Annotated in this window: 57 protein-coding genes, 1 tRNA gene and 1 pseudogene (2 of these 59 cut by a window edge); 43 read left to right on the top strand and 16 right to left on the bottom strand. The window is 71.9% G+C overall.

Features of this window, described 5'->3' with window-relative positions:
• From ACH4EB_RS10220 to ACH4EB_RS10195, 6 genes are all read left to right on the top strand, one after another.
• Positions 1-1,071, top strand: partial view of a GMC oxidoreductase gene (locus ACH4EB_RS10220; protein ID WP_398346934.1) — the 3' portion only. Its footprint begins 636 nt before the window's first position; only the last 1,071 of its 1,707 coding nucleotides appear in the window; the start codon falls outside the window, past its left edge; the stop codon is at positions 1,069-1,071.
• Positions 1,068-2,078 carry a 2,3-diaminopropionate biosynthesis protein SbnA gene (gene sbnA / locus ACH4EB_RS10215; protein ID WP_398346933.1) on the top strand — a complete coding sequence of 337 codons (1,011 nt, stop codon included), beginning with the start codon at positions 1,068-1,070 and terminating at the stop codon, positions 2,076-2,078. Before ACH4EB_RS10220 ends, sbnA begins: the two co-directional genes overlap by 4 nt.
• Positions 2,079-3,194, top strand: a complete 1,116-nt coding sequence (locus ACH4EB_RS10210) for an iron-containing redox enzyme family protein (RefSeq protein ID WP_398346932.1) — start codon at positions 2,079-2,081, stop codon at positions 3,192-3,194. It begins immediately after the preceding gene.
• 23 nt (positions 3,195-3,217) lie between these two features.
• Positions 3,218-4,318 (top strand): ROK family protein, encoded by a 1,101-nt coding sequence (locus ACH4EB_RS10205; protein ID WP_398346931.1) that lies wholly within the window; start codon positions 3,218-3,220, stop codon positions 4,316-4,318.
• Positions 4,319-4,577: 259 nt separating this feature from the next.
• Complete coding sequence (locus tag ACH4EB_RS10200; RefSeq protein ID WP_398346930.1) at positions 4,578-6,047, top strand: purine-cytosine permease family protein; 1,470 nt, start codon at positions 4,578-4,580, stop codon at positions 6,045-6,047.
• A 2-nt stretch (positions 6,048-6,049) separates the two neighbouring features.
• The gene (locus ACH4EB_RS10195; protein WP_398346929.1) at positions 6,050-6,580 is read left to right on the top strand and encodes a pyridoxamine 5'-phosphate oxidase family protein; all 531 of its coding nucleotides are present in this window, start codon (positions 6,050-6,052) and stop codon (positions 6,578-6,580) included.
• Between the two features lie 91 nt (positions 6,581-6,671).
• Here the strand turns inward: ACH4EB_RS10195 and ACH4EB_RS10190 are convergent, their stop codons facing one another.
• Genes ACH4EB_RS10190 through ACH4EB_RS10180 form a run of 3 tightly spaced genes read right to left on the bottom strand, consistent with a single transcriptional unit; the run spans position 6,672 to position 9,351 of the window.
• Positions 6,672-6,899: a hypothetical protein gene (locus tag ACH4EB_RS10190; RefSeq protein WP_398346928.1), complete on the bottom strand. Its 228-nt coding sequence runs from the start codon at positions 6,897-6,899 to the stop codon at positions 6,672-6,674.
• Positions 6,900-6,937: 38 nt separating this feature from the next.
• Positions 6,938-8,410, bottom strand: a complete 1,473-nt coding sequence (locus ACH4EB_RS10185) for an amidase (RefSeq protein ID WP_398346927.1) — start codon at positions 8,408-8,410, stop codon at positions 6,938-6,940.
• Positions 8,411-8,418: 8 nt separating this feature from the next.
• Entirely contained in the window at positions 8,419-9,351 is a 933-nt protein-coding gene (locus ACH4EB_RS10180) for a phosphotransferase (protein ID WP_398346926.1), read from the bottom strand.
• Between the two features lie 315 nt (positions 9,352-9,666).
• Here ACH4EB_RS10180 and ACH4EB_RS10175 point away from each other — a divergent pair, with 315 nt between their 5' ends.
• From ACH4EB_RS10175 to ACH4EB_RS10140, 8 genes are all read left to right on the top strand, one after another.
• Positions 9,667-10,455: a hypothetical protein gene (locus tag ACH4EB_RS10175; RefSeq protein ID WP_398346925.1), complete on the top strand. Its 789-nt coding sequence runs from the start codon at positions 9,667-9,669 to the stop codon at positions 10,453-10,455.
• Positions 10,456-10,582: 127 nt separating this feature from the next.
• Positions 10,583-11,992: a hypothetical protein gene (locus ACH4EB_RS10170; protein WP_398346924.1), complete on the top strand. Its 1,410-nt coding sequence runs from the start codon at positions 10,583-10,585 to the stop codon at positions 11,990-11,992.
• Positions 11,993-12,144: 152 nt separating this feature from the next.
• Positions 12,145-12,315, top strand: coding sequence for a 50S ribosomal protein L32 (rpmF, locus tag ACH4EB_RS10165; RefSeq protein ID WP_398346923.1), 171 nt, complete (start codon positions 12,145-12,147; stop codon positions 12,313-12,315).
• A gap of 6 nt (positions 12,316-12,321) precedes the next feature.
• Positions 12,322-13,569: a GTP-binding protein gene (locus tag ACH4EB_RS10160; protein WP_398346922.1), complete on the top strand. Its 1,248-nt coding sequence runs from the start codon at positions 12,322-12,324 to the stop codon at positions 13,567-13,569.
• The gene (locus ACH4EB_RS10155; protein ID WP_398346921.1) at positions 13,554-13,949 is read left to right on the top strand and encodes a Fur family transcriptional regulator; all 396 of its coding nucleotides are present in this window, start codon (positions 13,554-13,556) and stop codon (positions 13,947-13,949) included. The genes ACH4EB_RS10160 and ACH4EB_RS10155 overlap by 16 nt, the downstream gene beginning before the upstream one ends.
• Before the next feature lie 111 nt (positions 13,950-14,060).
• Entirely contained in the window at positions 14,061-14,360 is a 300-nt protein-coding gene (locus ACH4EB_RS10150) for a hypothetical protein (RefSeq protein ID WP_398346920.1), read from the top strand.
• Positions 14,361-14,994: 634 nt separating this feature from the next.
• Positions 14,995-15,291 (top strand): type II toxin-antitoxin system VapB family antitoxin, encoded by a 297-nt coding sequence (locus ACH4EB_RS10145; RefSeq protein WP_003986294.1) that lies wholly within the window; start codon positions 14,995-14,997, stop codon positions 15,289-15,291.
• Positions 15,292-15,424: 133 nt separating this feature from the next.
• On the top strand, positions 15,425-16,078 hold the full coding sequence (locus ACH4EB_RS10140) for a LytR C-terminal domain-containing protein (protein ID WP_398346919.1): 654 nt from the start codon (positions 15,425-15,427) through the stop codon (positions 16,076-16,078).
• Between the two features lie 223 nt (positions 16,079-16,301).
• On the opposite strand, the gene upp is transcribed toward ACH4EB_RS10140, so the two are convergent.
• Positions 16,302-16,937: a uracil phosphoribosyltransferase gene (gene upp, locus ACH4EB_RS10135; RefSeq protein WP_073764985.1), complete on the bottom strand. Its 636-nt coding sequence runs from the start codon at positions 16,935-16,937 to the stop codon at positions 16,302-16,304.
• Between the two features lie 969 nt (positions 16,938-17,906).
• Here upp and ACH4EB_RS10130 point away from each other — a divergent pair.
• The 4 genes from ACH4EB_RS10130 (at position 17,907) to ACH4EB_RS10115 (ending at position 19,500) form a co-directional block, all read left to right on the top strand.
• Positions 17,907-18,449 carry a hypothetical protein gene (locus ACH4EB_RS10130; protein ID WP_398347069.1) on the top strand — a complete coding sequence of 181 codons (543 nt, stop codon included), beginning with the start codon at positions 17,907-17,909 and terminating at the stop codon, positions 18,447-18,449.
• Between the two features lie 24 nt (positions 18,450-18,473).
• The gene (locus ACH4EB_RS10125; RefSeq protein WP_398346918.1) at positions 18,474-19,019 is read left to right on the top strand and encodes a nucleoside deaminase; all 546 of its coding nucleotides are present in this window, start codon (positions 18,474-18,476) and stop codon (positions 19,017-19,019) included.
• 57 nt (positions 19,020-19,076) lie between these two features.
• Positions 19,077-19,163, top strand: a tRNA-Ser gene (locus ACH4EB_RS10120).
• A 103-nt stretch (positions 19,164-19,266) separates the two neighbouring features.
• Complete coding sequence (locus ACH4EB_RS10115) at positions 19,267-19,500, top strand: hypothetical protein (RefSeq protein ID WP_398346917.1); 234 nt, start codon at positions 19,267-19,269, stop codon at positions 19,498-19,500.
• Positions 19,501-19,609: 109 nt separating this feature from the next.
• On the opposite strand, the gene ACH4EB_RS10110 is transcribed toward ACH4EB_RS10115, so the two are convergent.
• The gene (locus ACH4EB_RS10110; RefSeq protein ID WP_398346916.1) at positions 19,610-20,377 is read right to left on the bottom strand and encodes a hypothetical protein; all 768 of its coding nucleotides are present in this window, start codon (positions 20,375-20,377) and stop codon (positions 19,610-19,612) included.
• Positions 20,378-20,699: 322 nt separating this feature from the next.
• Here ACH4EB_RS10110 and ACH4EB_RS10105 point away from each other — a divergent pair, with 322 nt between their 5' ends.
• Positions 20,700-20,906 carry a hypothetical protein gene (locus ACH4EB_RS10105; protein ID WP_398346915.1) on the top strand — a complete coding sequence of 69 codons (207 nt, stop codon included), beginning with the start codon at positions 20,700-20,702 and terminating at the stop codon, positions 20,904-20,906.
• Here ACH4EB_RS10105 and ACH4EB_RS10100 read toward each other — a convergent pair.
• Positions 20,885-21,304, bottom strand: a complete 420-nt coding sequence (locus tag ACH4EB_RS10100) for a hypothetical protein (RefSeq protein WP_398346914.1) — start codon at positions 21,302-21,304, stop codon at positions 20,885-20,887. The two genes, ACH4EB_RS10105 and ACH4EB_RS10100, sit on opposite strands and share 22 nt — an antisense overlap.
• 578 nt (positions 21,305-21,882) lie before the next feature.
• Between ACH4EB_RS10100 and ACH4EB_RS10095 the strand changes: the two genes are divergently transcribed.
• From ACH4EB_RS10095 to ACH4EB_RS10065, 7 genes are all read left to right on the top strand, one after another.
• Positions 21,883-22,485 (top strand): hypothetical protein, encoded by a 603-nt coding sequence (locus ACH4EB_RS10095; protein WP_398346913.1) that lies wholly within the window; start codon positions 21,883-21,885, stop codon positions 22,483-22,485.
• Positions 22,486-22,774: 289 nt separating this feature from the next.
• Positions 22,775-23,236, top strand: coding sequence for a hypothetical protein (locus tag ACH4EB_RS10090; RefSeq protein ID WP_398346912.1), 462 nt, complete (start codon positions 22,775-22,777; stop codon positions 23,234-23,236).
• Between the two features lie 1,479 nt (positions 23,237-24,715).
• Complete coding sequence (locus tag ACH4EB_RS10085) at positions 24,716-25,051, top strand: MerR family transcriptional regulator (protein ID WP_398346911.1); 336 nt, start codon at positions 24,716-24,718, stop codon at positions 25,049-25,051.
• A gap of 605 nt (positions 25,052-25,656) precedes the next feature.
• Positions 25,657-25,860, top strand: coding sequence for a cold-shock protein (locus ACH4EB_RS10080; protein ID WP_398346910.1), 204 nt, complete (start codon positions 25,657-25,659; stop codon positions 25,858-25,860).
• A 343-nt stretch (positions 25,861-26,203) separates the two neighbouring features.
• Positions 26,204-27,733, top strand: coding sequence for a DEAD/DEAH box helicase (locus ACH4EB_RS10075; protein WP_398346909.1), 1,530 nt, complete (start codon positions 26,204-26,206; stop codon positions 27,731-27,733).
• A gap of 45 nt (positions 27,734-27,778) precedes the next feature.
• Complete coding sequence (locus ACH4EB_RS10070) at positions 27,779-28,225, top strand: hypothetical protein (protein ID WP_398346907.1); 447 nt, start codon at positions 27,779-27,781, stop codon at positions 28,223-28,225.
• 100 nt (positions 28,226-28,325) lie between these two features.
• On the top strand, positions 28,326-28,637 hold the full coding sequence (locus ACH4EB_RS10065) for an SCO5918 family protein (protein ID WP_398346906.1): 312 nt from the start codon (positions 28,326-28,328) through the stop codon (positions 28,635-28,637).
• A gap of 116 nt (positions 28,638-28,753) precedes the next feature.
• Here ACH4EB_RS10065 and ACH4EB_RS10060 read toward each other — a convergent pair whose 3' ends face one another.
• Positions 28,754-29,113, bottom strand: coding sequence for a hypothetical protein (locus ACH4EB_RS10060; RefSeq protein WP_398346905.1), 360 nt, complete (start codon positions 29,111-29,113; stop codon positions 28,754-28,756).
• A 624-nt stretch (positions 29,114-29,737) separates the two neighbouring features.
• Here ACH4EB_RS10060 and ACH4EB_RS10055 point away from each other — a divergent pair.
• Positions 29,738-30,415, top strand: coding sequence for an ANTAR domain-containing protein (locus ACH4EB_RS10055; protein ID WP_398346904.1), 678 nt, complete (start codon positions 29,738-29,740; stop codon positions 30,413-30,415).
• Positions 30,416-30,472: 57 nt separating this feature from the next.
• Positions 30,473-31,222: an ANTAR domain-containing protein gene (locus ACH4EB_RS10050; protein WP_398346902.1), complete on the top strand. Its 750-nt coding sequence runs from the start codon at positions 30,473-30,475 to the stop codon at positions 31,220-31,222.
• A 329-nt stretch (positions 31,223-31,551) separates the two neighbouring features.
• Here the strand turns inward: ACH4EB_RS10050 and ACH4EB_RS10045 are convergent, their stop codons facing one another.
• On the bottom strand, positions 31,552-32,139 hold the full coding sequence (locus ACH4EB_RS10045; RefSeq protein WP_398346901.1) for a DinB family protein: 588 nt from the start codon (positions 32,137-32,139) through the stop codon (positions 31,552-31,554).
• A gap of 623 nt (positions 32,140-32,762) precedes the next feature.
• Between ACH4EB_RS10045 and ACH4EB_RS10040 the strand changes: the two genes are divergently transcribed.
• Complete coding sequence (locus tag ACH4EB_RS10040) at positions 32,763-33,977, top strand: acyltransferase family protein (protein WP_398346899.1); 1,215 nt, start codon at positions 32,763-32,765, stop codon at positions 33,975-33,977.
• Positions 33,978-34,116: 139 nt separating this feature from the next.
• On the opposite strand, the gene ACH4EB_RS10035 is transcribed toward ACH4EB_RS10040, so the two are convergent.
• On the bottom strand, positions 34,117-34,548 hold the full coding sequence (locus tag ACH4EB_RS10035) for a hypothetical protein (RefSeq protein ID WP_398346898.1): 432 nt from the start codon (positions 34,546-34,548) through the stop codon (positions 34,117-34,119).
• A gap of 246 nt (positions 34,549-34,794) precedes the next feature.
• Positions 34,795-35,058, bottom strand: coding sequence for a Sec-independent protein translocase subunit TatA (gene tatA / locus ACH4EB_RS10030; protein ID WP_398347068.1), 264 nt, complete (start codon positions 35,056-35,058; stop codon positions 34,795-34,797).
• A 249-nt stretch (positions 35,059-35,307) separates the two neighbouring features.
• Here tatA and ACH4EB_RS10025 point away from each other — a divergent pair, with 249 nt between their 5' ends.
• Positions 35,308-36,978 (top strand): LCP family protein, encoded by a 1,671-nt coding sequence (locus ACH4EB_RS10025; RefSeq protein ID WP_398346897.1) that lies wholly within the window; start codon positions 35,308-35,310, stop codon positions 36,976-36,978.
• Here the strand turns inward: ACH4EB_RS10025 and ACH4EB_RS10020 are convergent.
• Positions 36,969-40,280, bottom strand: coding sequence for a cation-transporting P-type ATPase (locus ACH4EB_RS10020; protein WP_398346896.1), 3,312 nt, complete (start codon positions 40,278-40,280; stop codon positions 36,969-36,971). The genes ACH4EB_RS10025 and ACH4EB_RS10020 overlap by 10 nt on opposite strands.
• Complete coding sequence (locus ACH4EB_RS10015; RefSeq protein ID WP_398346895.1) at positions 40,264-40,632, bottom strand: ArsR/SmtB family transcription factor; 369 nt, start codon at positions 40,630-40,632, stop codon at positions 40,264-40,266. Before ACH4EB_RS10015 ends, ACH4EB_RS10020 begins: the two co-directional genes overlap by 17 nt.
• A gap of 828 nt (positions 40,633-41,460) precedes the next feature.
• Between ACH4EB_RS10015 and ACH4EB_RS10010 the strand changes: the two genes are divergently transcribed.
• The 5 genes from ACH4EB_RS10010 (at position 41,461) to ACH4EB_RS09990 (ending at position 46,105) form a co-directional block, all read left to right on the top strand.
• A complete protein-coding gene (locus ACH4EB_RS10010) occupies positions 41,461-41,625 on the top strand; it encodes a hypothetical protein (RefSeq protein WP_365837015.1) in 165 nt (54 codons plus the stop codon).
• A 161-nt stretch (positions 41,626-41,786) separates the two neighbouring features.
• Entirely contained in the window at positions 41,787-42,080 is a 294-nt protein-coding gene (locus ACH4EB_RS10005; protein WP_398346894.1) for a Dabb family protein, read from the top strand.
• 337 nt (positions 42,081-42,417) lie between these two features.
• On the top strand, positions 42,418-43,227 hold the full coding sequence (locus ACH4EB_RS10000; RefSeq protein WP_031012303.1) for an RNA polymerase sigma factor SigF: 810 nt from the start codon (positions 42,418-42,420) through the stop codon (positions 43,225-43,227).
• A 191-nt stretch (positions 43,228-43,418) separates the two neighbouring features.
• The gene (locus ACH4EB_RS09995; protein ID WP_398346893.1) at positions 43,419-44,255 is read left to right on the top strand and encodes an RNA polymerase sigma factor SigF; all 837 of its coding nucleotides are present in this window, start codon (positions 43,419-43,421) and stop codon (positions 44,253-44,255) included.
• A 1,418-nt stretch (positions 44,256-45,673) separates the two neighbouring features.
• Positions 45,674-46,105 (top strand): ankyrin repeat domain-containing protein, encoded by a 432-nt coding sequence (locus tag ACH4EB_RS09990; RefSeq protein ID WP_398346892.1) that lies wholly within the window; start codon positions 45,674-45,676, stop codon positions 46,103-46,105.
• Positions 46,106-46,115: 10 nt separating this feature from the next.
• On the opposite strand, the pseudogene ACH4EB_RS09985 reads toward ACH4EB_RS09990, so the two are convergent.
• Positions 46,116-46,782, bottom strand: a pseudogene (locus ACH4EB_RS09985) (CatB-related O-acetyltransferase).
• Between the two features lie 198 nt (positions 46,783-46,980).
• Between ACH4EB_RS09985 and ACH4EB_RS09980 the strand changes: the two are divergent.
• Entirely contained in the window at positions 46,981-47,433 is a 453-nt protein-coding gene (locus tag ACH4EB_RS09980; RefSeq protein ID WP_398346891.1) for a MarR family winged helix-turn-helix transcriptional regulator, read from the top strand.
• Positions 47,434-47,643: 210 nt separating this feature from the next.
• Here the strand turns inward: ACH4EB_RS09980 and ACH4EB_RS09975 are convergent, their stop codons facing one another.
• Positions 47,644-48,258 (bottom strand): TetR/AcrR family transcriptional regulator, encoded by a 615-nt coding sequence (locus ACH4EB_RS09975; protein ID WP_398346890.1) that lies wholly within the window; start codon positions 48,256-48,258, stop codon positions 47,644-47,646.
• A 70-nt stretch (positions 48,259-48,328) separates the two neighbouring features.
• Between ACH4EB_RS09975 and ACH4EB_RS09970 the strand changes: the two genes are divergently transcribed.
• Positions 48,329-49,237, top strand: coding sequence for an NADP-dependent oxidoreductase (locus ACH4EB_RS09970; protein ID WP_398346889.1), 909 nt, complete (start codon positions 48,329-48,331; stop codon positions 49,235-49,237).
• 2 nt (positions 49,238-49,239) lie between these two features.
• Here the strand turns inward: ACH4EB_RS09970 and ACH4EB_RS09965 are convergent, their stop codons facing one another.
• Positions 49,240-49,440, bottom strand: coding sequence for a GntR family transcriptional regulator (locus tag ACH4EB_RS09965; RefSeq protein WP_398346888.1), 201 nt, complete (start codon positions 49,438-49,440; stop codon positions 49,240-49,242).
• A gap of 330 nt (positions 49,441-49,770) precedes the next feature.
• Between ACH4EB_RS09965 and ACH4EB_RS09960 the strand changes: the two genes are divergently transcribed.
• Positions 49,771-50,115, top strand: a complete 345-nt coding sequence (locus ACH4EB_RS09960) for a hypothetical protein (RefSeq protein WP_398346886.1) — start codon at positions 49,771-49,773, stop codon at positions 50,113-50,115.
• A gap of 36 nt (positions 50,116-50,151) precedes the next feature.
• Here the strand turns inward: ACH4EB_RS09960 and ACH4EB_RS09955 are convergent, their stop codons facing one another.
• Positions 50,152-50,370: a hypothetical protein gene (locus ACH4EB_RS09955; RefSeq protein WP_398346885.1), complete on the bottom strand. Its 219-nt coding sequence runs from the start codon at positions 50,368-50,370 to the stop codon at positions 50,152-50,154.
• A 149-nt stretch (positions 50,371-50,519) separates the two neighbouring features.
• On the opposite strand from ACH4EB_RS09955, the gene ACH4EB_RS09950 reads away from it, so the two are divergent.
• The 5 genes from ACH4EB_RS09950 to ACH4EB_RS09930 all read left to right on the top strand — a co-directional run.
• Complete coding sequence (locus ACH4EB_RS09950) at positions 50,520-51,185, top strand: class I SAM-dependent methyltransferase (protein WP_398346884.1); 666 nt, start codon at positions 50,520-50,522, stop codon at positions 51,183-51,185.
• Between the two features lie 75 nt (positions 51,186-51,260).
• A complete protein-coding gene (locus ACH4EB_RS09945; RefSeq protein WP_398346883.1) occupies positions 51,261-52,097 on the top strand; it encodes an alpha/beta fold hydrolase in 837 nt (278 codons plus the stop codon).
• A 22-nt stretch (positions 52,098-52,119) separates the two neighbouring features.
• The gene (locus ACH4EB_RS09940) at positions 52,120-52,653 is read left to right on the top strand and encodes a TetR/AcrR family transcriptional regulator (RefSeq protein WP_398347067.1); all 534 of its coding nucleotides are present in this window, start codon (positions 52,120-52,122) and stop codon (positions 52,651-52,653) included.
• 351 nt (positions 52,654-53,004) lie between these two features.
• The gene (locus tag ACH4EB_RS09935; RefSeq protein WP_398346882.1) at positions 53,005-53,475 is read left to right on the top strand and encodes a MarR family winged helix-turn-helix transcriptional regulator; all 471 of its coding nucleotides are present in this window, start codon (positions 53,005-53,007) and stop codon (positions 53,473-53,475) included.
• A gap of 11 nt (positions 53,476-53,486) precedes the next feature.
• On the top strand, positions 53,487-55,499 hold the 5' portion of the coding sequence (locus ACH4EB_RS09930; protein WP_398346881.1) for an MFS transporter. 570 nt of this gene lie beyond the right edge of the window; only the first 2,013 of its 2,583 coding nucleotides appear in the window; the start codon lies at positions 53,487-53,489; its stop codon lies beyond the right edge, outside the window.

Genomic DNA, 55,499 nt, shown 5'->3' with positions numbered 1-55,499 from the left:
GGCGGTACGTGCCTGCGCTGCGGCACCTGTGACGGCTTCCCCTGCCTGGTCGAGGCCAAGAGCGACGCCGACGTGTGCGCGCTGCGGCCAGCGCTGGCCACCGGCAACGTCTCGCTGCTCACCCGGGCCACGGTCACCCGGCTGGTCACCGGCGCGGCCGGACGGCGGGTGACCGAGGCACTGGCCCAGCACGAGGGCCGTGAACTGCGCATCCGCGCCGACCGGTTCGTCCTGGCCTGCGGCGCGGTCAACACCGCCGCGCTGCTGCTGCGTTCGGAGCCCGCTGTCTCGCGCACGGGCCCGGTTCGGACCACCGGCCTGGCGAACGGCTCCGGACAGGCCGGGCGCAACTACCTGGTGCACAACAGCACCTTCCTCATGGCGGTCGACCCGCGCCGCGCCAACGACGTGGTGTTCCAGAAGACGCTGGGCGTCAACGACTGGTATCTGGGCGACGGCACGCGCGGGCCCATGGGCAACATCCAGGCCCTGGGCAAACTGCGCCCCCCGTCGGCGGGCGGCCTGTGGCCCCGTACGCCGCGCCCGCTGCTCGCCGCCGCCACCCGCCGCAGCATCGACCTGTACCTCACCAGCGAGGACCTGCCGGTGCCGGAGAACCGGGTGACCGTCGGACCCGGCGGCCGCACCGAGGTGCACTGGCGGCCGGTGAACCTGCCGCCGCACCGCGAACTCGTCCGCCGTGCCGCGCGGATGATGCGCCGCGCGGGCTTCCCCCTGGTCCGCGCCCGGAGCATGGGCATCGCGGTCAACTCGCACCAGTGCGGCACCGCGGCCGCCGGGGACGACCCGGCGGCCAGCGTCGTCGACCCGGGGTGCAAGGCCCACGAGCTGGACAACCTGTGGGTCGCGGACAGCTCCTGGTTCCCGTCCTCGGCCGCCGTCAACCCGGCACTGACGATCGCCGCCAACGCGCTGCGCATCGCGCCGGGAGTGGCGGGGGTGGCGCCGACGGCCGCTTACGGGGCGACCGGGTCCGACGCGGCCGACGCGCTCCGGGCCCGCGACTCCGCGCGCGGCGGCCGCGGGGACGGAGGGACCGCCGGCCCATGATCGTCGACCACGCCTACGAACTGATCACCGACGATGTCTTCCTGCGCCTGGACGGCCTGCTGCCGCACGCCGAACTCTTCCTCAAGCTGGAAGGGCTCAACCCGGCCGGATCGGTCAAGCTCAAGACCGCCACCGGCCTGGTCGAGGACGCCGAACGCCGCGGCCTGCTGCGCCCCGGCGGCTCCCTGATCGAGTCCTCCTCCGGCAACCTGGGCATCGCCCTGAGCGCCGTCTGCGCGGCCAAGGGCTACACCTTCACCTGCGTCACCGACCCGCACGTACCGCGGCAGAGCGTCACCCTGATGCGCGCGTTCGGCGCCCATGTGTGCGTCGTGGACACCCCGGACGGCAACGGCGGCTACCTCGGCAGCCGGATCGCGCTGATCCGCAGCGCCCTCGACCTCGACCCGTCACTGACCTGGCTGAACCAGTACGCCAACCCCGCCAACCCGGCCGTGCACGCGGCCCGCACCGCCGCCGCCGTCCTGCGCGAGGTCCGCGCCGTGGACTACCTCTTCGTCGGCGCGGGCACCACCGGCACCGTCATGGGCTGCGCCGCGCACTTCCGCCGCCACTCGCCCCGTACGCGGGTCGTCGCCGTGGACGCCGAGGGGTCGGTGACCTTCGGCGGCCCGCCCGGCACCCGCCGCATCCCGGGCCTGGGCACCAGCCGGGTGCCGGAGATCTGCCGCCCGCGCGACGTGCACCGCGTGGTCCGCGTCCCCGAACGGGACGCCGTACGGATGTGCCGCCGCCTCGCCCGCTCCCACGGCCTGGCCGTCGGCGGCTCCACCGGCTCGGTGCTCAGCGCCGTCCTGCGGCTGCGGTCCGGCATCCCGCCGGGCGCCCGCGTGGTGGCGCTCTCCGCCGACCTCGGGGACCGCTACCTGGACACCGTGTACGACGACGCCTGGGTCACCGAACACTTCGGCGCGCCGGCGGCCGGACCGCCCGGCCGCCCCCGGCTCCCCGGCCCCGCGCCGGCCGCCCCAGAGGAGGTGCGTTGAATGAACCCGCCCGCCGTGAACGCCGCCCCGGCCCCCGGCCGCCCGCGCCCCCCGGCGAGCCCGGAGGGCACCGACGGCCTCCAGGACCTGTACTGGCCGCCCGTCCGCCCCTTCAGCTCCCTGGACCCCGCGCTCGTGCGCTTCCTGGCCGCTCCCCCGCCCGCCCAGGGCGCGCTCCTCGCCCGGCTGCGCGCCGACCCCGAGGCCCACGGCCGCTTCCTCCACGAGCACCTGGCCACCCTCTACGCCCACTCCTTCGGCTACCGCGACGGACCGGCCGCGCACGCCCCCGACGACGACCTGGAGATCGCGCTGTACGCGGCGCGCACCCGGATGGAGCACGAGTTCCTGACGTACGGCTGCACCCCCGCGCCCCTGCCGGAGCCGTGCGGCCAGGAAGCGGCCGCCGACCACCTCGAAGCGCTCGCCGCCGACAACCCCGGCGCCGCCCACCCCCTCTTCCGCTTCCTCGCCGCCGACGCCACCCGCGAGCAGATCGAGTACTTCCTGCGCTGCGAACTGATCCGCAACGAAGTCGTGGACGACGAGGTGGCGCTGCTCGTCGTCGGCCTCCAGGGCCGGCAGAAGGCGGTCGCCGCGGCCAACCTGTGGGACGAGTGCGGGCGCGGCCGGCTGGAGCACTTCCACACGTACTGGCTGCGCCGCCAGCTCGGTTCCCCCGCCGGGTGGGAGGCGCTGGCCCGCTACCGCGGCGGCCATCCCTGGTTCGCCAAGCCGACGTCCAACCTCTTCGCCGCGCTGCTGCTGCGCCCGGCGCGCGTCCAGGCCGCGTACGGCTGCTTCCTCGTCTTCGAAAGCTGGGTCGAACCGCACTTCACCCTCCTCCTGGAGGGAATGACGCGGGTGGGCATCCACGACGACGACACGCGCGTGTACTACACCGCCCACACCCGCATCGACCCGCGCCACAGCCGGGAACTGTGCGACGGACTGCGCGCCCAGCGCCCCCGGCTCACCCCCCGGGAGGTACGGGCCGCCCTGTACGGGGCCCATCTCGCGGTCGACACGGGTGTCCGGCAATACGACCGCATCCAGCGCCACTTGGAGACCATGGGCCCGCGGAGCGTACGTGCCCCGCGGCCCCAGGACCACTGAGGCCGGCCGCGATCGGAGGAACCATGACGGACCCGGACCGGAGCGCCCACCAGCAGGCGGGGGCGGCCGACGCCGTACTGACCCTGCGCGACACCCCGCCCGACGCCCCGCCCGCCGCGGAGACCGGCCGGGCCACCGGTACCGCCCCGCCCGCGCCGCTGAACGGACGCCCGCACGACGGCCCCGGCGGTCTCACCCTCGGCCTCGACATCGGCGGCACCCTCGTCAAGTCCGCGCTGGTCGCCCCCGACGGCACGGTCCGGCACGAGAGCCGCTGCCCGGCCCGCCCCGAGGACGGCCCGGACGCCGTCCTGCGCACCGTCCTCGACCACGCCGCCGAGACCCTGGCCGTGGCCCGCGCCGCGGGCGCGGACGTGCGCGCGGCGGGCATCGCCTCCTGCGGGCTGGTGGACGAGGACACGGGCACCGTCATGTTCGCCGCCACCTTCGGGTGGCGCGACCTGCCGCTGCGCCGGCTGGCGTCCGAGCGCCTCGGGCTCCCGGTGGCACTCGGCCACGACGTACGCTCCGGCGGCGTCGCCGAGGCGCGGCTGGGCGCGGGGCGCGGGCACCGGGTGGTCCTCTTCGTCCCCGTCGGCACGGGAGTGGGCGGTGCGCTGCTGCTGGACGGCAAGCCGTACCCGGGCGGGCACTGGCGTTCGGCGGAGGTCGGGCACGTCGTCACCCGGCCGGGCGGCGAGGCGTGCCCGTGCGGCCAGCGCGGCTGTCTGGACACCATCGCGGGCGGCGTCGCCGTGGTACGCCGCTACAACGAGCGGCGCGGGACCCGGCCGCAGGTGTCCGGCGCGGAGGAGGTGGCACGCCGCGCGGCGGCCGGCGACCCGGCGGCCGCACGGGTGTGGGCCGAGGCGGCCGACGCGATGGCGCAGACGCTGCTGACGGCGATCACGCTTTTCGACCCGGCCGTCCTGGTGCTGGGCGGCGGCCTCAGCCAGGCGGGGGAGCAGTTGCGCGCGCCGCTGCGGCGCGGCCTCGAAGAGCGCGCCGCCTTCCAGGCCCTGCCCGACCTCGTCTTCGCCCAACTGGGGGAGCGGGCGGGCCGGATCGGCGCCGGACTGCTGGCGTGGGATCTTCTGCCCGCACTCGAAGGAGCACGGACATGACCGCGCACGGCCGGGCGCAAACGGTCACGGCCGTGCCCGTACGCGGGCACGGCGCGCCCCAGTTCCGTACCCTCATCGGCTGCCGACCCGGCCCTGACCGGCCGCGCGGACCCCGCTGACCGGGTCTGCCCGCGCCGCGCCGCGGACGGGGGAAATGGGCATGTTCACAGCAGTGGGCGTGGCGGACCGGCTCTGGAGGCCCGCCGTCGGGTTCGCTGTCCAGGAGCCGGGTTTTCCGCCCCCGAAGGGAGCCCCGACCATGCACGACCCCGCCGCCGCACCGACACCCGACGGCCCCGCACCGACACCCGACGGCCCCGCGCACCGCCTCGTCGAAGGCCGCACCATCGACGCCGTGCCGGAGACCGAACGGCACGGCCGCCCCCGCGACCTGTTCGCCGTCTGGTTCGCCGCCAACATCAGCCCGCTGACCATCGTCTCCGGCACCATCGCCCCGCTGGTCTTCGGCCTCGGCCTGTGGCCCGGCATCGCCGCGGTGACCCTCGGCAACCTGCTCGGCGGATTCCTGATGGCCCTGCACGCCGCGCAGGGGCCCCGGCTCGGCGTGCCCCAGATGATCCAGAGCCGTGGCCAGTTCGGCAGCCACGGCTCGCTGCTCGTCACGCTCGTCGTCGTCTTCATGTACGCGGGCTGGTTCGCGTCCAATCTGGTCATCGCCGGGCAGGCGCTGCACCGGTCGGTGCCCGCCGTGGGCACCTCGGGCTGGCTGGTGCTGTGCGCGCTGGCCGGCCTGGTCGTCGCGGTCGTCGGCTACGACCTCATCCACCGGGTCGGCCGCTGGGCCACCGTCGTGACCCTCGCCCTGCTCGCCCTGTGCGCCGTCAAGGTGTTCCTGGCCCCCGGCGTCCTCGAACGCGCCACGAACGCCACCGGCTTCACCCTCTCCGGCTTCGTCGGCATGACCGCCATCGGCATCCTGCTCCAGATCACCTACGCGCCGTACGTCTCGGACTACTCCCGCTACATGCCCGCGCACGCCGCGTCCCGCCGCTCCACCCTGTGGTTCACCTACTGGGGCAGCGTCCTGGGCAGCGTGCTGCCGATGTTCCTCGGCATCGTGATGGGCCTGGCGGTGGCCGACGACGCGATCGCCGGGCTGGACAGCGTCCTCGGCGGCACCCTGTCCGCCGTCGTCCTGTGCTCCTTCGCCGTCATCGTCGTTCACGTCAACTCCATGAATCTCTACGGCACTTCACTGTGCCTGGTGACCGCCGCGCAGACCTTCCGGCACCGCTGGCTGCCGGGCCGCCGCACCCGTACGGCGCTGATCGCGGGCCCGCTCGCCCTCGGCCTGACCCTCGCCCTGGCCTTCCAGGACACCTTCCTCACCTCGTACACCGACTTCCTGGCGGTCCTCCAGTACGTCCTGATCCCGTGGACCGCCATCAACCTCGTCGACTACTACCTGATCCGGCGCGGGCATTACCACGTACCGTCCTTCTTCGCCCCCGGCGGCGGCGTGTACGGACGCGTCAACGGCCCGGCCGTCCTGGTCTACGCCGTCAGCTTCGCGCTGGAGATCCCCTTCATGCACACCACCGCCTACACCGGCCCGGTCGCCACGGCGCTCGACGGAATAGACCTCTCCTGGGCCGTGGGCCTGCTGGTCCCCACCGTCGCGTACTGGCTCATCGCCCGCCGCCGCACCGCACCCGACCTCCGCACCGCCACGGCACCCGCCCCCGCCCTCCCCCAGGAAGGCTCCTGACCATGGCCACCACGCCCGACTTACGCACCGAGGCGGCCCGCCTCCTGCACACCAACCGCTACCTCACCCTCGGGACCGCCGGCCCCGACGGCACTCCCTGGGCCGCCCCCGTCACCTACGCCTGGGACGACGCGGACCACTTCTACTGGTGGTCCGCGTCGGACGCGCAGCACTCCCGCAACATCGCCGCCAACCCCGCCGTCTCCGTCCTGGTCTTCGACTCCCAGGTCACCGATACCGAGGCACAGGCCCTCTACGGCGAGGGCACCGCCCACGCCCTCGCCCCGGCCGACCTGCCGGCGGCCCTCGCGGTCTTCTACGCCCGCCGCTACCCCGACCCCGCCACCCGCGCCCGCAAGGCCCGTCGGCCGGCCGAGTTCCAGGGCGCCTCCCCCAAGCGCTTCTACTGCGCCACCCTCCACACCTACTCGGCCCTCACCCCGGCCCCCCACCCGCTCCACGGCAACGCGGTGCCCCACCGGGTCACCTTCCCCTTCACCACGGCGTGGGCGAAGGGCTACGAGCCGGGGTGAGGGCGTACGGGCCGGGGTGAGGGCGGGCCGCTATGCGGGCGTACGGGCCAGGAGGAACCGGAGGGCTACGGCGGGCCGAACGAGGCCTGCCTCACCGGCACTTGCGCAGCCAGGCCAGGAGCGCCACCAGCGCGATCGGCGCGGCGACGGCGACCTTGACGGCCAGCTTCGTGGTCAGAAAGGCGAAACCGGGGGCCCACAGGTCCAGCCACCAGGCCACCAACAGCGCCAGGACCAGCACCAGAACGGCACACACCACGGACACCGCCATACGGACGGCCCGGCTGCCGAGCTGCTCCACACCCTCCCCCTCGCTCATGCATGCGATTCTAGGGACGGAGAGCGACCACCGCGGTCTCAGACGCCGATCCCGCCAAGGATGTCCGGATGGCGTCGGCCGTGCCCCGTGGCCGCTTCGTACGCGGCACCGACCCGCAGTACGGCCAGGTCGGCGCGCGGCGGGCCGACGATCTGGAGGCCCACCGGGAGGCCGCCCGGGGTGAAGCCCGCCGGGACGGAGAGGGCGGGCGCGCCCAGCACGGACACGAAGTAGGCCGAACGCATCCAGTCGAGGTACGTGTGCTGCGGTTGTCCCCCGACCACATCCGGGTACTCCACCGCCGCGTCGAACGGCACGACCTGCGACACCGGCGCCAGCAGCACGTCGTACCGGGTGAAGAAGTCGACGGCACGCAGATGCAGCCGCGCGCGGCAGACCGTGGCACGGGCCAGGTCGGGGCCGGTCAGGCGGCGGCCCTGTTCGATGTTCCACACGAGACTCGGCTTCAGGGCGTCGCGGGAGGCGTCGAGCGCCGCGCCGAGCGCGAGCTCGAAGTGGTGGGCCCGCAGGACACGGAAGACGTCCTCGGCCCCGCCCAGGTCCGGACAGTCCTCCTCGACCCGGCAGCCGAGCCGCCGGAACACCTCCACCTGCGGCTCCAGCACCTCCCGTACGCCGGGGTCGACCGGCACCCGGCCGCCCAGATCAGGCGTCCAGGCCACGCGCAGCCCCGCGAGATCGCTCTCCAGCGGCTCGCGGAACGGCGCTCCCGGTCCCTCCAGGCTGACCGGGCAGCGCGGGTCGGGCCCGGCCATCACCGACAGCAGCAGCGCGGCATCGGCGACCGTACGGGCCATCGGGCCCGGCACGGTCAGCGTGTCCCACGGGTTACCCGCCGGAAACGACGGCACCCGGCCGGGCGTGGGGCGCAGCCCGACGACGTTGCAGAAGGAGGCGGGGTTGCGCAGCGAGCCGCCCATGTCGGAGCCGTCGGCGAGGGGTTGCAGCCCGGCGGCCAGCGCGGCCGCCGCGCCGCCGCTGCTGCCGCCCGCCGAGCGGGTGAGGTCGTACGGGTTGCGGGTCACGCCGAACACCGGGTTGAAGGTGTGCGAACCGGCTCCGAACTCCGGCACGTTGGTCTTGCCGACGCGGATCGCACCGGCGGCCTGGATGCGCTGGACGAGCAGCTCGTCCTCGTCGGGCACCGTGTCCGCGTGCAGCGGCGAGCCGTACGTGGTGCGCATGCCGCGGGTGAGGTGGGTGTCCTTGAAGGCGATGGGCAGCCCGTGCAGGGGCCCGGCCCGGCCGCCGCGCGCCAAGTGCTCGTCGGCGGCCGCGGCAGCCGCCAGCGCGCCTTCGGGGTCGAGGCTGACGAGGGCGTTCACCTGCGGATTGACGCGGTCGATGCGGTCCAGGTGCGCGCGGACGACCTCACGGGAGGAGAGCTCACGGCGGCGGATACGGGCCGCCAGGTCGACGGCGTCGGCGTGGACGAGAGCGGAGTCACCGGCGGGACTGCCGGGGCCGGTACCCGAAGGGGTGGGGGTCATGACCGTCCTCATACCCGCGCCCCGGCCCCGGCCCCCTCCCTCAGCGCACCGATCACGCCCCGGGCCCGCGCCACGGCCGCGTCGTCCCCGTGGCGCGCCCCGCGCTCCATCGTCCCGGCGGCGTCCAGCGCCGCGAGCGTCGGCAGCGCGTACCGTTCCGCGTCCGTCAGCTCCCGCCCGTAGCCGCGCAGGAAGGCGGCCCGCAGGCCCCGGTCGCGCTGCCACGGGCCGTACGCCATCCGGACGAGGTCCTCGGCCGCGCACCCGCGGCGCGCCTGCGCGAAGCCGACGAGCGCCAGGCGCGGGCCCGCCGCGTCCCACAGGAGGTGGTGGGCGTCGAGGTCGCCGTGGAGGAATGCGGCCGGCAGCGGCGGCAGCAGGTGGAGCAGCGCGGCCCGGTCGAGGACGAACCGCCGCTCGGCGTCGCCCAGCGCACCCGCGTGCGACAGGGCGGCCACCTGCCGTTCGACGGCCGCGTACCGGCCGGCCGCCCACCGGTCCGTGCCGCCCGCGGTCGCCGCGTCGCACGCGTCGTGCAGGCGGCGCAGCAGACGGCCCGCCTGCCGGTACCGCTCCGTGGAGTCCGTACGGTCTGCGCGGTGCGCACGGTCCGTACGGGCGTCGCGCCCCGGTGCCGGGGCGGCGGCATGGGTCCCCGGCACGGCGGTGAGCAGCAGCGCGAGCCGGGCCGGGTCGCTGTCGACGAGGACCGGCGCGTGCGCGTGGCCGAGGGCGGGGACGGCGTGGCGGTACGCGTGCGTCTCGCGCGTGTAGCGGTCCGGCGTCGGCGCCACCTTGAGGAAGAACCGGGCCCCGTCCGCGCGCGTCAGCTCCCACACCCGCGACCCGGTCCGCCGCCGCGCGGCGTCGCGGACCTCGGTGATCTCGCCGCCGGCCCGGCGGCGGGCCCAGGCACCGATGGTGTTCGGGACGGTTGGCACAGTTCCTCCTCGGTTGACGCCGGTTCGGACGGGTGCTCGCAGAACGAGGCCCGCGGACCGTTCGTCACGGTCCCACGAGGGCGCCCTCTCGGTCGAAAGTTCGACCGGCCCGTCAACACGCGGCCTCGTACGGGTCACCGCGAACAGGGTTCACCCGGCCGTGGACAGCCACCCGATCCGGGGATTGCGGGCTGCCGGATGGCTGGAAGTCGGCAGCGGCGGGGCAGGTGGCGCCGCATGGAGTTGTACAGTTGCGCAATCCAGCAACTTAATGGCGCGACGCGGGACGCGCCCCGATCCGCCGGGGGGATCCACATGCCGGCCACCGACTTCCTACGGACCGAGGTGGACGCCGCCTTCGCGCACGCCCTCGGCCGGGCCCTCGACTCCCGGGAGGTCAGAGACGCGTTGCGCCGCTCCCCGGCAGCCCCCGACCGCGAGCAGCTCCGCTCCCAGGCCCACCGGGCACGCGACACGCTCTGCGCCGCGGCCGCGCCCGAGTACGCGGCGTACGCCCGGCTGCGCTCCGAGGCCGACAGCGGGACGCACCCCGGCCCCCCTGCCGTCGCGGACTCCGACGGCCTGCTGCCCGCCCTCGGCGTCCTCGTACCGAGCCTGGGCGCGGTGGCCGCGGTCCTCTTCCTGGCGATCGGCTTCGGCATGCGGCTCGTCGGCTTCCACCGGCAGTTCGCCGACGAGCTGGTGTACGCGGGCTGGCTCGCCGCGGGTGTCGCGGCGGCGGCGACCGTGGCCGGCCTGGCCTGGATGCTGGTGACGGCGGCCCGCAACCGCTCGGCGCCCCCTGCGGACGACACGACCGGCGACGGCGCGGACCAGGAAACCGAGGTGGCACGAGCCCGCGCCGCCTGGCAGCGCGCGCTGCTGGAGCGCGGCATCCAGCCGTTCCTGCTGGAACGCGTCCGCACCCGCGTCCGGGAGGAGCAGTCACGCCCCGGCTCGGCGGCACCCCCGGCGGCCCGCACCCGCCCCGGCTACTCGGCTCCCGAGTACGCCGGCCCGGAGTTCGCGAGTCCCGAATTCGCGAGTCCCGGCTACGGGCGGCCGGCGTACGGGAGCCCCGCGTACGAAAGCCGCGAACGGTAGGCCGGCCAGGGCCCGCGTGCCCGCCGCCCCGGCCCCGCCCTCTTGGCCATCCCGCGCCCCCGCCGCCCACGAACCCCTTTATCCACAGGGGTGGTTGTGAGCCATGCCTCAACGGCACTATGGGCGCATGAGGAGGGCCACCGGCTTTGCGCCGACCGAGCCGCCGCAGCCCTCGCCGCGGCGGCACAACGCGGTGCTCCGGCTGTACGACGCGCCCCTGCACCGGGACTGGGCCTGCCGGCTCACCGCCGGCCTCGCCGCCCTGGAAGCCGTCAGCGTCATGACGTCTCCCGGACCGGCAGGCGCCCCGCCCCGCTGGCTGGACACACTGCTCGCCGTGATCATCTTCACCGCGCTCTTCGGCGTGACGCCCACCTGGGTCCGGTTGCTCCTCCGCAGACGGCGCCGGCGCGGCCGCCACCACCAGCCACCACCGCCGACCAGCACCGCACCACCGCCCGACACCACACCCTTGCCCGACACCGGGCCCCCACCGCCCGACACCGCACCCGCACCGCCCAGCACCCCGCCAACACGCCTCACCCCGCCCCCTCGCCCCACCCCGCCGTCGTACGCCTCCTTCCTCCGTCAGACGACCCCGCTCCGGCCCCCCGCCGCTCCCCGCGCACCGGCCCACCCCGAGACCGGCCACCCGCCCGCACCCGACCCCTTGGCCGCCGCCCGCCGCTCCCTGCCCCACCCCGTGGCCCGGGCCGTTCACGAGATGCAGCGGGCACACACTCCCAAGGACCGCTACGAGGCGCTGCTCGAAACCGCCGAGACGCTCGCCGCCACCGTCGCCGTCACCGCGGCCGGGCTGCTCACGGCGCACGGCGCGGGCGAGCGCAACCTCGCGGAGCTGCGCGCCGCCCTCGCCTCCGGAGCGGGCACCACCTTCGGCACCTGGACGGTGTGGCTCCACCACCTGTGCCGGGCTGTGCGGGAGCGCACGGACGTGGTCCCCGGCCTCGCGGACGTCCTGCGGGACGAGCCCGACATGGCCGTCAGGCCGGACGACCCCGGGCTCGCCCAGTTCCTCGACCGCCTCAAGGGGGAACGCAACCACCCCGCGCACGGCGCCAAACCGCGGACACAGGCGGAGGCCGCCCTGCGCGTCGCCGAACACCGGCTCACTCTCGAACGCGCCCTGGTGTCGGCCCGGTTCCTCACCGGCCTGCCCTGGCTGCTCACCGTCTCGTGCGCCTACCAGCGCCGTACCGGCACGTTCGAGGTCGTGGCGGACCACCTGATGGGCGACCACCCCGACTTCGACCGGCTGACGTTCCCCTGCCCGGCCCCGGTCGCCGACGACACGGTGTACGTCCTCAGCCCGGCGGGCCCGGTCGCCCTGTCGCCGTTCGTCGCCAGTCTGTACTGCGCGCAGTGCGGACGCCGCGAGATATGCCACGCGCACCGCGCGGGACACCGCAGCCGCCCGGCGGCCTACAAGAGCTTCGGCCGCGGGCACGTCATCCCGTACCCCGAGCTCGACGACGAGATCGCCACCCTCCCCGGCCCGCGCCCGCCCCGCCGGTGATTCCGTGGGCCCGCCCTGATCCGCAACCCCTAGTTAGAAATGGGACCCATTTTCATATAGCCTCGTCCGGCACCGGCACGGACCCGCGTACGCCGCACGGCGTCCCCGCGCGCCCGTCCGCCCACCCACGCCCCAGGAGAGGTTCCCGGACCATGGCCGTCCCCAAGCGGAAGATGTCCCGCAGCAACACCCGCCACCGCCGCGCCCAGTGGAAGGCCCGCACGCCGTCCCTGGTCCCGGTGACCGTCGACGGCTCCGTGTACCAGGTCCCACGCCGCCTGGTGAAGGCGTACCAGCGCGGCCTGCTGCGCCCCGAGGACTGACCGCCGATGGCGCCGCCCACGGCCGGCCCGCTGCCTGTCACCGTGCTCTCCGGATTCCTCGGCGCGGGCAAGACCACGCTGCTCAACCACGTCCTGCACAACCGGGCGGGGCTGCGGGTCGCGGTGATCGTCAACGACATGAGCGAGGTCAACATCGACGCCGCGCTGGTCCGCGGCGGCGAGGCCGCGCTGTCGCGCACCGAGGAGCGGCTGGTCGAGATGACCAACGGGTGCATCTGCTGCACCCTGCGCGACGACCTCCTGGACGAGGTCGACCGGCTGGCCCGCGAGGACCGCTTCGACTACCTGCTCATCGAGTCCAGCGGCATCTCCGAGCCGATGCCGGTGGCCGCGACGTTCGCGTTCCCGCGCGACGACGGCGCGACGCTGGGCGACCTGGCCCGGCTGGACACCATGGTCACCGTGGTGGACGCCGTACGCTTCCACGCCGAGCTGGCGAGCGGCGACGGCCTCGCCGAACGCGGCCTCGCCCCGTACGAGGACGACGAGCGGACCATCAGCGACCTGCTCATGGACCAGGTCGAGTTCGCGGACGTCATCGTCGTCAACAAGCTCGACCTGGTGGACGAGGCGCGGGCCGCACACCTCCGGGCCGCTCTCGCCCGACTCAACCCGGCGGCCCGGATCGTCCCCGCCCGGCACGGCCGCGTGGCAACCGCCGAGATCCTGGGCACCGGCCGCTTCGACCTGGAGCGCGCCCAGCAGGCACCCGGCTGGGTCATGGAGCTCAACGGCGACCACGTACCGGAGACCGAGGAGTACGGGATCTCCAGCACGGTCTTCCGGGCGACGCGCCCCTTCCACCCCGGCCGGCTCTGGGAGTTCGTCACGGAGGGCATGGACAGCGGCGCGTACGGGCACATCCTGCGGTCCAAGGGCTTCTTCCGCCTCGCCGGCCGGCCGCGCGTGACCGGGCTCTGGTCGCAAGCGGGCTCCGTCGCCCGCTTCGAGCCGTCGGGCACCCACGCCGCGACCGGGGACGGCCGTCCCGAGGACGGTCACCCGTCAGACGACCGTCCCGCCGACGGTCATCCCGAAGACATCCAGGAACTGGTCTTCATCGGGACCGGGCTACGGGCCGAAGCCCTGCGCGCCGCCCTCGGGAGCTGCCTCGTCACGGACGCGGAGAGGCGTACGGGCACGTACGGAACCGACCCGTTCCCGGCCTGGGACACCCACGGGGCGGGTGACACCTGCGACCACGAGGGCGAACCGGCATGGGCGGGCGGCTGACCCGACAGCGCGCCTCCGTCCTGCGCGTGCTGACCGCGTGCCAGGACTTCGTCTCGGCGCAGGAGTTGCACGTACGCCTGGTCACCGACGACGTCCCCGTCGGGCTGTCCACCGTCTACCGCGCCCTGCGCGACCTGGAGCGGGCCGGGCGGGTCGACGTCGTACGGGACGAGGCGGGCGAGCGCCTCTACCGGCCGCGGCCCGCCGACGGCCACCGCCACTACCTGATCTGCCGCCGCTGCGGCCGCAGCCGCCCGCTGGACTCGGACGTGGTGGAGCGCTGGGCGGAGCGGGTGGGCGCGGAGAGCGGCTTCAGCGCCGTCGAGCACACCGTGGAACTCAGCGGCATCTGCGCCCGCTGCACCGGGCCGTACGGGTAGCCCGCCCGGCCCGGTGCCGGTGCGGTGCCGCCATGCGCCCGGCGCCGGATGGCGGGAGACTCGGAAGTGGGGACGCGCACCCCTGGCGAGGAAGGAAAGAAGGCGCCTGCCATGACAGCCACCACCCACGCGCCGCACCCGGACCACACCCACGAGCACGGCAGCGGCTGCGGCCATGTGTCCGTACCCCACGGCGATCACGTCGACTACGTGCACGACGGCCATCTCCACCGCCCGCACGGGGGCCACGCCGACGAGTGCGAGCCCGCCGCGCACACCGTCCACGAGGGCCACGACCACGACCACCGCCCCGGCTGCGGTCACGTCGCCGTACCGCACGGGACCCACGTCGACTTCATCCACGACGGCCACCGGCACGCCGCCCACGAGGACCACTGGGACGACCACTGAGGGCAGACGGCAGGGCGGGGGCGACGGCCGGGCGCGGCCCGTCCCGAAGAGACTTCCGTCCGAGCGGCGTGTCCGAACGGTGGGGAAGGGCCGGGGCGGCGGCCGCGGGCGGCGCGTGCGACCGGCACGTCCGAACCGTACGGCCCGTACGACCAGCCGTCCCCGGTCCGGCCGGCGTGTCCGGCCGCTGAGGGCCGCAACGGTCGGCACCTGTGCTTGCCTGCCTGCCGTCCGGAGCCCGCCTACCACCCGCTCCGGCTTCCGTCCGTCCGGCGCGACGAGCCGTACTCCGATCGTGTCGAATTCCCCCGCGCCACACGCTTCACGGAGTTTGCGGAATTCAGCCCTCTTTACGCCCCGCGCCAAGCGTCCGGCCCGCTCCCCGCGGCCCGCCGAACGCTCGTTTCCGGCCGTCCTCGGGAGCGCGTCGCGCCACTTTTCCGCGGCGGCGGACGCCTTTCCGCGCAAGGGACGGCCCTCCCCCGCCATGGCCGCGCGGGACGCACACCACCTGCCCCGCGCCGCCCCCTCGTGCGCCGCCTCCGCACCCCCCTCCGGAAATGCCCCTCTTTGCCGCATTCACGCTCCGACCACATGGCTGCGCCCGCAGCCGGTGGCCCGGTAGGCTTTCCGTGTGATCTTCAAGCGCATCGGAAATGGGCGGCCGTACCCGGACCACGGCCGGGAGAGCACCCGCCAGTGGGCGGATGTCGCCCCCCGTCCGGTACGCCTCGACCAGTTGGTGACGACCAAGCAGCAGCTCGATCTGGAGACGCTGCTCGCCGAGGACTCCACCTTCTACGGCGACCTCTTCGCGCACGTCGTGAAGTGGCAGGGCGACCTCTACCTGGAAGACGGGCTGCACCGCGCCGTGCGCGCCGCCCTTCAGCAGCGCCAGGTGCTCCACGCCCGCGTCCTGGAACTGGGCTGAACCGGCCCCGCCGCCTGCGTCTGACCCGGCCCGCCCCCTGTTCGGCGGACCATATTGGCCCTTTCGGGTGGGCCTTGCGACGCGCATTGATCATTTAGTAGGCACGGGCCCGGCCCCGCACTACGCTGCGAACATGAGCATGCTGACGCCCCCTGGCATGGGCGGTAAGAAGTACCGCATCACGGGCGACAGATATCCGCGGATGCGCCGCCCCCGTCACCGCCGGCGGATCGCCCTGGCGATCACCGCCGCCGTCTGTGCCCTGGCCCTGGCCGGCTGGGGCACGTTGCAGCTCATCGACGTCTTCGGCGGCCGGGGCGGTACGGCCCAGGCCGCGCAGGACAAGAAGAAGTGTCCCGACAAGGGCGGCACGAAGCAGACCGGCGCCCTGGCCGCCGGTACGGGCAAGCCGCTGCCCAAGCCCGCCGACGTCACCGTCAACGTCCTCAACGCGACGGCGCGCGGCGGCCTCGCCAAGACGACCGCGGACGAGCTGAAGAAGCGCGGCTTCAAGGTCGGCAAGGTGGGCAACGCACCGCCCGCCTACGACAAGAAGATCAAGGGCACCGGCGTGCTGCTGGGCGCCCGGACGACATCCGAGGGCGCCCAGCAGGTGCTGGGCACCCAGCTCGAAGGCGCGGAGCCGAAGACCGACACCCGTAAGACGGGCGATGTCGATCTGCTCATCGGCGACACGTTCAAGGCCCTGGCCGAGCCGGCCGCGGCCCAGAAGTCACTCACCGCGCTGACAGCACCGCCCAAGGCGAACCCGCACTGCCAGAAATGACCCGCCGCCCCGCCCGGCCCGGCACCGCCGGACCTGATCCAGCGCCATCGGGCCGGCCAGCCTGTCGACGGTCGGCCCGTGAGGCCGACGGCCTGTCCGGGCACCGGCCCGCCCGGACGCCGGCCCGCCCGGGCACCAGCCCTCAGCCCAGCGCCCATCAGCGCACATCAGGCCGACCGCGCACATCAGGCCGACGGCAGCCCTTCGATCCGGCAGCGGCCCGTCAGCCCGCCGTGCCGTACATCCGGTCGCCCGCGTCACCGAGGCCGGGGACGATGTAGCGGTCGGGGTCCAGGCACTCGTCCACGGCCGCCGTGACGACCGTCACCGGCGCGCCGGCCAGCTCGCGCTCCATCACCTCGACGCCCTCGGGGGCGGCCAGCAGGCAGATCGCGGTGACGTCGTCCGCGCCACGGTTGATCAGTTCCCGGATGGCGGCGACCAGCGTGCCGCCGGTGGCCAGCATCGGGTCGACCACGTACACCTGGCGGCCCGAGAGGTCGTCCGGCATCCGCGTGGCGTACGTGTGGGCCTCGTACGTCTCCTCGTTGCGGACCATGCCCATGAAGCCGACCTCGGCCGTGGGCAGCAGCCGCACCATGCCGTCCAGCATCCCCAGACCGGCGCGCAGGATCGGCACGACCAGCGGGCGGGGGTGGGACAGCCGCACTCCGGTGGTCGCCGTCACCGGGGTGTCGATGTCGACCTGCTCGGTCCGCACATCGCGGGTGGCCTCGTACGCGAGCAGGGTGACCAGCTCGTCGGCGAGGCGCCGGAAGGTCGGGGAATCGGTGCGCTTGTCGCGCAGGGTAGTGAGTTTGTGCGCCACCAGCGGGTGGTCGACGACGTGGATCCGCATGACATCGACAGTAGCCGAGGTCGCGGGCGCCGGTGCCCGCCCGTCGGTGCCGCGCGGGCCGGGAACGGATTTCGCCGCAGTGGCTTCGAAACACCGGTCCGGGGGAAAGTGGGCACAAACGCCCGGTCTGTCGCACCGGCGCCGGGCATGGACCTCGTCCCAAGGCGGTGTACGGCGTGCCCGACGGGAATGGGAGCGGAAACGGAACCGGGACCGGACGCGGTACCGGGAGCGGTACCGGACGCGGCGGCGGAAGCGGCAGCGGGAACGCGAGCCGGCGCCGGACCAGCAGGGGAGCCGGACACAGGCCCGTACGCCCGGCACGGGAGGCCCGGGACGAACGGAAGGCCCGCAACGAACGGGCCCGGAACGCCGAGGGCACCCAGGACACCGGGGCCACCAGGGCCGACGCCCGGAACCCCAGCACCGACACTCGGGGTCCCCGGCCCCCAGCCGACGCCACCACGAACCGAACTCAGCCCCCTTCCCCAGAACCCCTCGCCCCGTCCCCCGATCCACACCCCACCGCCCCCACCAACTCCACCAGCCCCACTTCCCCCTCCACCTCCTCCGCCTCCTCCGCCTCCTCCGCCTCCCCCTCCGACGAAGGCGCCACCGGTGCCGAGAACGACGCGGCGCGCCGACGCCGGCGCGCCCAGTTCCTGCGCGATCTCAGCGAGGCCAAGGAACTGCGCGACCGGGTCCAGCCGCGCCGCGCCCGGGCGGCACGGATGCGGCAGGCCATGAGAATGCGCACGTTCCGCTGGTAGCCGAACGTCACATCAGCCCCATAAGAACCTCTCGCCCCACAAGACGTGAGCCACATCTCTCGGAACGGCCGCACGACGCAACGCCGAAGACCCCGCGCAATCGCGTTGTTTCTGCCACGATTCCGATGGGCGGGGACCTGCGGCGCCGAGGCGCCGCCCCGTCCGACCCGGCACGCCTATGACCAGTGGGAGAGTCACGGTGTACTTCGCCGCACTGCTCGCGCGCACCGAAGACGGGTGGGAAGCGAGCGACACAGAGCTCGACAATGTGGAGACCCTGACCGATCTGGCCGACCTGGCCCGTGAGGCCGCGGTCGACGACGACACGGTGGTGGCATACATCGAGCAGGAAGGCACGTGGTTCGGCGTCGTCCGCGTGGACGGCGAGGACGATCCGCGGATCTTCATCTCGAACGCCGCCGCCGCTGCCCGCAGCTCGTACGGTGCGATGCTCACCGACGAACTGCTCGGCCGCGACGAGGAGGGCACCGACGACCTCGACAGCCTCGACCTGGACGGTACGGAGGACGGCGAACCCGACACGGCGGACGGCGGGAGCGAGGGCGAGGAGACGGCCACGGCCGCCGACACCCAGGCGCCGCCACCCGGCCCGCTCGGCGACCCGGGCCTGCTGGCCGATCTGGGCATCGGCGCCAAGGAACTGCTCGCCCTCGACACCGACGCACTGTCCGAAATCGCCGACGCCCTCGGCTGCACGGATGTCCTGGAGGCCGTGAGGTAACGCCCGTCACGGACACTGGGAGGCATGACCGCCCCCTTGCCCGACCCCCTCCACCCCCCGGCGCCCGACCCGCTGCGCGATCCCTGGACCGCGGCGATGCGAAGGGCGCTGGACGAGGCTGCTCTCGCCCCCGGGACCGGCGACGTCCCGGTGGGCGCCGTCGTGCTGTCCGCGGACGGTACGGTCATCGGCACCGGCCGCAACGAACGCGAGGCCACCGGCGACCCCACCGCCCACGCCGAGATCCTCGCCATCCGCGAGGCCGCCCGCACCCTGAACGAGGGCAGCGGGGCCACCCCGGACGGTGCCGGGCGCCGGACGGGCGAGTGGCGGCTGACCGGCTGCACGCTCGTCGTCACCCTGGAGCCGTGCACGATGTGCGCGGGCGCCATCGTGCTGTCCCGCCTGGACCGCGTCGTCTACGGCGCGGCCGACGAGAAGGCGGGCGCCGCCGGCTCCCTCTGGGACGTCGTACGCGACCGCCGTCTCAACCACCGCCCCGAGGTGATCACCGACGTCCTGGCCACCCCCTGCGCCGCCCTCCTGACCAGCTTCTTCCGCTCCCGCTGACCCCACCCCCGGTTACCGATTTCGGCGTACGGCCCCCCGTGGGCTAGAGTTCCTCTCGGTAGCGTGTCCGAGCGGCCGAAGGAGCGCGCCTCGAAAGCGCGTGAGGGGGCAACTCCTCCGTGGGTTCAAATCCCACCGCTACCGCTCGAAGAGAACCGCCCCTGACCTGCGAAAACAGGTCGGGGGCGGTTTTTCGTTGCCGTCCCGTGCAGCACATGTGCAGCACGGGCCCCTCGTACGGTGGTGGATGTGGCTTACATACGGCGCCGCCGACGTCGTGTGCACCCTCAGCGGCTGGATGCTCGTCTCCGGCATGATCCGCCTCACCCTGGATGAGAACGGGAACGCCTACGTCCGCTTCCTGGCCGGCGGCGCCACCGTCTCCTACATGCTCGCCCGTCCCACGAACGCCCGCCCCGCCCCACCCTCTACCGCCACCCCGGAGAACCGTCAGCTCTCATCCAGCCTGCGTCTGCTGTGACGCGCCGCCGAAGAGGCGGGCGTCCCGACGGATGTTCCGGCGGCGTCACTCGCTCTCGCCGCGCAGGTCACAGCCCCGTGGCCTTGGGCCACTCCACCGTCCAGGCGGCTCAGCTCGCGTGCCATATGACGGCGTCGAACATGGTGCGGGGGTCGCTGCCGATGCCGTCGGCGCCGAGCGCAGTGAGCTTGAGCCGGGCGATGTTCCCAGCACTTGTCCGTACGCATAACACCGTGTTCTTGGTGAGTTGCTGCTTGGCGGCTCCCGCGGCATTGACCGTGTGCAAGCATTCCCCGTACCCCGGCAGACTGGTCGTAGGTCCTGACCAGCGAGAGATCACGGTGCCGTTCCAGCCCTCGATCCCGTTCTCGGGCAGCATGTACACATCGCCCTCGTTGCCATAGCCGACAGCGACAGGCTGTCCGGCGTCCAGGTCCTTGGGCTCGGTGTCGAGCAGCAGCGAGCCGCGCCAGAGTTCGCTTCCCGCGGGCGACGCGCCGTGATCCGGCCTGGGTCTCTTGGTCTGCTCCGACGGCGAGGCGGAGGCGGGTACCGATTCAGGCGTCGCGGCAGAAGCCGACGAAGTCGGCACGGTGATCGGGGCACCGTCGGCATTGTCGCCACGGGAGGAAGCGAGGAGAGGCACCACAGCAGCGATCAGGGCGGCGAGGACAGTCGCCCCGGCAGTGATCCAGGCTGCCTGCTGATGTGTGCTGAACCAGCCTCCGCCCGCACTACCGGCCTGCCTGTCGTCCGGTGTTGGCTGGTGCGCCGACGCAGGAGGCGGCGATGCAGACGGCTGTGCACCGCCCGCGTGGTTGTCGCCCTGGCCGGGTCTGTTTGCATCAGATCGATCGTCGGCCACCGTGCTCAGCACCCCCACTGCTGCCGCCGGTCCGGGGATTGTGCAGAGGCTAGCAGCCCGTGCGGGCCGTACCAGAAGGTCAGCGGCCGGTTGCTGACGGCGTTGGGAGTGCGCGCGACACGGTCGGCCGGCTCTCGCTTCTCGTCGTCGGCGTCAGTCTCGTCATGCAGGGAGGTGTCGCGGTGACCAACCCCGGTCGCTGATCTCCACCGGTCATCAGTACAGCCGATGGGGAGCGGTTCCCCGGGCAGCGCTCTCCGCCTGCTCGGTCTCCACCAGCGGACTGCGCGCGGCTCATCAGTTCCGGCTCGTTCTTCTTCATGGAGGAGAGGTCGTGCAGGACCTCCTCGTGCTCGTCTGTGGGGCCGGCCGCAGTCGTCAGCCCTTCGAGCTGTTCCCGGAGAGCGGCGAGCTCGCGGGCGTGCTTGCTGCTCTGGTCGCGCAGTGCGCCGCGCTCGTCCTCGGCCCGCGTCCGGCCTGCGCCACGCAGAACAGGACGTCCGAATCGGCCGACGTTCGTCAGTCCTGCTCGACTTGCTGAAGGCGCTGAGCGACGTCTCCTCGCTCCTGCGAAAGGCGGTCAACGGCGGCATTCACGGCCCGCAGCTTCGTGATGGCGTCGGCGCGGGCGGTCAGGTCGTCGTGTTCCCGTCGCAGAGCCAGGACGTTGGGGCCGCTACCTGCGGCCGCCTGCTGCTCAGCGCGGTCAGCGCTCGCTTCCGCCTCGCCGACGGTGCGACGCGCGGCACGAGTGGCTGCGGCTGCCTTACGGATGGCGGCGCGTAGCGCGTCGTCGCTGAAGTGGCCGTAAGGCCGCTGCCCGTTCGAGGTGGGCATGGTGCGGGCCGCTTCTGTGCCGTTGGCGGGAGGGGTCGTCGTCGGTTGCGCTTCCGCTTCCACCACACCTGTGACAACCGCTGCTGCCAGCAACCAGCCCATCTGCGGCTCGGCGCTCCGGCGGAGAATCGAGTCGAGTGGCTCAGCCGGCGACGTGATCCGGGCGGCCCGCCGGCTGACCTCCGAGGGCCGGCCGGTCGCTCTCGGGCGATCGGGGCCGCGATACGGGCTGGTCTGGCGGACGGGAAGATGACGCCCGCGTAGCGGCTCGAATTCAGACCGCCATAGTCGCCGGCCGTCCGCTGAGTTTGTGGTGACTGTACTCAAGTCCCCGCCGCACTGAGTTCTCTCACCGGTGCTTCTGTGACAGCCATCCTCCGGGCGACTGTGGCCGCCTCGGCCGTTGTGGTTGTGCTGGCCGGTCACAGTGCTCTCGTTGGCTCTCTCGGAAACCGGGGCTTTGGCTCCAGCCAACATCAGGGTCAGGGACACACCACGGGGACGAACTCCCCGTGCAGGGAGGGTTAGAAGATCAGTTGTGGCCGGGCCGTCGCTGATACTTCCGGCAGCCGGTACGGGGCAGCGGGCCCAGGAATAGCCCCGAGGCCTGATCCACGAGGGGTAACGTAGAGCCGTTCTGGGGGCCCTCGGCCCCGGTGCCGCCTCGTGGGGGAGCAAGATTGCGTTTCGTTGGCAAGGCCGTTGCGGCGTCTCTCGCCGCCGTACTCTCCGTGTCTCTGACGGCGTGCGACAGTTCCGACGAGAAGGCAAAAGAAGCTGTCGATCCAGCCGAGTCTTCGTCAAATTCCCCGAAGGCGGGGACCAAGGCGCAAGACAAGAAGCCGCCCAAGCCGAAACGGGTGGCCGACCCCGAGGAGATCATCGCGTCCATAAAGGCGTTCGACAAGGAAACCTGTTCGATGGACCAGGGGACTGCGTGTGACGAGGACGCTGGCGAAGTCGCCGACCTGGGCCAGTCCGCCGTCTACGACCCCCGGAAGTACACCAAGTCGTTCATGTTCGAGGGCGGCGTGCTGAAGGTGGCCACCTCCCTACCTTCCGGTGCCACAAAGGCGAACATGGAGCTGGCCGACATAGCGGGTTTCCACTATGGCTCCGCCTACGAGTGGTCGGCGACCATGACCGAGGAGCACCGGAAGAACATCAAGGCCGTCGAGTCCGTGGAGATCGTTCTCGACAACGGTCTCACGGGTGATCGATGCGAGGCCGGCAACGAGGGCGCCGTCCCCCGGTGCCGGAAAATCCCTGACGCATTCGAGTAGGGCAAGCTGGATTCGTCGGCCAACCGCAGGCGAGAAGCGTCATCTTGACGGGTTCGCATCCCGCCGCTACCGCTTGTAACACCCCTCTGATCTGTGGTGCTTTGCGTGTGGCATGGGCGACACGATGGTGTCGCCCTGGCGTTACGTGTGGGCCGGACAGCCGCCAGGACCTGAAGAAGTGCACGAGGGCGGCGAAACGGTGTCCGCGCGACGCGGTCACGTCACACCGATAGCTGGCCTGGTAGCGGATTTCCGTCCCGCGAGAGCAGAAGTAAAATAAAAGAGACGGGTGGCGGTACCCCACCGCCACCCGTCCATTCACCCTTCCCGCCTGAAAGAGTTCTTCATGTTCGGTTCCGGTCTTTCCGTCGGCCAGTGGATGGCGCTCGCGGCTGCGACTTCATTTCTCCCCGGCCTCGCCATGCTGCCGTACATCCGGAAAGCGAAGAAGAAGGCGCTGGTTCCTCTCTTCTTCGTCGTTCCCGCCGGAATCGGAGCGCTCGGCATCTGGGGGAGCGCCGCGGCCCGTGGTTACGGCGCGGCGGAATCCCTTGAGATGTACGCCTGGTGCATGGCAGGTCTGGCACTGCTCATCGTCCTTGGCCGTCCCCAGATCAAGAGGAACGAAGAACTTAAGGCTGCGGGCAAGGAGATGGAGCAGCCATCGGGCCTCTATATGGCGATGGTCTTCGGGTCCCTGGGAATCGCCGCCACACTTGCTTTCCTGGTCAAGAAATACCTCATTGGGTGACCCCTCGTCCCGCGTGATGGATTCCATATTCGATCATGCGGGATCCATGCCTTCCACCGCCATCTCCGGCTGACCTTCCCTGAGGGGAATGATTGTGTTGACATCGCTTCCGGCGGGGAATTCGTAAGAATTTCCCCTTCTCCTTCCTGGGCGTGCAGAAATCTTGGGGCGCTGATCAGGCGGCCTGGGGCATCACGTAGCCGTAGGCGGTGTCGCCCCGAGAAAGTGCCCCGCATCTTCCTCGCGGTCTGGGAGCTCAACGTCAGCTACGAACGCCGCATCTACGCACAGGACGCCCTGCCGTTCACTGATGAGGAGCAGTGACCCGGGCGTCACATCCCGCACAGTGCCGCCGGGCCGGGACGAACAACTGGTACGTGTGGTCAGCGGCGTCGTACCCCCCCCCCCACGCCCTGATCCCGCCCAGCCGCAGATCGAACGTCAGCCCCTTCAGGGCCTCCGCATCATCGGCCGGCCACTTGCACGAAAACGCCTAAGAAGAACGGCAGTACGCAGTTCCTCGTCCCGGACCCGGAGCGGCCGGAAAAGATCGTGAGTCTCGGTTATGGCGGTTTGATCGGGGCAAGGCGGCACTTCTGGGTGCGCGCGGTGGAGTCCGGGCGGGTTACCGAAGCGTGGCTCGCCGGTGATCCCCGGTACGTGGGTGTCGTCGCTGCCCCGGGGCCACGTCACCTCCTGCGGGTCGCCCGACGGGAGGCGACGGACTCCCGGATGCCCCCGCAAGAGGGGCGTCAGTCCGGGGGCGCGAGCGCCGGCACGTGCCGCCGGGGCGCGGGTCGGAACGGACTGACCGCGACGTGCGCACGCCTATGAGCAGCTCCATCAGCGCGTACAGGTGACGGAGCCGGTGGGCGAGGTCGACCATCTCTCTCCATGGTGGGCGAAAATCTGTGGTGACTGGGGTAGACATTGAGCTGTGGGCTGGCTATGGTTTCTCTCGTAGTCGAGATCGAGTAAGGCCCGGCAGAGATGAACTGCCGGGCAGCAGGACCCGCAAGTGCAGTTGCAGGACGGTGCGGTCGTGGAGTTCCGAAGCCGAAGCAGACGCAGGAGGGCGACGGGGCTGACGACCGGACCGGGTGGCCCGCAGTGATCAGGGGCCCCGTCAGTGGTACCGCAAGTGCAGTTCGCAGTACCAGTAGTAGGCAGTAACAGCAGTAGGTAGTAACAGCAGTACACAGTTCCCGCTCAGCGAGGTTCAGAGGGGAAGAACGGAGGAGTTGAGCGCCATCAGGATCGCCCGGGCCGAAGGCTGAGCCCGGGTACCGCAGGACATCGATAGTGAGGTGGTCTCCGGTCAAGCAACCGCGATCCCCGCGCTCCCGTCCTCGTATCGGTCGGGTCCGCGGAAACAGAAGGCCGGCGCAGCAGCAAGGCCGGCAGATGGTGTAACGCTTCCTTCGGGGCCCTGGTGCCATAGGCGCCAGGGCCCCTCCACGCGTTCCACAGAGAGGTCCGATGGCAGCAGACGACTCGTACGGCCGTCTCGATGACGACACCTACCCCGCCTACACCATGGGCCGGGCCGCCGACATGCTCGGCACGACCCAGGGCTTCCTCCGCGCCATCGGCGATGCCCGCCTCATCACCCCGCTCCGCTCGGCAGGCGGCCACCGCCGTTACTCGCGCCATCAGTTGCGCATCGCCGCCCGCGCCCGCGAACTCGTCGACCGGGGCATCCCCATCGAAGCCGCCTGCCGCATCGTCATCCTCGAAGACCAGCTCGAAGAAGCTCAGCGCAGCAACGCCGAATTCCGCCGCACCGCCGAAGCGGCGGGATCGCCCGTGGCGTGAGGCAGCGCGCCGCCCACCGGGCACCGGCGGGACCCCGCACACACGTGCCAGCCGCGCCGGCACCGCCCCCACGGCAGCGATCGCAGGCAGCGCACTCATCGCTTGGCTGTCTTCCTGGCTGTCTGCCTGGCCGCCCGCCTTTCCGGCCGTCCACTGGCCACCCGGCCCCCGAACCGCGTCGAGACCGGCTACGGGACCGGGGCGACGGACCGGCTACGGGACCATGGACCGGCGTCGGGCGAGACCGTACCGCCGGAATAGTTGTGCCCGCCGGGTCGCGCGCAGCGCCTGCTTCTCCTGAAACGCTCCGCTCCGGGTGGGGCATATCTATGGCCGCGAGATGAGGCTTTAACGCCCAGGGCGGCGAGCGTTTTTATGACACGCAGCGAAGCGAAGTTATTTACTGTACACGGGTCACGACCTCGTGCTACTGTCGATTTCAGTTGCAGTTGTGGTTCCCAAAACTTTCGAGCTTCTTCGCCGGGATTTCCCGGCGGCCGGAAGCTTTTTTGTATCGCCGGTGTTTTTCCGGACGGGGCATCATCGCGGCGACCCGGTATCCGCGCATTGCGGGTCCCGGCGTACTGCCCCAAAGGAGATATGACATGGCATCAGGCACCGTGAAGTGGTTCAACGCGGCCAAGGGTTTCGGCTTCATCGAGCAGGACGGTGGGGGCGCCGACGTGTTCGCCCACTTCTCGAACATCGCCGCCCAGGGCTTCCGCGAGCTGCTTGAGGGCCAGCGGGTCACCTTCGACGTCGCGGCGGGCCAGAAGGGCCCGACGGCCGAGAACATCGTTCCCGCCTGACGCTGACGCGCACTTCGTAGCTGGGGCCCGCATCCCTCGGGGTGCGGATCCCAGCTACGGACATTTCCCGCAGTGGTGCCACCTGTGGGCCACCGCCGCCCGCAGCCCCGCCCTCAGGTGTACGCGACCCTAGGGTATTCGCGCCTTTTCGGAGCTGCATCGGTCGACGTCCAGGATTTCACGTCCGACTGACGTCACCTATTTTACAGCTTGCATTCCGCACTGGATGCACTGCAAGCCACCATCCTTTTCGCATTCCATTCGGTTCGTTCTTGTGATTCCCTGCGCTGCATCTTTCGCTGCGGGAATTCCTTGATACGTGCCGTATCAAGGAAGGTTCACGATGAACCCCACACGTACGAACAGCCGTTCCTCCCGCTCCCGCCGGACCGAGGCCCCCGTTTTCGGGTCCGGCGCCGGTTCCAGGCGGGGCGCCCGCTCCGGCTCGCCCGCCCCGACCCGTTCCGGCGGTCCGAGCCGTAATGGCGGTTCGGGCCGCTCGGGCGGCCAGGGCCGGCGGCCCGCCGCGGTCCAGGGCGAGTTCGCCCTGCCGAAGACGATCACCCCCGCGCTGCCCGCGGTCGAGGCGTTCGCCGACCTCGACATGCCCGCCCCGCTGCTGGCCACGCTGACCGCGCAAGGCGTGAGCGTCCCGTTCTCGATCCAGGGTGCGACCCTGCCCAACACCCTGGCGGGGCGCGACGCCCTGGGGCGCGGGCGCACCGGCTCCGGCAAGACCCTCGCGTTCGGCCTGGCCCTGCTGGCCCGTACCGCCGGGCAGCGCGCCGAGCCCCGTCAGCCGCTGGCCCTGGTCCTCGTGCCGACGCGTGAGCTCGCCCAGCAGGTGACCGACGCGCTCACCCCCTACGCCCGCTCCGTGAAGCTGCGTCTCGCCACCGTCGTCGGCGGCATGTCGATCGGCAGGCAGGCCAGTGTGCTGCGGGGTGGCGCCGAGGTCGTCGTCGCGACGCCGGGCCGGCTCAAGGACCTCATCGACCGCGGCGACTGCCGGCTGAACCAGGTCGCGATCACCGTCCTGGACGAGGCCGACCAGATGACCGACATGGGCTTCATGCCCCAGGTCACCGCGCTCCTGGACCAGGTACGCCCCGAGGGCCAGCGGATGCTGTTCTCCGCCACCCTCGACCGCAACGTCGACCGCCTGGTCCGCCGCTACCTGACCGACCCCGTCGTCCACTCCGTCGACCCGTCCGCGGGCGCGGTCACCACGATGGAGCACCACGTACTGCACGTCCACGGCGCCGACAAGCACCGGACGACCACCGAGATCGCGGCCCGCGAAGGCCGAGTGATCATGTTCCTGGACACCAAGCACGCCGTCGACCGGCTGACACAGGACCTGCTCAACAGCGGGGTACGGGCCGCCGCCCTGCACGGCGGCAAGTCGCAGCCCCAGCGCACCCGGACCCTGGCCCAGTTCAAGACCGGACACGTCACCGTGCTCGTGGCCACGAACGTCGCCGCCCGCGGCATCCACGTCGACGACCTCGACCTCGTCGTCAACGTCGACCCGCCGACCGACCACAAGGACTACCTCCACCGTGGCGGCCGCACCGCGCGGGCCGGGGAGTCCGGCAGCGTCGTCACCCTGGTCACCCCCAACCAGCGCCGGGACATGACCCGTCTCATGACAGCGGCCGGCATCGTGCCCCAGACCACCCAGGTCCACTCCGGCGAAGAGGCCCTCAGCCGGATCACCGGCGCCCAAGCGCCCTCCGGCATTCCCGTGACGATCACCGCGCCGGTGCCCGAGCGGCGTAAGCGCAGCACGGCCTCCCGCGGCCGGCGCAGCGCCGCTTCGGCTGCCCGCCGCAAGACCGTACGGCAGACCTCCTTCGACGCGGCGGCCTAGAACTTCTTGATCAGGAAACTGACCCACCACTGCAGGAGGCACCTTTTGTCGCTGGTCCAGATGCAGTACCGCTCGACGAGTGCGGCCTCCGTGCACAGTACGGCGGCCGACGCCATGGACACCGGCGGGCCGCAGGTCTGCGACGACATGACCGTCGAGGTCGCCCTGTCCGTCATGGCCGGCGCCCGTACCGGGCACCTCCTCGTCTGCGACAACGACGACCTGTGCACCGCGCTTCTCACCCAGGCCCAGCTCACCGCGGCCCGTGACAGCTCCGCGTACACCGACCGGGTCCAGTTGCGCGACATCCTCGGTGATCGCGGGCGGTTCGCCCATCCCGTGGGCGCCATGGACGATGCCGAGTACGCGATGGGCTCCGGCGGGCTCGATGCCCTGCATGTGCCTGCGCCTATACCTGCGCCTGTGCCCAGGCCTGTGGTCGACGAGCACGGCGGCGTTCCGGGCGCTCTCGCCCTGGCCTTTGCCCGCTGAACCGCCGCAGCCGCCCTAACCGCATCAGCCGCATCAGGCGTCTCAGCCGCCTCAGCCGCGGCGGAACCTTCCCCCTTCGGTCCTCTCCCTGTGAGGCATCATGCGCTGTGTCATCGCCCGCTTCCCGTTCGATCTCACCAAAAGCGGCGTCCTGGAGTCGATGAAGGGGGTCAAGCCCGAGCAGGCCTCCGGCCCGACCGTGATCATCGGTCGCCGTACCTACCCCGTCAAGCAGGTCGGCCAGGTCATCACCCGTCAGGACCGCCGCGACTTCAGCGCCGGCGAAGTCCTGCGGGCCATGACCCAGCTCGGCTTCACCTGCCGCGACCTTCCCCCGGCCGCCGCGCCCACGCGCGTTCTCGACCCGTTGCAAGCGGCTTCCGCAATGCTCGGCGCCCCTGCGGCAGCCTGACCGACGGGCCGGCATGCCGCCGGCAGAGCAGCGGTGAGGGGCCCCGACCGGAAAACGCCGGTCGGGGCCCCTCACCGCGTACCGAGCCGTTCCCGGCGTGGCGGAGATGGAGTGGGTCAGTGGTCGGAGTAACTGAAGTCGCCGATGGTCCAGGCGCTGACGTCCTCGATGGCCACGCGGTACATCCCGCCCGTCTCCGGGATCCCCACCGTGCCCTGCAGAATCCGCGCCACGTGGAAGTGCAGATGCGTGGGCGGCCCCTCTTCGTGCTTCGCGGCGGTGAACACGGCGGAGAAATCGCTCAGGCGGTCCGATCCCGCCAAAACCTCCGACACCCGCTGCCTCCAGACGGCTTCGGGAGCCAGCCGCCCCGTGATGACAGCACCGCAGGCGACCACGGTCAGAGACATCTGATTGCTGTGCCCGGACTCCACCAGAGCGGCGACGTCAACGAGCAGTTCGTCAGGCTTCGACATGAAAGCCGATTTTAATCGCCAACCGTCCGATCAGCTCAAGCAGCGCTACTCCACGAAAAACGCGGAGCCGCACCACCCGGACGTCACCGGCGCCGCGCCCCCGCACCCGGCGTCCGCCGGGAAGGACATTTCCGGCGGGAGACGGCTTCGGGATTCCGCTCTTACCGGACGGTGGAGCCCTTGGTTTGTCAGCGGGGGTGTGTTTTTCCCACCGGGTGGAAACAGGAACGGGCGGACCGGTCGGTGACCCGGCCCGGCGGACCCGGCCCGGCGGACCGGGGACGGGGGCCCGGGAGGCAGGGGCCCGGGAGGCAGGGGCCCGGGAGGCAGGGGCCCGGGAGGCCGGCAGCTCAGCGGCTCGCCAGCTCAGCGGTCCGGCATCAGCCGGTGCGATCCCCCGAGGCGGTGCCGTCCTCCGGCCAGCGCCGCCTTATGCAGCGCGCCGGTGACTCCACTCGGCGGCGAAGTCAGCGCCCGAGATCGCCGGGACGAGGACGCGCCCCGATACGGGGCTGTTCTGCTGTTGCGGCTCCTCGGTGGACCGGTGTGGGTCTACGCTGCCGGTAGCGGCCATGCCGCTGTCTGGCGTGTGCCGGTCCGTCCGTACGGGCGGGGAGGCGGGTGATGGGGACGCTGAAAGTCATCGATGAACTGCTGACCTCGCTGGGCCCGTCGGCCGAGACGGGTCAGGGGCAGCAGTGGGCCGGGCAGTGCGCGGTCGCGCTCGGGCTGGACGGTGTGGCCGTCACGCTGGAGGAGGAGCTGGTCTGGTTCAGCGACCGCACCAGCGCCCGGCTGGAGGACATGCAGTTCGTCCTCGGCCACGGCCCCAGCCTGCCGCCGGAACCGGAACTGTGCCAGGTGCCGGACGTGCGGCAACTCCCCGAGGAATACTGGCCGCAGTTCGCGGCCGAGGCCGAAACCCTCGGTGTGGCGGGGCTTTTCGTGTGGCCGGTGCGCCTGGGCGCCGTGGCGGCCGGGTCGCTGACCGGCTATCGGCACACGCCGGGCCCGCTGACCGTACGGCAGGCCGCCGACGGGTGGCTGATCGCCGATGTACTGGCCGAACACGTCCTGGCCCACTGGCCCACCGTCTCCGCCTCCGCCGCCGCCGACGGCCCGGGCACCACCGGGGAGGTGGACATGCACCGGGCCGAGGTCCATCAGGCCACCGGCGTGCTGAGCGTACGGCTCGGCGTCCCGTTGGCCGAGGCCCTGGCCCGGCTGCGCGCCCAGGCGTACGCCGCCGGCCGTTCCCTGACGGAAACGGCCCACGACATCATCAGGGACCTGCCGCAGTGACCACCCGCAGGACCGCCTCCGTCCGGCACCCCTGCGTGTACCAGAAAGGAGTACGCCGTGAGCAGGGAAACGCAGATCACCCAGACCTTCGTGGAACTCGCCGACACCTTCGTCAAGGACTTCGACGTCGTCGACTTCCTGCATCAGATGACCGTGCGCTGCCGGCAGGTCCTGGCCATCACCGACGCCGCGGTGCTGCTCGCCTACCCCGGCGAGCGGCTGCACAGCCCGGCCCCCTGCGACCCCAGCGCCGCCTTCCAGCAGGTCCTGGACGCCGCCCTGGTGCAGGGCCCGGCCCTGGACGCCTACCGCACCGCCACCGCCCAGGCTCCCGCCCGCCGGGCCGACGCCCGCAGTCGCTGGCCCGACTTCACCGCCCACGCCCGCGACGCCGGCTACCACTACACCTGCGCCGTGCCGATGCGACTGCGCGAGGACATCCTCGGCAGCCTGCTGCTTCTGCGCACCGCCGCCCGTGCCCTGCCCCCCGCCGACCTCGCCCTGGCCCAGGCGTTCGCCGACGCGGCCACCATCGGCCTCCTGCACGCCCACACCCTGCACCACCACGAGGCCGTCACCGAACAGCTCCACACCGCCCTGCACAGCCGCATCATCATCGAACAGGCCAAAGGAATCCTCGCCGCCCGCCGCAACACCTCCCTCAACCACGCCTTCAACGCCATCCGCCGCCACGCCCGCACCCACCAGATGCTGCTGACCACCGTCGCCCGCGATGTCATCGACCACGGCCTCGTCCCCTCAGCCGGCCAGCACACCCGTACGACAACCGACACGCAGCCGGAGTGAAGGACGGCCGACGGGCGCCGGCGGCACGCGCCTGTCGCCGGCCCGCCGGGCCGTATGCGGGGTCTGAGTGAGCGCGCGGCCCAGAAGGCCGTACGTCTCTACTACGCGGTACGCGACGGCACCCACCTGCACCCGACCTCCGGAGAACCCAAGAACGCCGAGGACGCCGAGGACGCCGAGGACGACCAAGGCGACCAGGGCGAGGAGGACGCCGCGGCCGGCGGGAGCCACGCGATACGACAACCTCGCTGTCCGCCACAGGACGACCAGCGCTGGCCGCAGCCCTCAACGCACGCCCATGGCCGGCACTTTCCCGCCGCCACCAGCCGTCAGCCCGGGGTCGTCGAAGGGTGGCCGGCGGCCCGCTGGAGACGGAGTTGGCCGATCTCCGCAGCGTTCTTCATCAGTTCGGCGTTCACCCAGGCGACCATGTGGGCGACGGTGTGGTGCGGATCGTTCTGCCACGGAAACGGGGCGGTCGCGTCCAGGTCGGCACCGGTGAACCGGTCGAGGGCCGCCAGCCAGTCCGCACGCAGTCCCCGCAGCCACTCGGCAGTCGGCCGGCCAGCGCCCGGCCAGGTGACGCAGCTCCGCTCCCGGGGCGCTCTGCCGTGAGCGTGATCGATGGCCACGCTCCACCACCAGCCGATGTGCCAGCTCAGCCAACCGATGGTCGGTACGGGCACTGGGGTGGGCTCACTCTCCGCCCAGTCCGGCACCCACGTCCCGTCGTCGGCCCGGCGTACCGTCCAGCAGTGCGCGGCGGGCTCCCACAGGAAATCGTCGGGTTCCAGCCTCTCCAGGTGGTACTCGAACAGCTCCCAGGTCAGGTCGAACTGCCGGCGCAGCAGGCCAAGTGCGTACTGCGGGGCGGTTTCGTTTCGGGAGGCAGCCACTGGCCGACCCTCGCACACCATCGACGCGGCGGAAATCGAATATCCGGCTGCACGACGACTCAGGTGACGCCCACCTCGCGGCAACGCCAACCGGACGCCCCCGGGGCACACCGCAGGGTTCGCCCCTGATCACGATCTACTTTCGCGACAGGTCCCACAGTCCCACAGCCCCAGGCGCGCCACGGGCCCCCTGCCGACTCCCGGCCGCCCCCAAGAGGACCCTTGAGCATGCGGGCCAGTGGCTGAAGCCCCGCGGCTTGGGACAAACAGCCACCCACCCACACCACTGCCATGCCAAGTCAGGTGGGCATCGACCGACTTGCCAAAGCCGTCGCGATCCATCATTCAGTGGTGGCGTGATGAACCGCGTGCGGTCTGGCGTCATCATCAGCAGCAGACGCGTCTCGGTACCGCGGTATTTCACCGGCTTTTCGCGGCCGGGAAAGCGTCCAGGGCCATCGGGCATGAAGAGTGTCCGCGCGTCGGCGAGGGCCGGATTCCTTTGCGATCGCCTGTTGTGACCGGTCCTGAGCGGTGCGTGAAGGAAAGACGGAAAACCCGGGCACCGGTTCTTCGTGACCTGTGCTCATCTCCATTTCACAGCATGGAGCGCCCCTGACCAGGGCGCGCAGGGGGGATACACGATGGCTGAGCTCCGCTCGGGGAACAGGCTCGCCGCACTGGACGGGCTACGGCTGCTGGCCGCGCTGATGGTGGTGTTCTACCACTATGTGGCGCTCGCCCGGCCCTGGGGGCATGACACGAGCACGATCTTCCCGACCGGCCACAGAGCGGCCCAGTACGGGTGGCTCGGGGTCGAGGTCTTCTTCCTCATCAGTGGTTTCGTCATTTGCATGAGCGTGTGGGGCCGCACGCTGGGGGACTTCGCCGTCTCCCGTCTCTCCCGCCTTTTTCCCGCTTACTGGGCCGGCATTCTGCTCACCACGGTGGTGGTGAAGACCTGGCCGGAGGTGGATTCCTTCCCGGGCTGGGACAGGGTCATCAACAATCTGTCCATGCTGCAGTCCGGTGATGACTCCCCGGACATCGACCCGGTGTACTGGACGCTGTTCGTGGAGCTGAAGTTCTACCTGATCATGGTCGCGGTGGTGTGGTTCGGTGTCACCTACCGCAACTGCCTGATTCTGTGCGGCGTGTGGACGGTGGCCGCCGCGCTCGCCCCGGGCCTGAACACGCCCCTGCTGACCTCGTTCGCGATGCCGCAGTACGCGCCGTTCTTCATAGCGGGCATCGCCTTCTACCTCATGCGGCGGCACCGGCCCAACGCGATCCTGTGGGCCCTGGTCGCCCTGCAACTGCTGCTCGCTCAGCGGTACATCGACCACCGCATGGCCACGAGCCTCGGCAAGGCGGTCGCGGCCGCCCTGCCGAGCTGGCCCGCCCGTCTCGTCATCATCGCGGCCTTCGCCCTGGTCGGCGCGATCGCGCTCGGACTCTTGGACCGGATTCGGTGGAAGTGGCTCACCACCGCGGGAGTGCTCACCTACCCGCTCTATCTCCTCCACATGAACATCGGCATGACCCTCATCCACCACTTCCGCGGCAGGGTCCCCGCCCCGGTCCTGGTGGCCTCGGTGACTGTTCTCATGCTGGTCGCCGCCTGGCTCGTCCACCGTGTGGTCGAGCGTCCCCTCGGGAAGTGGCTCCGTACCACCATGCGGAGAGGAATCGACGACGTCCGCCGGCACGTCGCCCCGCGCCGCGGCCGCACCGGGCAGCCAGCGACGGCGACGGCGGTGGCAGCGGCGCCCGTACCCGCCGCGCCCCGGACAGCCAGGTTCGATCCGGAGCCACCGCCCAACCGCGAACCGGAACCGGAGCCGGAACCGGTCAAGTAGTGCCGATTCCACTGCTCGGGCCCCTCTTGCGGGGGCCCAGCGGTCGGAAAAGCAGCGCCCCCGCCGCGTGGTCGGGCTTGCGGCGGGGGCTGGCTGTCTGGCTGCCTGGCTGTGGGGATCGCCGGGCGTCGCGTGGGGATCAGCCGTTGCGGCGGCGGAAGGCCTTGCGGACGAAGTGCACGATCAGCCAGATCACCACGATGATGACGACCAGGAAGACGATCAGCAGCACGATCAGGAAGATGCCGAGCTTCTTGAAGAAGCCCTTTTTCTTCTTCTTTTCCTTCTTGTCCTTGTCCTTCTTGTCCTTGTCCTTGGAGCCGAAGGCGGCCTTCGCGTGGTGGTGGAAGGAGGCCGGGGCGGCTTCCGCCTGCGCGGCCGGCGCGCCACCGGCCTGCTGCTGGACGCTGTGGGCGACCGCCGGAGCGGGCGTCGCGGCCGCCGCGGACCCCGCCGCTCCCATCAGGCCGAGCAGCAAGGCCACGACAACGGCGGTGACCCGCCCGGCCTTTGCCCGTACGGCACGCCCGGCGCGTCCGGCGTGTATGGAAGGCTTGCGCTCGGTGCTCATCCGGTGCTGTTTCCCCTCGTGGTTGGTGCTGGGCGCGGCACGCTGATCGCGGCGCGCGTCAACCATTATGGGCGGCGGACCGGCCCGCGGATGTGCGTGCTTCCCGCGGCGGAGCGCCGCGTCGCCGCGCCCCGTAGGCGTCCCGGCCTCCGAGCAGGCCGAACGATCACCGGACGGAACGGGGTTGGCGGAGGTTGCCGGTGTTGACGTCCGGCGGGGCGGACGTCAACCGGTTCGGCTGCTCCGTCAGCGCTCGGCCGGACCACGGTCGGTCGCCGCCGTGCCCGTGGCCGGTACGACTCCTCCGGCCGTACGAGTACGGGCCTCCCCGTCGCCCACGTCGCCCCCGGCGCCCGCGTCGCCCTTCATCGCCTTGGTCTCGCTCTTGAGGATTCGCAGCGACTTGCCGAGGGCCCGTGCCGTGTCCGGCAGTTTCTTCGAGCCGAACAGCAGGATCACCACGAGCGCCACGACCAGCAGGTGCCAGGGCTCCAGTCCGTTCCGCAGCATCTTCGTCCCGCCTTTCTTCCTCCGGGCCGCCGGGGCCATCGAGGCCACCAGGGCCACCGGGGCATCCCGGATCGCCGGGGCATCCCGGATCGCCAGGGCATCCGGAACCACCGCGGCCACCCCGGCCACCGGCCCGTACCGACCCGGCAGCTTGTCCGCTTTATAACTTGCTACATTGCGCAACTGTACAACCAACGGGCCGGATCGCCCGTCTTCCTCGGCACAGAGCCACGCGGGTGAGGTGCACACATGACAGCAAGCAGCCACAAGGTGGCGGCCGGGAGCGCCGGACGGACCGGGCGGGCCGGAAAGGGCGGGCAGGCCGACAAGGGCGGCAAGGGCGGCAAGGGCGGCAAGAACAGCCGGGGTGCGGCGGGCCGTGCGGAGGGCCGCGCCGTACGTGGCAGGCGGCGGCCCCTGCGTACGGTCGGCATCGTCGCCGTCTCGCTGCTCGTACTGATCACCGCGGGGGCCGGCTGGTTCTACTTCAAGCTCAACGGCAACATCACCACCTTCGGCGCGGAAGGTGTCAGCCCGGAGCGCCCCGCCGAGGGGGCGGGCGGCCAGAACGTCCTGGTCATCGGCTCCGACTCACGGTCCGGCGACAACAGCTCGCTCGGGGGCGGCGAGGGCGACGTGGGCCGCTCGGACACGGCCTTCCTGCTGCACATATACGGAGACAGCAAGCACGCGGTCGCGGTCTCCATCCCCCGGGACACCCTGGTGGAGATACCCCCGTGCCGGCTGCCGAACGGCAAGTGGACGGCACCGCGGCACCAGGCCATGTTCAACGCGGCGTTCTCGGTCGGCGAGAGCCCTCAGGGCAATCCGGCGTGCACCCAGAACACGGTCGAGAAGCTGGCCGGCGTACGCGTCGACCACACCGTCGTCGTCGACTTCGCGGGCTTCTCGGCGATGACCTCCGCGATCGGCGGCGTCCCGGTCTGCCTGCCCAAGGACATCTACGAGGGCGACCTGAACCCGAACCGCCACTCCCGCGGCAAGCAGATCTTCGCCAAGGGCAAGCAGACCGTTTCGGGGCAGCAGGCGCTCGACTACGTACGCATCCGGCACGGCATCGGCGACAACTCGGACATCGGACGCATCCAGCGGCAGCAAGCCTTCGTCGGCTCGCTCCTCAAGAAGGTCAAGGAGCAGGGGTTCAACCCCACCACCCTGCTGCCGCTGGCCAACGCCGCCACCCGGTCCATGACCGTCGACCCGGGCCTGGACTCCGCCGACAAGCTGCTCTCCTTCGCCATGTCCCTGAAGGACATCGACCTGCACAACACCAAATTCGTCACGCTGCCCTGGCGCTACCAGGGCGAACGGGTCGCGATCGAGCACCCGGCGGCGGACAGGCTGTGGGCGGACATCAAGGCGGACCGCACCCTGGACGGCAAGGACGCGGGAGGACCGGGCACCGCCAAGGGGCCGGCTTCCGCGGGGCCGTCGCCGTCCGCGTCATCGGGTTCATCGGGTGCGGGTTCCTCGGGCGCGGATTCATCGGGTGCGCATTCTTCGGGTACGGGTGCGGGCATCAGCGTCGCCGTTTACAACGGCACCACCGCGACCGGTCTCGCCGCCCGCGCCGCCGGTCAGCTCAAGTCCGCGGGCTTCACCGTCACCGGCACGGCGACGGCACGGGCCCAGGACCACGCGACCACCGTCGTCGAGTACGGCGCGGGCAAGGAAGCCGAGGCCAAGACGGTCGCCGCGCACTTCCGCGGTGCTCAGCTCGTGCCGACGGCAACACCGGGCGTCAAGGTCGTCCTGGGCGCCACGTACGCGGCCGCGCCGGCCTTGGAGACCTCGGCCGCGTCCGCTCCGGATCCGGTTCCTTCGTCCGGGTCATCGGCGATCGCCGGCAAGGCGCGCTCGGCCGACGACAGCATCTGCTCGGACCTGTCCTACGGATGAGGCGAGGGGCCGGGCGGGCCGGACGCGCCGGACGGGTCGTACGGGGTGGGTGAGCCGTACGGAGCGGATGCGGGGCCGGTGCCCGGGCCCAGGTCCGGGTCCTCCTCGGCCGCGTTCCGGTCGTACCGCTCCTTGGCCCACGCCAGCCCGGCCCCATACAGCACCAGCACCGCCGCCAGCAGCCCGTAATAGAGGGGAGGCAGGGCCGCCATCCCCAGCAGCGGGCCCAGCGGCGACGGCGGCAACAGCAACCCGATGACGGCGAGCGCGCACACCGCGATCCGGATCGGGCCGGGCGCCCGGCCTTCCGCCGAGCGGCGTCCCGTACGCAGCAGGTACATCACCAGTGCCTGGGTCAGCAGGTTCTCCGTGAACCACCCGGCGTGGAACGCGTCCTGGCCGCCCGGGTGGCCGGAACCGTGCACCGCGAGCACCAGCACACCGAACGTGGCCAGGTCGGCCGCCGCGTTGAGCAGGCCGAACCCGGTGATGTAGCGGAGCAGGTCGGCGGGGCGCAGGGCCGCGGGCCGGCGCAGCGCGGCGGGGCCCGGCCGGTCGAAGGCGAACGCGAGCTGGACCGCGTCGAAGCACAGGTTCTGCACCAGGACCTGCGCCGGGAGCATCGGCAGGAACGGCAACAGCAGGCCCGCGCCGAGCATGGCGATGACGTTGCCGAGGTTGGAGGAGAGGGTGATGCGCAGGTATGTGGCGATGTTGGCGCTACTGCTGCGGCCCGTGACGATCGCGCCGTCGATGGCGCTGAGGTCCTTCGAGGCGAGCACGACATCGGCCGCCTCGCGGGTCACGTCGACGGCGTCGCGCGGGGCGATGCCCACGTCGCAGGCGTGCAGTGCGGGGAGGTCGTTGACGCCGTCGCCGAGGAAGCCGACGGTGCGGGGAGTGATCGGTTCGCCGGGTGAGGCGTTCGTACCGTCCGAACGCTCCGTGCGCGCCCTGCCGGCGGACCCCGCGCCCGCCCGCAGCGCCTCCACTATGCGCGCCTTGTGTTCCGGGGTGCAGCGTGCGAATGCCGTCGTCCGGGCGGCGAGCCGGGCGAGTTCCGTGTCCGTGAGGCCGTCGATCCGGTCGGCGGTGATCACCGCGCCGGGGCCGGTGTCGAGACCGAGTTCGCGGCAGACGTGGGTGACGGTCCCCGGGTGGTCGCCGGTGAGGACCTTGACGGTGACGCCGCGCCGCGCGAGGCCCGCGCAGGCCTCGGCGGCGGTCGGAGCGAGCGCGTCGCGCAGGCCGACGAAGCCGACGAGGGTCAGGCCGCGCTCGTCCGCCGGCGTGTACGGGCGGCCGGACGGCCTGGCGGGCCGCTCGGCGACCGCGACGGCCAGCAGCCGCAGCCCGTCCGCCGTACGGTCCGCGACGAGCCGCGACAGGCGCGCGCGGACCGCGTCGTCCAGTTCGATGTCTTCGGGGCCGTTGGGGCGGTTGGGGCGGTTGGTGCCTCCGGGGCCATGAAGACCATGGGGGCCGTGGGAGCCGTAGACGTCGTGGCTCTCGTCGGTGCCTTCGGTGACCTGGCCGCCGGTACGGACGCGGGCGCACCGCTCCAGTACGGCCTCGGGCGCGCCCTTCACCACGAGCGTGTGCCTACCGAGCGCACCGACCGCACCAGCCGCACCAGCCGCACCGACGACACCGGGCCCGGGGCCGGAGAAACCTGACCAGCCCGCCACCGCCGCGTCCGTACGGACCACCGCGCACGACGTACGGCGTGCCGGGTCGAAGGGCAGCGCGGCGACGCCCTCGTAGGCGAGCAGTTCGTCGAAGTCGTCCTCGGCCGCCTCCAGGATCGCCTCGTCGAGGGCGTCCGGCGTGGGCAGCTCGGCGAGCTGGAGTGTCCACAGGCTGTTGACAGCCGCCCAGTGCAGCGGCTCGGGCGCCGGCCGGCCTTCGGGGTCGAGGGAGCAGTCCAGGACCGGCCGGTCCTGCGTGAGGGTGCCGGTCTTGTCCGTACACAGCACGTCGATCGCGCCGAGGTCGTGCAGCGCGGGCAGCCGTTTGACGATCACCTCGCCGCCGCGCGCGAGCAGCGCCGCACCCCGGGCGAGCGCGGTGGTGACGATCACCGGCAGCATCTCGGGCGTGAGCCCGACCGCCACCGCGACGGCGAACGGCAGCGTCTCCAGGCCACGGCCGCGCAGCGCGGCGTTGGCCATCAGCACCAGCGGCGGGGTGAGCAGCATGAAACGGATGAGGATCCAGGAGACGCCGTTCACGGAACGGTCGAAGGCGCTCTCCCGCGGCCGACGCGAAGGCCTGCGCCGCCTGCCGCGCCCCTCGGCCCCGGCTTCAGCCCCGGCTCCGGCTCCCGTGCCGGGGCTGGGCGACTGCCGGTACGTACCGGCGAAGACCGTGTCCGCACCGGTCGCCAGCACCACCGCGGTCGCGCTGCCGGACGCGACACTGCTGCCTTGGAAGCACAGCTCGGGGCGTTCGAAGAGGCCCGCGCCGGAGGCAGCCGTACGGCCCGCTCCGACCGCCGCACCCGCCCCTTCCGCCGCATGCGTCCCACCCGCTCGGCCCTCCGGCACCCCCGGCACCCCCGGCCCCTCCACCGGATACTTCGCCACCGGTGCCGACTCGCCCGTCAGCGGCGCCTGGCGCACCGTCAGCCCGCTCGCGCGCAGCAGGCGCAGGTCGGCGGGTACCAGGTCCCCCGGCCCGAGCCTGATCACATCGCCCGGCACAAGCTGATCGACCGGGATCTCGCGGGCGGCCACCCCCCTCGATGCCGCCCCGGCCGTCCCGCCCTTCGGAGCGCCCGAAGGCCTCCCCGCGCGGGCGGCCCGCGCGGCGGACCCGGCCGCCGCTCTCCGCTGCACCGTCGCCGTCGTGGCGATCAGTTCGCGCAGCGCCGCCGTGGACCGCTCGGCCCGGTACTCGCCGCTGGACCGCAGCACCGCGCTGACCACCACCAGTACGGCGATCACACACGCCGTCCCCCATGAGGCGACGGCGGCCGAGACCAGGGCCAGACACAGCAGTACGGTCGTGAACGGGTCGCGCAGGCTGCGGACGAAGCGCCACGGGCGGCCGGGCGGCCGCCGTTCGGGCGCCGTGTTGTCGCCGTACCGCAGCAGCCGTTCCTCGGCCTGCGCCTCGGTCAGGCCGCGCGGCCCGCTCTCCAGGAGCCGCAGGGTTTCCAGTGCCGTGAGTCCGGGGGTGTCGCGCAGGCCGGCACCGCTGTCCGCCCGTACGCCCGGTGGTGCGGCGTGCGGGCCCGGCGCTGCCTCCCCTTCCGTACGAGTGGCCGCGGAGCCCACGGCCCTCTCAGGCGCCCAGGCCACGGACGCGTCCCGGAACCGCCGGGCCGTCGGACCGGCTCGTCCGGTCGGTGAGCTGCCCCACCAGCCAGCGCACCATCGACACCACGTCGGGGTCGTCCACCAGATACACCACGCGGCGCCCCTCGCGCCGTGACCGCACCAGCCCCGCCAGCTTCAGCTTCGCCAGGTGCTGGCTCACAGCGGGCAGGGCTCCGCCCACCCGCTCCGCCAGCCCGCTGACGTCGCACTCGCCGCCCGCCAGCACCCAGACGATGTGCAGCCGCGCGGGCGACGCCAGCAGCCCGAACGTCGCCGCGGCTTCCGTCAGCACCTCGGCCGACGGATCCGCCACGTCCTCGACGCCACTCGTCACAGCCGCTCTCCATCCGCCCAGGGCCCCAGGTACGGGCCCGTGCCCCCGAAAGGTCCCAGTCTAGGTGCCGGGCACCGGGCCACCCCGTAGGAATATCGGGCCCCTCCGTACGGATACCGGGCCGTGGGAATACCGGGCAGTCCCGTAGGAAGACCGGGCAGCCTCGCACGGATACCGTCCGTACGGATACCGGGCCGCGGGGACACCGGGGCCTCCCGCCGGAAAGGCGTCACGCGGCACTGCCCTCCCGTACGGCAGCACTCGGCGAACGCCCGTACGGCAGAACCTCCGGCACCCCGTACGACAGAAGCCCCGACGCCGGGCGCGAGGCCCGGAGCCGGGGCTCCGTGGGTGCGGTCGGGGGAAACGGCATCGGGGGATGAGCCGTTTCCCCCGAAGGTGGACCGGGCCCCAAAGTCCGCGCCGCCGTCAGGGGGGAAGCTTGCGGCGTGGACCCCGCAGTGGGGCTCGGATCCCGTACCCGGCGCATTCCTGCCAGATCCGCCGGGCACACCACCATCCTGCTGCGCCCGTCCCGTTCGGGACGCAGGCAAAGGGCCTGCCTCCGGAGGCCTTTGGTCCCTAAAGTCACGGTGAGCCCGCGCGTCACGGAGCCGGCCGGCGCACCCGTCCCTCCGACACCACCACCAGCATCCCCACCATCACTCCCACCGGCGTCATCACCGGTGTCACCACCGGCATCCCCACCCGCACCGGCACCGGCTCCACCCCTGATACGGAAGTGGTTACACTCAGCCGGTCTGCACTCCGGTCTGGGCTGGGGAAAGGGCGGGCGGGAGCTGCCGTAGGGGAGACGGGGACAGTCAGATGGCGCAAGCGAAGAAGATCGCGCTGTACGTGGTCATCGTCTTCGTCCTGTACACGATCATCACATCCCCGGCGCGCGCCGCCGATCTCGTGCAGATAGGGTTCGAGGGCATCTCGTCGGCCGCCCACGGGGTCGGCGAGTTCATGACCCAGCTCATCTCGTAGGACGCCCCGGCAGTACGCAAGCGTACGAGCGCAAGCACGCACAGATCCATGCGGAGACGTGCGAACTCGTATGGGTACGTACGGACGCGCATGGACACGTACGAACCGGGACGTGCGGCGCGGAGCGGCCACGGGCCGACCGCACGACGGAGGACCGCCCAGTGATACGCCACCTGGTTCTTTTCAAGCTCAACGAGGGCGTCGAACGCGACGAGCCGCGGGTCGCGGCCGGCGTCAAGGCGTTCCAGGAGCTGGCCGACCAGATCCCCGAGCTGGAGTTCTGGGAGTGCGCCTGGAACATCACGGACCGGCCGATCGCGTACGACTTCGCCGTCAACTCCGCCGTGGCCGACACCGACGCCCTCAAGCGCTATATCGAACACCCGGCCCATCAGGCCGCCGCCGGGCAGTGGCGCGAGTTCGCCACCTGGGTGATCGCCGACTACGAGTTCTGAGCCTCGGCCCCGGCCGCGCGCACGCCCCTCGTCCCGCCTCGCGGGCGGGGGGCTTTGTCGTGCCACCCCGCCACCTGGCCCACCGCCCTGACCACCGTCCGGCCCATCGCCATCGCCGCGGCCACCACCACCGCCGTCCCCACCGCGCCCGCCGCCACCACCGCCACGCGTTCCGCCACGCGGGCCGGCGCGGGCGCCCGCGCGGCGGAACGCCCCGCGGGTCTCCCCGTCGATCAACTCAGCGATCAACACGGCGTTATGCGGTGCTTGCACACAGTGCACATGTCTTGTGATGCTATGACCGCTTTTGCCGGATGAATGGACTGAGAAGGGTGGCGTGACCGTGACGGCCCGAACTGCGCCCAAAGCGCCATCCCGCGAGAGCAGGAGCGCGGACACGCGGGCACTCACGCAGGTGCTGTTCGCCGAGCTCACGAGCCTGGAGCCGGGCACGCCCGAGCACGCCCGGGTCCGCGCCGCCCTGATCGAGGCCAACCTGCCCCTGGTGCGGTACGCGGCGGCACGTTTCCGCAGCCGTAACGAACCGATGGAGGACGTCGTCCAGGTCGGCACGATCGGGCTGATCAACGCCATCGATCGCTTCGACCCCGGCCGCGGCGTGCAGTTCCCCACCTTCGCGATGCCGACCGTGGTCGGCGAGATCAAGCGCTACTTCCGGGACAACGTGCGCACCGTCCACGTACCGCGCCGCCTCCACGAGCTGTGGGTGCAGGTCAACGGCGCCACGGAGGACCTGACCGTGCTGCACGGGCGGTCGCCGACGACCGCGGAGATCGCCGAGCGGCTCAAGATCGGCGAGGACGAGGTGCTGGCCTGCCTGGAGGCGGGCCGCTCGTACCACGCGACCTCCCTGGAGGCCGCGCAGGAGGGCGACGGCCTCCCGGGGCTGCTGGACCGGCTCGGGTACGAGGACCCGGAGCTGGCCGGGGTCGAGCACCGGGACCTCGTCCGGCATCTGCTCGTCCAGCTCCCCGAGCGCGAGCAGCGCATCCTGCTCCTCCGTTACTACAGCAACTTGACGCAATCGCAGATCAGTGCCGAGCTGGGGGTGTCGCAGATGCACGTGTCGCGGCTACTGTCGCGGAGCTTCGCACGACTGCGGTCCGCAAACAGGATCGAAGCCTAACCGGGACGGGCTACCCGTTCCTGCACAGATATGTCGACTTGGCGCTACAGCGCGTTGCCGACATGTGACATTCTGCAGGAACCGCGTTTGCCGTGGCGCCGCCTCCGGTATTCAGGTGGAGGCATAAGTTCTCGGTTCCGCCGCGGACCGAGGGCGCCGCAGCGACCCGACCGCGACCTCAAGGGGGTGGCATGTCCGTAGAACTGGGCAGCTCGAAGGTGCTTCCCGCGATTCCCGCGCCGGCACCACACGTGCACGATGACGACGCTCTCAACACCCGTACCCTCTCCCGCTCCCTCTTCCTGCGGCTGGCCACGCTCGACAAGGACAGCGCGGAGCGCACGTACGTACGCGACACCCTCATCGAACTGAACCTGCCGCTGGTGCGCTACGCGGCGGCACGTTTCCGCAGTCGCAACGAGCCGATGGAGGACATCGTCCAGGTCGGCACGATCGGTCTGATCAAGGCCATCGACCGTTTCGATTGCGAACGCGGCGTCGAATTCCCGACGTTCGCGATGCCGACGGTGGTCGGCGAGATCAAGCGTTTCTTCCGTGACACCTCGTGGTCGGTCCGCGTTCCGCGCCGCCTCCAGGAGCTGCGCCTGGCGCTCACCAAGGCCAGCGACGAACTCGCCCAGAAGCTCGACCGGTCCCCGACCGTGACCGAACTCGCCCAGTGCCTCGGCGTATCCGAGGAGGACGTCGTCGACGGACTGGCGGTGGGCAACGCCTACACCGCCTCCTCGCTCGACTCGCCCTCCCCCGAGGACGACGGCGGCGAGGGCTCCCTCGCGGACCGCCTCGGCTACGAGGACAGCGCGCTCGAAGGCGTCGAGTACCGCGAGTCCCTCAAGCCCCTGCTGGCCAAACTCCCGCCCCGGGAACGCCAGATCATCATGCTGCGCTTCTTCGCCAACATGACACAGTCCCAGATCGGCGAAGAGGTCGGCATCTCCCAGATGCACGTCTCCCGCCTGCTGACCCGCACCCTGGCCACGCTGCGCGATGGCCTGATCTCGGACTGAGCGCCAGGACGGACCTCCACCGCTCCAGCGGCTTCCCACCGACCGGCTACGGGCCGGTGTTGGTCCGGCGATGGGCCGGCGATGGGACGGCGATGGAGCCGGCAACGGGTTCGGCGACAGGGCCGGCACCAGCCGGGTCCCCAGGAGAGCCGGACCTCCCGTACAGGCCGCTGCCTGTTGTACCGGGCCTATGCAACTGACGTGCCGTCAGCAACACTGGCCCGATGCGACGGACCGCTTGCGCCCTACGTATCGCGCGTGCTCCCCGTACTCCCCGTGTCCCGCGCGACCCCTGCACCCCACGCACCCCACGCACCCCACGCACCCCACGCACCCTCCTGCCCGTCACCGCCCTGTGCCTGGCCACGCTGCTCTGTGCCTGCGGTGGCGACGGCGGCGGTGGCTACGCCGCGGTGGGCGCCGCCGGTCCGGCGGACGGCCGGGCCCCGACACGACCGGTACCCCCGCAGGACGGCGTCACTCTCACCCCCCTGGACGGCGCCGGCTCCCCCGCAACGGGCAACGGCTCAGCCGCCCGGCCGCCGACGGGCACCGGCACAGCCCACCCGCCCGGCTCCGGCTCCCCCGCCCCGGGTCAACGCGGCGCTCCCCCCGCCACCCCACTGGACCGCACCGCCGACACCGGCCCCGGCACTGACAGCGGCCCCGGCCCCGGCGGCGCCGGCACCGGCAACCCCACCGGTTCCCTTCCCGGCGCTCCGGCCGGTCGCCCCTCCGGGCATAGGCCCGAGGGCCCTCCCCAAGGCACTCGCGAACGACCACGGCCTCCCGCCCAGCCCCCTGAAGGCACTCCCAAGCCCACCCCCACGCCCGCCCCCGGGCCCAGCTCTCCGCCCCGCCTCACCACCGGCACCGTCAAACGCACCGCCACCGACGTCCGGTGGTGCGAAAAGGTTTCCCTCAGCCTGCACAACACCGGTGACCGGCCGGTCACTTCGGGCACCGCCACCTTCAGCACCCACATCATCGGCGCCCTGGGCATCGACTGGGCCACCAGAACGTCCACCCAGCCCCTCCCCACCCCCCTCGCCGGCGGCGCCCGCCGGACGGCCACATGGCGTGTCTGCGTGTCCGCGTGGCGCGTACCTCTGGGGATGCACATAGAGACTCAGGACGTACGCGTCGACTGGCACTGACCGTCGTGCGGCCACGAAGCCATGACGCCACGGCACCGCGAAGCCGTGACGCCACGGCACCGCGAGGCCGTGACGCCACACGCCGTACGGTCCGCCCCCGAGGCCGGCTCAGGGTCGTCACCCCGCGGGCTGACCGCTGACGCGACCACGGGCTGATGACTCCCGTCCCCCCGCGCACTACCTTCAACTCCTGTCACAGCGCGCGAAGAGCGGGCACAGTCGGGCAGAGGAGCGGGACGTGGCGCCTACGGAAGGCCGGGCATGAACCGGCGCAGGCGGAAGAAGCTGGCGCGGAAGCTCGTGACGGCCGCGCTGCTCGGCGACGCGCCCCAAGTCGCCGCGCTGCTGCTCGGCGGCGCGCAGCCGGACACCCCGAACGCCGAGGGCAGCACGCCCCTGTACGCCGCGTCCGTGCACGGCGACGCGGCCGTGGTCCGTCTGCTCCTGGCCGCCGGTGCGGTACCGGACGCGGAAAGCGGGCGCGGCACGGAGGGCACGCCACTGTGCGCGGCCGCGGCCTGGGGACACCTCGACGCCGTACGGGAACTCCTCGCGTACGGCGCCGACCCGAACCTCCGCGAGGACGGCGGAACCGGCTACGCCCCGCTCGACTGGGCCACGAAGGACGTCCAGCCCCACCCGGAGACGGCGGCCCTGCTCGTCGCGGCGGGCGCCCGGCCCCGGGGCGCGTGAGCCCGGCCCGTCACGGCTTCGCCTCCGGCGCCTGCGGTGCCACCGCCGCCAGTTCGTCCACCGTGCCGGACATGATCGTGCGTACGTGCTCGGTGAGGTGCTCGGCCGGCCAGTCCCACCAGGCCAGTTCGAGCAGCCGCGCGATGTCCGCCGCGTCGTGGCGGTGGCGGATCAGCTTGGCCGGGTTGCCGCCGACGATGCCGTAATCGGGTACGTCGTCCACGACGACGGCCCCGGAGGCGATGACCGCGCCGTGGCCGATCCGCCACCGCCACGACGCGGCGGACATCGCGCGGCTGCTCGAACCACACGTCGTTGCCGACCACCGTGTCACCCCGGCCCGGCAGCCCGCTGATCAGGTCGAAGTGGTCGGCCCACGACCCGCCCATGATCGGGAAGGGGAACGTCGAGGGGCCGTCCATCCGGTGGTTGGCACCGTTCATGATGAACCGCACGCCCTCGCCCAGCGCGCAGAACTTTCCGATGACCAGCTTCTCGGGGCCGTAGTGGTAGAGCACATTGCGCGTCTCGAAGGCGGTCGGGTCGTCCGGATCGTCGTAGTACGAGAACTCACCGATCTCGATCAACGGCGAGGTGACCAGAGGCTTCAGCAGCACCACCCGTGGCTGGCCGGGCATCGGATGCACGACGTTCGGATCGGCGGGGACAAGTGGCATCGCGCGGCGCCCTCTCGTACGGGGTGTGGGCAACGATCGCGGCTCGCGGGCCGCGGTCCTCAGCATGATCCCAATCAGCGCCGCCGAGGACGACCGATTAACCGATCGATCGCGCTGACGCGGGTGACCGGCGGCGGCCTGGGACACTGATGCCGGAAGGTCCAGTACGTGCGGGCACCGGTAGGGAGCGAGTCACAGGTGAGCAGCGAGGCGCCGGAGAGCGCACTGTCGTCCGTCATGCTGGTGATCGCCACCGGACGGCGGCTACAGGAGCGGCTGGAAGCGCGGCTCGCCGGCATCGGCCTGTCCATGCGGCTGTTCGGGGCGCTCGGTCACATCTCCCGCGACGCCGACCTGTCGTACAGCGACCTGGCCCGCCGCGCGGGCGTCACGAGCCAGAGCATGCGCGCCACCGTCCTCATGCTGGAGGAGACCGGGGCGGTGGAGCGCACCTTGCGGGGTCAGGGGCACCGCGCCCGGCTGGAACTGACCGACTCCGGCCGCGCGCTGCTCGCCAGGGCCCGGGCCATCGTCTCCGAACTGGACGCGGAATTCCTGGCGGACTCCGGAGAAGCCGGAAAAGAAGCACTCGACGAAGCCTGCCGCCGCGCGCTGAGGGGCTCGTTCCCGTTCCCGCCCCGGCCGGAGTGATCCCCACTCTCCGGAACCCGACGACTTGGGGTCCGACTCGTTGGAATCCGGCTCCTCGGTGCCCAACTCCCCGGGGACAGGCCGGTGGGCCGGCGGTCCGTTCCGAGCCCCACGACGGCATCGGCGACTTCAGGCCCTTCAGGGGCTACCGGGCCCTCAGGAACTACCGGGACTTCAGGGACTCCCGGGCCCTCAAGGAGTACCGGGCCTTCAAGGACGTCCGTTGCTCGCGTCTCCGCACGCACGAGGAGACGGACCGGTGACCTCCCAGGCCGCCTCGATCATGCCGAAGATCTCGTCCACCGCGGCCTCCGGATCGGCCGCCTCACGGGCCAGCGCGTAGGCGTCGACCACGAACCGCGCGACCGCCCGGCAGGCCGTGGTGGTCCGTGCCGGGCCGGGGGCGGCGGCGATGGCCGTTGCCAGCGACTCCGCATGGCGCAGTCTCATCGACTCGTCGTACTTCCGCAGCGCGGGGGACGATTCGATCATGTGCCAGATCGGGGCGGCGCCGTCCGCCGTGCAGTGCCGCACCAGGGCGTGGACCTCGCGGCGCAGCGCGGGGAGGAGCGGCTCGTGCGGCGCCCGGCCGGTGACCGCCCGCGTGAGGCGTTGCTCGAAGTCTTCGTCCTGTTCGAAGACCAGGGCCTCTTTCGAGGCGAAGTGGGAGAAGAGCGTGGTGACGGCCACGTCGGCCTCGGCGGCCACGTCACGGATGCCCACCGCGTCGTACCCGCGCTCCAGGAAGAGCCGCAGGGCGGTGTCAGCGATCTTCTGGCGGGTCGCGGCCTTCTTACGCTCCCGGCGTCCGGTCGGCACAGTCATGCCCCGACCCTAACAAGTGCGAAGCCGTAACCGCTGTTAAACGCTAACCGTTAGTGTTACGTTCGGCCGCATGAAGAGAGTGAGCTTCGCCGAGTTCGGCGGTCCGGATGTTCTGCACCTCACCGACGCCGAGGAGCCCCACCCGGGCCCCGGCCAGATACGTGTCGCCGTGCGGGCGGCGGGCGTGAATCCCGTCGACTGGCGCATCCGTTCAGGTCAGTTCCAGAAAGAGCGCCGTACGCCGCACCGGCCGATCACCTTGCCCGCCGGAGTCGGGCAGGACGCCTCCGGAGTGGTGGACGAGGTCGGCGAAGGCGTCGACGGGGTCGAGGCCGGCGACCACGTCTTCGGCAGAGGATCGGGCACCTACGCCGAGTTCGCCGTGCTGTCGGCCTGGGCCCGGATGCCCGGGGGCCTGACGTTCGAGGAGGCGGCCGGGTACCCCTCCGTCGTGGAGACCGCGCTCCGCGTCATCCGCGAGGTCGGCGTGCAGTCCGGACAGACGCTGCTGGTCAGCGGCGCGTCCGGGGGAGTCGGATCGGCGGTGCTACAGATCGCCCGCGACCGCGGCATCGCGGTGATCGGCACCGCCGGGGCCGCGAACCAGGACTATCTGCGGAGCCTGGGCGCCACCCCCACGACGTACGGCGAGGGCTGGGTCGAACGGGTCCGGCGGCTCGGCCCTGTCGACGCGGCACTCGACCTGGCCGGCTCGGGCGTGATCCGCGAACTCGTCGAGCTGACCGGGGACCCGCGAAAGGTGATCTCCATCGCCGACCTCGACGCGCCGGACCTCGGCGCCCGGTACTCCGGCGTGACCGGGAACGTACCGGAAGCCCTCACCGAGGCCGTCGGCCTCATCTCGCGGGGAAGGCTCCACATCCCCGTCGAGAAGACGTACGCACTCGCCGAGGCCGCGGCGGCACACGCCGACAGCCAGGCCGGCCACACGCGCGGACGCCGGGTCATCGTCGTCTGAGGTCACGCCTCGCCGGCGCCCTCCGGCAGATCCTTGGAGACGAAGGACCCCATGCCGGGCTGGGTGACGAGCAGCCCCTTCTCCCGGAGGGCGGCGGTGGCTTTCCGGACAGTCACACGCACCAGGCCGAACTCCTGCTCAAGCTTCACCTCGGAGGTCAGGTGACGTGGCGGGTAGGCGCCGCTGATGATGCGCGACCGCACCACAGAATGAAGCCCCGGCGAGTGCTGGCACCACTCCCGGGGCGCGGCCAACGCTGCCCAAGGAGCGCCGATGTGCGTCACCGTATCCTCCGACTCGCAGCAAGGGTGAGGGAACTCCTCTCACCCACGCCGCCTACGCCCTTCACAACCCTCTGCGCGCCAGTGCCCCCCTCCCCGCCGCCAGGCTCGCGCCCCACCCCCTCGACACTCCCTGGACGGCCACGCCTCCGCCCTCGTACGGCCGTACCTCGCCGCCTTCGAGGCGCACGCCCACGCGCGGCAAGCCCGGCTCGTCGCGCGCCTCAGCGCGTTCCCTGGGGAGTTCGCCGCGTGAGCGGGAAAGCGGGGCCCGTGCCGGGGCTGCGGCTGCTGCCCTGGTCTCAGGAGGGCGGTAAGCAGTGCCTGCTGTCGACGGACGGCGACGGCTACGCGTCGCGGCTCGCCGACGACGTCGAGGCGGCGCAGCTCGACATGGGCACGGAGCTGCTCGATCACGCGGGGGCGCTGCTGGGGGAATCCACCGCGTCCGCCAGTGAACTGCGTTTCCTCGCCCATCGATTGGTCGAGGCGCTGCATGACGCGCTGCGGGTCGCCGACAGCCGAGGCCGGCGGATTCCCGGCCCGGGCGTGGGGAGCGGAAAGGAGATCGTCGGCCGCTTGACGGCGGCCGAGTGAGGGGACGTCAGGACGGCGCGGCCGGGGCGCGGCCGGTCAGCTCAGCGCGAGCCACGCCGCCGCGGCCACCACCGCGATCGCGACGATCACGCCGACGATGACACCGACGCGGGGCCCGCCGGACGCCTGCTGCCGTACCGCGGCCCGACGGCCGCCGGGCTCGGGGGCGCCCTCGTCCACGAAGGCGCGGAACATCTGCGTGCTGCCGGCCGGGTCGTGCTGGCCGTTGGCCGGGTTCTGCTGGTAGTTCGCCATAGGCCAGGACCCTAGCGAACCCGGCATGTGCGGCACACCCCTGGGCCTCGTGCGTCACAGCACAGTTGCGGCGGCCCGACGGCGCGTGCGGCGGACCCGGCCGCGGCCCCACGTGGTTTCCTGGCCCGGACGAAGGGAGCGGGCGAGCCGTGAGCGGTGACGGGCAGGACCTGGCCGGGGCCCAGCGGGAGCACTGGCAGCGGACGTACGGCTCGCAGCCCGGTATGTACGGCCGGCGGCCCAGCGCACCCGCTCGGTACGCCGCCGCCGTCTTCCGGTCCGCCGGGGCACGGGACGTGCTGGAGCTGGGGGCCGGTCACGGGCGGGACGCCCTGCACTTCGCCCGCGAGGGTTTCTCCGTGCGGGCCGCCGACTTCTCCGCCGCCGGTCTGCTGCAGTTGCGGCAGGCGGCCGGTGAGCAGGGCCTCGGCGAGCGGGTGAACTGCGTGGTGCACGACGTACGCGAGCCGCTCCCGCTGCCGGACGCCTCGGTCGACGCCGTCTTCGCGCACATGCTGCTGTGCATGGCGCTGTCCACCGAGGAGATTCACGCGGTGGTCCGGGAGGTCCGGCGCGTACTGCGGCCCGGAGGCACCTTCGTCTACACCGTGCGCCACACCGGCGACGCGCATCACGGCACCGGCCTCGTGCACGGTGACGACATCTACGAGCACGGTGGCTTCGCCGTGCACTTCTTCCCCCGCCGGCTGGTCGTCGCCCTGGCCGAGGGCTGGCGGCTGACCGAGGTCCACGCCTTCGAGGAGGGCGAGTTGCCGCGCCGCCTGTGGCGCGTCACCCAGCAGGTGCCCCGGTGATCGTTCCGCCGTTGACACACAGTGGTTAATACTCTTAGCTTTTGGCTAATGACATTAGCCACGCCTGGGGGCACCTTGACCGAGTACCTGGCCGTCGACGGCGGCACGATCGCTTACGAGGTGACGGGGTCCGGCCCGCTGACCGTTCTCGCGCACGGCATGGGCGACAGCCGCGCCGCGTACCGCGCCCTGATCCCGCCTCTGGTGGCGGCGGGCCACCGGGTCGCCGCGGTCGACCTGCGTGGCTGCGGCGAATCCAGCGTCGGCTGGCCGGCCTGGAGCCGTACCGCCATCGCCGGCGATCTGCTCGCCGTGGTCCGGCACCTGGGCGGTCCGGCCGTGCTCGTCGGCCACTCGATCTCCGGCGGCGCGGCCACCATCGCCGCGGCGCGGGAGCCCTCGCTGATCACCGCGGTGGTCGAGGTGGCGCCGTTCACCCGCAAGCAGTCGGTCCGCCTCGGCGACCTGCGGGTGAAACGTTTCCGGCAGGGCATGCTGCGGCTGCTCGGCGCGGGCGCGCTCGGCAGCGTGCCGCTGTGGCGCGCGTACCTCGATGTGGCCTACCCCGGCGGGAAGCCGGACGACTGGGCCGAGCGGCTCGGCCGTATCGACTCCCTGCTGCGCGAGCCGGGCCGGATGAAGGCTCTCCAGGGCATGGGCCGCAGCACCCCGGCCGACGCCGGCGCGCAGCTCGGCAACGTCCGCCGCCCGGTCCTGGTGGTGATGGGCACACGCGACCCCGACTGGGCCGACCCGCACGCCGAGGGGGCGGCCATCATCGATGCCCTGCCGCCCGGCCTCGGCCGCCTGGAGATGATCGAGGGCGCCGGGCACTACCCGCACGACCAGTTCCCCGACCAGGTGGTCTCGCTGATGCTCGGATTCCTTGGAACGGACGCCGCTCGTGCCTAGGGCCGGCCTGGACCCGGCGGCCGTGGTCACGGCCGGCGCCGCCCTCGCCGACGAGGTGGGCATCGCCAACCTGACGATGGGATTGCTGGCCGAGCGGGTGGGCGTGCGCGCTCCGTCCCTGTACAAGCACGTGGGCGGCCAGGAAGACCTCAACCGGCGTATCGCGGCCCTGGCGTTGAGCGAGGCGGCCGATGCCGTCGGCCGCGCGGTCCAGGGGTACGCGGGCCGCGACGCCCTGGCGGCCGCGGCCCGCGCCTTCCGCACCTTCGTCCTGGAGCACCCCGGCCGGTACGCCGCGACGATCGGCAGGCAACCGTCCGGGCCGGACGACCCGCTGGCAGCCGCGGGGCAGCGGCTGCTCAGCACGTTCACGGCGGTGCTGCGCGGTTACGAGATCGCGGCGTCCGACGTGGACCACGCCCTGCGGATGCTCCGCAGCCTCTGCCACGGCTTCGCCACGTTGCAGGCGGCCGACGGCTTCCGGTGGAGCGCCGATGTCGACGAGAGCTTCGAGTGGCTGATCACCTTCGCCGACCGGGGCCTGCGCGCCATGTGACCGGGATACGCGGGAGGCGGGCCGCCGGGGCGGGCACCTCCGCGGCGGTCCGGGCCGCCCCTCCGGGTCCTGCGCCCTCCCGGATCCGCGCCCCCGGATCCGCGCCCTCCGGTCCCGTGCCCTTCGGTTCACGACGGCGTGCCCGCCCAGGCCGTCGGCGGGGACCGGGCCGCCATGCTCACGCCCCCGCCCTGACCTGCGCCTTTACACCCTCACCGCACCACCTTGACCGTTGATCTTGCCAACCTTTTGGATTCCTTTACCTCCCCCAGACAAGGAATCGTTTGCCTTCAGCAACCAAGTGGTTCTACGGTTGCTCAAGGCAACAAAAGAAGAAGTGCGGAGGTGCCCATGGCCGCTCAGAGTCAGTACGAGGAGCTGGCCCGGCAGCTCAGTGCCATCGGTGCCGTCAAGCGGGAGATGGGGCGGATCCTGCCGCCCGACTGTCCGCCCGCTTCGGCCGGTGTGCTCACCCTGCTCGACCGGTACGGCGAGATGCGGATGAGCAAGCTGGCGGAGCTGCTCGCGATCGACATGTCGGTCACGAGCCGGCACGTGGCCCACGCCGCCGAGCGCGGCTGGATCGAGCGCGAGCCCGACCCGCAGGACAAGCGGTCGCGGCTGCTGCGGCTGACACCGAGCGGCAGGCTGCTCCTGGCGGAGCTCTCCGAGCGTTACACCGCATCACTCGCCCGGTATCTCGACGACTGGTCCGACAGCGACGTCGGCCGTCTCAACGAGCTGCTCGCCAGGCTCCGTACGAGCTTCGGCGACTGCCGTATCCGGGCGCATCACGAAACCACCCGCACACCCGCGGAATGAAAAGGAACCACATGGCTACGACCACACCATCCGGTGTGCGGGGCGGCCACGCCAAGCACGGGGGCCACCCGGCTCCCGACGGGGCGCCCATGACGCACCGTCAGATCATGGAGGCGATATCCGGGCTGCTGCTCGGCATGTTCGTCGCCATCCTGTCCTCGACGATCGTCTCCAACGCGCTGCCCGAGATCATCCATGACCTCAAGGGCGGCCAGAGCGCGTACACCTGGGTCGTCACCGCGTCGCTGCTGGCGATGACCGCGACCACCCCGCTGTGGGGCAAGCTGTCCGACCTGTTCAGCAAGAAGCTGCTGGTCCAGGTCGCGCTGGTGATCTACGTGGCGGGCTCGGTGGTGGCCGGTCTGTCGCAGAACTCCGGCATGCTGATCGCGTGCCGGGTCGTGCAGGGCATCGGTGTGGGCGGACTGTCCGCGCTGGCCCAGATCGTCATGGCCGCGATGATCTCCCCGCGTGAGCGCGGCCGCTACAGCGGCTACATCGGCGCCACCTTCGCGGTCGCCACCGTCGGCGGCCCGCTGCTGGGCGGCGTCATCACCGACACCAGTTGGATGGGCTGGCGCTGGTGCTTCTACGTCGGCGTGCCGTTCGCGGTGATCGCCCTGATCGTCCTCCAGAAGACCCTGAAGCTGCCCGTGGTCAAGCGGGACGTCAAGGTCGACTGGGCGGGTGCGTTCTTCATCAGCGCCGCGGTCTCGCTGCTGCTGGTGTGGGTGACCCTGGCGGGCGACAAGTACGACTGGATCTCCGGCCAGACCTTCGCCATGGTCGGCGGCGCGATCGTGCTCGGCGCGATCTTCGTGTTCGTCGAGTCCCGGGCGAGCGAGCCGATCATCCCGCTGCGGCTGTTCCGCAACAAGACGATCACTCTTGCCTCGATGGCGTCGCTGTTCGTCGGTATCGCGATGTTCTCCGGCACCGTCTTCTTCAGCCAGTACTTCCAGCTCGCGCGCGGCGAGTCGCCGACCATGTCCGGGATCATGACGATCCCGATGATCGGCGGTCTGTTCATCTCCTCGACCGTCTCCGGTCAGATCATCACCAAGACCGGTCGCTGGAAGGCCTGGCTGGTCTCCGGTGGCGTGCTGGTGACCGCGGGCCTCGGCCTGCTGGGCACCATCCGGTACGACACCGAGTACTGGCACATCGCGATCTTCATGGCGCTGATGGGTCTCGGCATCGGCATGATGATGCAGAACCTGGTGCTGTGCACGCAGAACCAGGTCGCCCCGCAGGACCTCGGCTCCGCCTCCTCCGTCGTGACCTTCTTCCGCTCCCTCGGTGGTGCGGTGGGCGTCTCGGCGCTCGGTGCGGTGCTCGCCAACCGCGTCACGCACTACGTGAAGGACGGCGTGCAGGAACTCGGCCCGCAGGCCGCGGCCAAGTTCGCCCAGGGCGGTGCCGGCGGCGGTGGCGGCATCCCGGACCTCGACGCGCTCCCCGCCCCCTTCCGGACGATCATGGAGAGCGCCTACGGGCACGGCGTCGCCGACGTCTTCCTGTACGCGGCTCCGTGCGCGCTGCTCGCCTTCCTGGTGACGCTGTTCATCAAGGAGGTCGCGCTGAAGACCCAGGGCGGTCTGGCGCAGTCCGGCGAGTCCGAGGCGGCACCGGCCGGTGCCCCCGCGGCCGCCGGTGCGGCCGCCGCCACGGCACCGCAGCCGGAGCCCGCCCTGGTGGGCGCGGGTGCCCCGGTGGGCCTGGACGACGACGGCCGGGCGCCCTCCTGGGCGCAGCAGCCGACGGCGTCGGCCACCACGCAGCCGCTGGCGGCGTACGCCTCGGCGGGCGGCGGTGACGAGGTCCCGGCCGGCCCGGCGATCCACGGCTCCGTCCGCGGCGCCGAGGGCCACCCGGTCGCGAACTCCGCGGTCACGCTGATCTCGCTCAGCGGGCGTCAGCTCGGCCGCTCGGTCGCCCAGGCCAACGGTTCGTACGTACTGAACGCCCCCGGCGCCGGTTCGTACGTGCTGATCGCGGCCGCCGACGGCCACCAGCCGCAGGCG

This window comes from Streptomyces sp. NPDC018045, assembly GCF_044327445.1.
Lineage (GTDB): Bacteria > Actinomycetota > Actinomycetes > Streptomycetales > Streptomycetaceae > Streptomyces.
The sequence above is the reverse complement of the archived record's forward strand: the minus strand, read 5'-3'. Positions and strand labels throughout refer to the sequence as shown.

What these genes read in the sequence shown, in the direction of transcription:
- ACH4EB_RS10150 (WP_398346920.1), top strand. Translation starts at nt 14,061, where the DNA reads ATGACAGCCACCACCCACGCGCCGCACCCGGACCACACCCACGAGCAC.
- ACH4EB_RS10140 (WP_398346919.1), top strand. Translation starts at nt 15,425, where the DNA reads ATGAGCATGCTGACGCCCCCTGGCATGGGCGGTAAGAAGTACCGCATC.
- ACH4EB_RS09975 (WP_398346890.1), bottom strand. Translation starts at nt 48,258, where the DNA reads ATGACTGTGCCGACCGGACGCCGGGAGCGTAAGAAGGCCGCGACCCGC.
- ACH4EB_RS10025 (WP_398346897.1), top strand. Translation starts at nt 35,308, where the DNA reads ATGACAGCAAGCAGCCACAAGGTGGCGGCCGGGAGCGCCGGACGGACC.
- ACH4EB_RS10040 (WP_398346899.1), top strand. Translation starts at nt 32,763, where the DNA reads ATGGCTGAGCTCCGCTCGGGGAACAGGCTCGCCGCACTGGACGGGCTA.
- ACH4EB_RS10195 (WP_398346929.1), top strand. Translation starts at nt 6,050, where the DNA reads ATGGCCACCACGCCCGACTTACGCACCGAGGCGGCCCGCCTCCTGCAC.
- ACH4EB_RS09970 (WP_398346889.1), top strand. Translation starts at nt 48,329, where the DNA reads ATGAAGAGAGTGAGCTTCGCCGAGTTCGGCGGTCCGGATGTTCTGCAC.
- ACH4EB_RS10175 (WP_398346925.1), top strand. Translation starts at nt 9,667, where the DNA reads ATGCCGGCCACCGACTTCCTACGGACCGAGGTGGACGCCGCCTTCGCG.
- ACH4EB_RS10100 (WP_398346914.1), bottom strand. Translation starts at nt 21,304, where the DNA reads ATGGGCTGGTTGCTGGCAGCAGCGGTTGTCACAGGTGTGGTGGAAGCG.
- sbnA (WP_398346933.1), top strand. Translation starts at nt 1,068, where the DNA reads ATGATCGTCGACCACGCCTACGAACTGATCACCGACGATGTCTTCCTG.
- ACH4EB_RS10010 (WP_365837015.1), top strand. Translation starts at nt 41,461, where the DNA reads ATGGCGCAAGCGAAGAAGATCGCGCTGTACGTGGTCATCGTCTTCGTC.
- ACH4EB_RS10155 (WP_398346921.1), top strand. Translation starts at nt 13,554, where the DNA reads ATGGGCGGGCGGCTGACCCGACAGCGCGCCTCCGTCCTGCGCGTGCTG.
- ACH4EB_RS09935 (WP_398346882.1), top strand. Translation starts at nt 53,005, where the DNA reads ATGGCCGCTCAGAGTCAGTACGAGGAGCTGGCCCGGCAGCTCAGTGCC.
- tatA (WP_398347068.1), bottom strand. Translation starts at nt 35,058, where the DNA reads ATGCTGCGGAACGGACTGGAGCCCTGGCACCTGCTGGTCGTGGCGCTC.
- ACH4EB_RS10125 (WP_398346918.1), top strand. Translation starts at nt 18,474, where the DNA reads ATGACCGCCCCCTTGCCCGACCCCCTCCACCCCCCGGCGCCCGACCCG.
- ACH4EB_RS10075 (WP_398346909.1), top strand. Translation starts at nt 26,204, where the DNA reads ATGAACCCCACACGTACGAACAGCCGTTCCTCCCGCTCCCGCCGGACC.
- ACH4EB_RS10170 (WP_398346924.1), top strand. Translation starts at nt 10,583, where the DNA reads ATGAGGAGGGCCACCGGCTTTGCGCCGACCGAGCCGCCGCAGCCCTCG.
- ACH4EB_RS10190 (WP_398346928.1), bottom strand. Translation starts at nt 6,899, where the DNA reads ATGAGCGAGGGGGAGGGTGTGGAGCAGCTCGGCAGCCGGGCCGTCCGT.
- rpmF (WP_398346923.1), top strand. Translation starts at nt 12,145, where the DNA reads ATGGCCGTCCCCAAGCGGAAGATGTCCCGCAGCAACACCCGCCACCGC.
- upp (WP_073764985.1), bottom strand. Translation starts at nt 16,937, where the DNA reads ATGCGGATCCACGTCGTCGACCACCCGCTGGTGGCGCACAAACTCACT.
- ACH4EB_RS10035 (WP_398346898.1), bottom strand. Translation starts at nt 34,548, where the DNA reads ATGAGCACCGAGCGCAAGCCTTCCATACACGCCGGACGCGCCGGGCGT.
- ACH4EB_RS09995 (WP_398346893.1), top strand. Translation starts at nt 43,419, where the DNA reads ATGTCCGTAGAACTGGGCAGCTCGAAGGTGCTTCCCGCGATTCCCGCG.
- ACH4EB_RS10200 (WP_398346930.1), top strand. Translation starts at nt 4,578, where the DNA reads ATGCACGACCCCGCCGCCGCACCGACACCCGACGGCCCCGCACCGACA.
- ACH4EB_RS09990 (WP_398346892.1), top strand. Translation starts at nt 45,674, where the DNA reads ATGAACCGGCGCAGGCGGAAGAAGCTGGCGCGGAAGCTCGTGACGGCC.
- ACH4EB_RS10065 (WP_398346906.1), top strand. Translation starts at nt 28,326, where the DNA reads ATGCGCTGTGTCATCGCCCGCTTCCCGTTCGATCTCACCAAAAGCGGC.
- ACH4EB_RS10060 (WP_398346905.1), bottom strand. Translation starts at nt 29,113, where the DNA reads ATGTCGAAGCCTGACGAACTGCTCGTTGACGTCGCCGCTCTGGTGGAG.
- ACH4EB_RS10045 (WP_398346901.1), bottom strand. Translation starts at nt 32,139, where the DNA reads ATGGTGTGCGAGGGTCGGCCAGTGGCTGCCTCCCGAAACGAAACCGCC.
- ACH4EB_RS09955 (WP_398346885.1), bottom strand. Translation starts at nt 50,370, where the DNA reads ATGGCGAACTACCAGCAGAACCCGGCCAACGGCCAGCACGACCCGGCC.
- ACH4EB_RS10160 (WP_398346922.1), top strand. Translation starts at nt 12,322, where the DNA reads ATGGCGCCGCCCACGGCCGGCCCGCTGCCTGTCACCGTGCTCTCCGGA.
- ACH4EB_RS10210 (WP_398346932.1), top strand. Translation starts at nt 2,079, where the DNA reads ATGAACCCGCCCGCCGTGAACGCCGCCCCGGCCCCCGGCCGCCCGCGC.
- ACH4EB_RS10085 (WP_398346911.1), top strand. Translation starts at nt 24,716, where the DNA reads ATGGCAGCAGACGACTCGTACGGCCGTCTCGATGACGACACCTACCCC.
- ACH4EB_RS10205 (WP_398346931.1), top strand. Translation starts at nt 3,218, where the DNA reads ATGACGGACCCGGACCGGAGCGCCCACCAGCAGGCGGGGGCGGCCGAC.
- ACH4EB_RS10115 (WP_398346917.1), top strand. Translation starts at nt 19,267, where the DNA reads ATGTGGCTTACATACGGCGCCGCCGACGTCGTGTGCACCCTCAGCGGC.
- ACH4EB_RS10185 (WP_398346927.1), bottom strand. Translation starts at nt 8,410, where the DNA reads ATGACCCCCACCCCTTCGGGTACCGGCCCCGGCAGTCCCGCCGGTGAC.
- ACH4EB_RS10080 (WP_398346910.1), top strand. Translation starts at nt 25,657, where the DNA reads ATGGCATCAGGCACCGTGAAGTGGTTCAACGCGGCCAAGGGTTTCGGC.
- ACH4EB_RS10055 (WP_398346904.1), top strand. Translation starts at nt 29,738, where the DNA reads ATGGGGACGCTGAAAGTCATCGATGAACTGCTGACCTCGCTGGGCCCG.